The following is a 57,671-nucleotide window of genomic DNA, read 5'->3' on the forward strand; positions in this document are numbered from 1 at the left end:
AGAAGCGAGAAGCGAGAAGCGAGAAGCGAGAAGCGAGAAGCGAGAAGCGAGAAGCGAGAAGCGAGAAGCGAGAAAATTTGCAAGGTTGACGTTAAGGCGTCAACCTTTTTTCTGTATTTTAGACGTAAGTTCCCAACAAAAAGCTCTGGTTCAGATACCTACCCAGCAGCTATAACGCGCACCTCTCGAAGGACGAAGTCCGTTCTCGGAGCGCAGCGTTCTAAATTCTCGCAGGGCGACGCCCACTCTAAACCCCTACACCCGATTCAACACCGCTCTCAATTTTAGAGGCTTGACTGGCTTAGGAATAAAACTAAAGCCGTTCGATTTAATGCCATACAACATATCTTCGGTACGATCGGCGCTGATGATGACCCCAACAAAACTATCACCTAAACGTAAACGACACTGCTGTAGAACCTCTAGACCCGTGCGCCCATTATCAAGACGGTAATCTGACAATATCACGTCTGGTACCCAGTGCTCGTCTATCGACTGCAAGCAGCCCACCAAATCGATAGCCGTGCGAACATCACAGCCCCAACGTCCGAGCAAGTTATCCATTCCAACCAAGATATCTTGTTCATTATCGACACAAAGAACTTTCAAATGACTAAGGTCGGAGACTGTGGTTGCAACACTCTCTTTAACCGGAGGCTGGACTTTTTCACTGCGTGCAAGCGTAATAGAGAAAACACTTCCCTTGCCCGGCCATGAGCGCATGGTGATTTGATGACCCAGCACATGAGCGATGCCTTTTGATATGGCTAAACCAAGACCAAGCCCTTGATCTGAACGGACCTGACTACCACGGTTGAACTCCTCGAAGATCTCTTGTTGTTTGTCTTCGTCGATCCCCATGCCGTTGTCCCAAACATCGATTCTCGCTTGCCCCCCAACACGCTTGACGCCAAGCACAACCTTTCCTTTAGGGCTGTAGCGAAATGCGTTGGTCAAAAAGTTTTGCACCACTCGGCGCAGTAGCTTAGGGTCTGACTGAACCAGCATCCGGCTTGGTATCATTGAAAACTCAATGCCCTGTTGCTTGGCTAAGGCACTAAATTCGGCATTGAGATTGGACAATACGTCATTGATGGCAAAACCATGAACGTGAGTATCAAGTTTGCCCGACTCAAGACGAGAAATATCCAGCAGGTCACCAATCAGATCTTCGGCCGCCCCCAATGCGCTCTCTATATGACCAGACAACTGCTTGGTTTCTGGCTCGCTCGCGACCTCTGATAACGAGGACGCAAACAGACGAGCTGCATTGAGCGGCTGCATCAAATCATGACTTACTGCTGCCAAGAAGCGAGATTTAGATTGAGATTCATGTTCCGATCGCTGAGTTGCCACAACCAGCTTTTTGTTCAATTGTTCTAGCTCTTGAGTTCGCTCTCTCACTCGCACTTCTAAGCGTTCATTGGCGTCTTTTAGTGCCTGTTCTGCGTCTCGGAACACCGTAATATCAGTAAAACTCATAACAAAGCCGCCACCCGGCATTGGATTGCCCTGAACTTCAATAACTCGACCATCAGGGCGAACCCGCGACGAGGTATGCCGCGTACCTTGCTCTAAATGGAACACACGCCGACGAACATGTTCTTCAGGGTCACCTGGGCCACATAGACCTTGTTGAGCGTTGTGGCGAATCACATCGGCGATCGGTCGACCAACCTGAATCAGTCCGGCTGGAAAAGTAAATAATTCAAGATAACGCTGATTCCACGCCACCAGCCGCAACTGCTTATCGACCACCGCAATTCCCTGACCTATGTGTTCAATCGCACCTTGCAATAGACCTCGGCTGAAGTCATACAACTCAGACGCTTCATCGACGATGGTAGCCACTTCTTCTAACTGCATGTTGCGTCCTTGCAGAGCTGAAGTGAGTACTAACTTTGCTGAAGAAGCGCCAAACACACCAGCGAGAACACGCTCAGTATGGCGGATTAAGGTGGATGGAGCCTGCTGATTTGGCAGCATGGTTTCTCGTTGCTGATGCCAATATTGTCGGAAGGCGTTACGCACTCTCTGGCGACCCACAAAGCGAGAAGCAAGCATTTCTAACTCGCCGACGGTCACTCGACTTTGATAAAGGCTCATGTTCTCGCTTTCTGGTAATGGAGTACCAACGAAAGAAGCGGATTGTAGTCGTTCACTCAAACTCGCGCGGGTAAACAGCGAAACGACAACGTAGCAAAGAGCATTAAGAGAGATACTCAGCAATATGCCCCAATCAGAGTTAGTCACATCCCAATGCTGCAGCAAATCAGGTGGTGTAATCAGCCATAACAACAGATTACTCTCCGCGCTGCCCGCCAACATATCAGTCTGACTCATCAAAGTGATCAACCAGAGGGTAAAGCCAACCGCTAAGCCAACATAAACCCCCTTTCGATTGCCCTGTCGCCAGTACATCCCACCTAGCAGGGCTGGGGCGAATTGAGTGATCGCCGCAAAAGAAAGAAAACCGATCGCTGACAAGGAGTGGATACTGCCCAACGCCTGATAAAAAGCCCATGCACCAAGCAGCAGCAACAGGATTAGCCCACGACGAATAACCAACAGTAAACCGGAGAAATGCCTGTGATTACGCTGAGACAAGCGCATTCTGCGCAGCAACAGCGGCATGACTAAATCATTCGAGACCATGATTGCCAGTGCGATTGTCGAGACAATCACCATACCACTCGCCGCGGATGTTCCCCCCAAGAATGCCAGCAAGGCGACATCTTGCGCCCCAACAGCCATCGGTAGACTGATGACATAGGTATCAGGACTCGCATCAGTCAACAGTGATTGCCCGACCCAAGCGATTGGTAGTACAAAGATGCCCATCAAAATCAGGTAGATCGGAAATAACCAGCGCGCTGTGTGCAAGTCTTGCGCTCGTTCATTTTCTACGACCATGGTATGGAACTGACGCGGCAGACAGACAATTGCCAACATGGTGAGCAGAGTATGGATCAGTAAAGTTGGAACATTGGGCGACTGATAAGTTTGTCGAGCGATGTCGACTAATTCCACATCGCTTCGGTTTAGTGCCAGAAATAGGATAAACAGACCAACCGCAAGGAAGGCCACCAGCTTGATAATCGATTCGAACGCAATCGCCATCATCATGCCACGGTGGTGCTCGGTATTATCGATATGTCGTGTACCAAACAGCATGGTAAAGATAGCCAATGCAACGACAACAAACCAAGACACATCGAACCCTGACCCTTCGAATTGTGCTGGCAAATCTGGGGCGATGATCTCCAATCCCATGGTAATACCACGCAACTGGAGCGCTATGTAAGGTAGGATGCCTGCTACCGCGATTAAAGTAACCACCACAGCCAAACCTTGGGATTTGCCGTAGCGTGCCGCAATAAAGTCAGCTATCGACGTAATATGTTCCCGTTTAGCCGTAATGATAAGGCGAGCAAGAATACGCCAGCCTAGAGTAAACACCAGTATTGGAGCTAGATAAATGGGAAGAAATGACCATGGGTTGCTACTGGCCTGCCCAACGGTGCCATAAAAGGTCCAAGAGGTACAGTACACGGCAATGGATAAGCTGTAGACCCAAGGTCGCCACTTCGCTAACCAAGAGTGTTGTTTATCACCGTACCAGGCAATGAGAAACAGCAAACCGAGATACAACAGTGATACGGTGATCACGAGCCAACCTTGCATCAGATATCCTTATCTTATTCATCCATGGTAATTGTTCTGGTCAGAAACAAAAAAACCTCTTCATATTGAAGAGGTTTCATTAAACTCATTAAAGCACACGAACTCAATCAAATAGGCTTAATTCTGTGCTTTGGGCTCCGCTTTCATTATCTGATCGGCACTGTGTCCTTGCGGCTCAACCTTAATAAATAGCGCCACCACTCCCATCACGGCCATTGCCCAGAAAATATTCGCACCCCAGTGTTCATATCCCCAGCCACTTAGGGTCGTCATTAGTGCGATAAAAGCACCGAGCGGAATCGCATTATATAAGGCTTGCAGTGCCACCATTTTGCGCTGCTCTGAATGCTGAATATATTGAATGGCAGCAATATGTGCCATCGCGAAAGTCACGCCGTGTAATAGCTGGATTGCAACTAACGCTAACAATGCCGTCGTCGACGCGGTTAGCCCCCAACGAACGATTACCCCTAGTGCTGCTACGACAAATAAAGCGCGCAAACTCCAGCCAGAGAACAGACGTTTACTTAGAGCAAATACTGCCACCTCAGCCGCCACCCCTAAGCTCCACAAGTAACCGATTATGTCTTCTGAGTAACCCGCACCTTTCCAGTAAATTGAACTAAAACTGTAATACGCCGCATGACTTCCCTGAATCATTGCCACCAGTAGTAAAAATTTAATCACAGGCAGTTCACGCAGCAACTCTGTCAGTTTAGGACGTTCAGCGTCATCTTCTGAGGTCGTCACGGGCATTGGATTAATGCTACGCGCCGAAAAGATTAGCGCGACGATGACACCTGACAACGCGGTATAGATAATCATATCTGAACCGTACTGAGCAACAAGATAGCCAACCACAGTTGACCCCGCGATAAAGGCAAGGGAACCCCATAGACGGGTACGTCCGTAGTCGAGCATCTTAAGCCGTGCATAGTAGTTTGCCATGGCATCAGAAAGTGGAACAATAGGGCCACAACAAAGGTTGAATAGTACCGTGACCAACGCCATCAACCAGAAGCTTCCCCCTGTGAAGAAATGAAATGCGACAAAAATAATCGAGGCCACCGTCAACCAGCGGAGTGCCGGAATTAAATGTTCGACTTTATGAATTCGAGGCGTCAGTACCATGTTAGCGACGCAACGAGTCGCAAAACCAATGCCGACAAGTAGACCAATGTCAGTTGCGGATACCCCCTGCTCTTCAAACCATAATGCCCAAAACGGCAGATAGACGCCGTAGGCAAAAAAGAAGCCAACAAAATACTGGGAGATCCAGCCATAAGGAGAAGGGGTTAACATCAAAACCTCGAAATACATCAAATAAGGGGCAAGGTATTATCGTTTGCTCAAGGCGGAATAAAAAGGGAAGAATTATCACAACTTAGTTTCCCTATTGTCACAATAAGAAAGTGTTCATGCCACGGGTTCGACCAAAGTCGTCTAGCACAATTGTCAAAATCCTGCACACTAAACGGATGTAGAGATCGCATGAGTCAGTCGCTATGCCAGATAAGTTCAATATGCAATCCCCACCCTTTGACCGTTTAGACCCTGAGCAGCAAAAAAAACTGCGTAGCTCACTCGATGTAGCTTACTTTCGCGCCAAAGAGACATTACTCCAGCCTGGTGTCGCCAGTCAGCATTTACATATACTCATCAAGGGCGCCGTTGAGGAACGTTCAGAAGACGACAAAGAGATCTTTGCCCACTACGCCAATGATGACTTGTTTGATGTTCGCGCGCTGTTCGAAGAGACCGTCAAGCACAGATATGTAGCACTCGAAGACACACTTTCTTATCTGCTCCCAAAAACGGTTTTTCTAGAACTTTACAACGCCAATGGTCAATTTGCCGCTTACTTCGATAACAACCTAGCTCGTAGACAAGAGTTGATTGAAGCCGCCCAACAGCAGCAAAATCTCGCTGAATTTATTCTGACCAAAGTGGATAGTGATATTTATCATCCACCGATGCTACTGTCACCAGAGCAACCACTCAATGAAGTGACACTCACTTTAAAACAAAACGGGATTGATTCTGCACTCGTCAGACTCAATGACGATGACGAACGCGTAGTGAATGACCCACATTCTCTGCCTTATGGCATCATCACTCGAACCAACATGCTTCACGCAGTCATGCTTGATGGTCATCCACTCGACACCCCAGTTGGTCAAATTGCAACTTTTCCGGTCATTCATGTCGAGAATGGGGATTTTCTGTTTAACGCCATGATTAAAATGACGCGCAATCGAATGAAGCGCGTCATGGTCTCCGATGGTAAAGAAGCGGTTGGCATGCTCGACATGACACAGATTTTGAGTGCTTTCTCCACTCACTCTCATGTACTGACCTTAAGTATTGCTCGCAGCTCAAGCATTGAAGAACTCGCTCTGGCTTCTAATCGTCAGCGTCACCTAGTAGAAAGTCTGCTTAATAACGGTATTCGCACCCGCTTTATCATGGAGTTGATCTCTGCGGTTAATGAACAAATCATCGAAAAAGCTTTTGAACTGATTGTTCCTCCCGCCCTTCACGACCAGTGTTGTCTGGTTGTTTTAGGCTCAGAAGGGCGAGGAGAACAAATCCTCAAAACAGACCAAGATAACGCCTTAATTATTAAAGACGATGTGCACTGGCATCAGTGTGAAGCCGTCATGGAACAGCTAACACACACATTGCAGCAATTGGGTTACCCTCTCTGCCCAGGAAAAGTGATGGTCAACAATCCAAAATGGGTTAAAACACAAACCGCATGGAAGAACACCATAGGCGTGTGGTCAAAACCCAACTCCGCAGAGCAAGTCATGGATCTTGCCATCTTCACCGACGCTCACGCGGTTGCAGGCAACAAATCGTTGCTAGAACCCGTCATGGCACATTTGAAGAAAATCATGTTCAATAACATGTTGGCGTTGCAAGACTTCTCTCGTCCCGCTCTACAGTTTTCTCTTCCGTTAACTCTGTTTGGCAACGTAAAGAAAGACAAACAAGGGGTGGATGTCAAAAGTGGCGGTATCTTCCCAATAGTGCATGGTATTCGCACCTTGTCACTGGAGTACGGTATTGAAGAGAAAAACACCTTTGAGCGCATCGAAGCCCTACGCAAAAAGCGGATTCTAGAACCTGACACCGCTGACAACCTTAGCGAAGCTCTCAAGCTACTGTTTAAACTGCGCTTGAATCAGCAATTAAGTAATCAACATAACCACAACCGTATCGATCTCAGTCAGATAGACCGAACCGAGCGTGACTTGCTGCGACATAGCTTACATGTAGTGAAAAAGTTTAAGCAGTTCTTAGGCTATCATTATCAAATCAGGGATTAAGGCTTTGCGATGAACTGGATAGTCCGCCGTTACTGGTATTACAAGCTTAAAGGCTCGCCATATCAGCCTCTATTTGCCTCTGTTAAAAAAGGCGAATATGTTTCGCTCGATTGTGAAACAACCAGTTTGGATCCTAATCGTGCAGAACTAGTAACGATTGCCGCGACCAAAATCATCGATAACCGTATTATAACCAGTAAGCCATTTGAGGTTCGTTTACGCGCACCTCAATCACTAGATTCTGGCTCAGTAAAAATCCACAAGATACGCCACCAAGACCTTGTCGATGGCATTGATGAAAAGCAAGCCTTGATTCAGCTATTGGAATTCATCGGTAATCGACCTCTGGTCGGCTACCACATTCGTTATGATAAAAAAATTCTCGATTTAGCCTGCTTGAAACAACTCGGATTCCCACTGCCAAATCCGTTGATTGAAGTGAGCCAAATCTATCACGATAAGTTAGAAAAACACTTACCTAACGCCTACTTTGATCTCAGTCTTGATGCTATATGCCGTCATTTGGATTTACCAATGCAAGATAAGCATGATGCTCTTCAAGACGCGATTTCTGCCGCACTGGTCTTCGTTCGCCTGACAAAAGGTGATCTACCTAGTCTTAACCTGCCCTATAGAAGCTAATAAAAAGGTCTGTGTAAGTCGCATTTTCAAACATAGAACGCTAATTTTTAAGCAGATTTCTTCCTATCATCCTAAAGTCTAATTGTCGAATCTACTCCTGTGATTGAAAGTTATAGGCATAAGGATTTTACAACGAAGAGGTCAGGTGACCTTTTCGTTTTAAACGGACACTTGCTCAATTCACACCGAATTAAGCAACAAGGAGACAAGCAATGAGTGAAGCCCATATTTATCCGGTAAAAGAGAACATCAAGAAAAACACACACGCGGATAACGATACTTACCAAGCCATGTACCAGCAATCTGTCACAGACCCTGTTGGCTTCTGGAGTGAGCACGGCAAAATTGTCGACTGGATCAAGCCATTCACTCAGGTTAAAAATACCTCTTTCGACACAGGCCACGTAGACATTCGTTGGTTCGAAGATGGCACGCTTAACGTATCCGCTAACTGTATTGACCGTCACCTAGCTGAGCGTGGCGATGATATTGCCATCATCTGGGAAGGCGACGATCCAAACGATGACAAAACACTCACGTTCAAAGAACTACACAAAGAAGTCTGTGAGTTCGCAAATGCACTTAAAGAACAGGGCGTACGCAAAGGTGATGTTGTCTGTCTTTACATGCCAATGGTCACTGAAGCGGCCGTTGCCATGCTTGCTTGTACTCGCATCGGTGCCGTACACACTGTGGTATTTGGTGGTTTCTCTCCTGAAGCACTTTCAGGCCGTATTATCGACTCTGATGCTAAAGTCGTCATCACCGCTGACGAAGGCGTACGTGGTGGTCGCGCAGTACCACTGAAGAAAAATGTCGATGAAGCACTCACCAACCCAGAGGTGAAAACCATCGAAAAAGTCATCGTTATGAAGCGTACGGGCGGTGACATTGACTGGCACGAGCATCGCGATGTTTGGTGGCATGAAGCAACAGCAAGCGTCTCGTCTGACTGCCCACCTGAAGAGATGAAAGCAGAAGATCCACTCTTTATTCTCTACACGTCCGGCTCAACAGGTAAGCCAAAAGGTGTCCTACACACAACGGGTGGTTACCTAGTGTATGCCGCAATGACGTTCAAATACGTCTTTGATTACCAACCAGGCGAAACTTTCTGGTGTACAGCGGATGTGGGCTGGATCACTGGTCATACTTACCTCATCTACGGCCCGCTAGCAAACGGGGCAAAAACCATTCTGTTCGAAGGTGTACCAAACTATCCTAACACCAACCGAATGAGCCAAGTAGTTGATAAACATCAAGTCAACATTCTGTACACTGCACCAACAGCCATTCGTGCATTAATGGCGAAAGGCAACGAAGCGGTAGAAGGTACGTCTCGTAGCAGCCTTCGTATCATGGGCTCTGTGGGAGAACCTATTAACCCTGAAGCGTGGGAGTGGTACTACAAAACCATCGGTAATGAGAACTCACCAATCGTTGATACTTGGTGGCAAACAGAAACTGGCGGTATCTTGATCGCTCCACTACCAGGGGCAACAGACCTAAAACCTGGCTCAGCGACCCGTCCGTTCTTTGGTGTGCAGCCTGCCCTAGTCGATAACATGGGTAACATCATCGAAGGCGCGACTGACGGTAACCTAGTCATTCTTGATTCATGGCCAGGTCAAATGCGTACCGTTTACGGCGACCACGAACGCTTTGAACAAACTTACTTCTCTACCTTTAAAGGTATGTACTTCACTAGTGACGGTGCTCGTCGTGATGAAGACGGTTACTACTGGATCACAGGTCGTGTTGATGACGTACTAAACGTGTCAGGTCACCGTATGGGTACTGCTGAGATTGAATCAGCGCTTGTTGCTCACCACAAGATTGCGGAAGCCGCAATTGTTGGTATCCCACACGATATCAAAGGTCAGGCAATTTACGCTTACATCACCCTAAATGACGGTGAATTCCCAAGTGCAGAACTGCATGCTGAAGTGAAAAACTGGGTACGTAAAGAGATTGGCCCAATCGCAACTCCAGATGTACTGCACTGGACAGACTCTCTGCCGAAGACTCGTTCAGGTAAGATCATGCGCCGAATTCTGCGTAAGATTGCAACCGGTGATACCAGCAACCTAGGTGATACATCAACATTGGCCGATCCTAGTGTGGTTGAGAAGCTCATTGCAGAAAAAGCAGAACTCGCGTAATTCCCCCTCCCCCTATACAACAAAACCGTCACATCGTGGCGGTTTTGTTGTTTCTAAGCCTGTCAAAACGAGCGTTTCACTGACTCAACCGAATTAAAAATGTTACCTCGGTTACAAAAAACGACGTCCAAGGTGGGAGATTAGACCAGTAAATTGCTGCGATTTGCGCTGAATTGGCTATAATCTGGGTCTATTTCAAAGATCCAGTGTTGTTTTTAACAAAATAAGCATGCTGAATCAGCGATAATATGGGAATATTCCAGTTCATATCATGAAGTAGGAAGATGGCAGCATAATGACAGCAAAATCACGCATTCTTGTCTTAAATGGTCCAAATCTAAACCTGTTAGGTCTACGCGAGCCCGCTCATTACGGCTCTCAAAGCCTACCACAGATTGTCGATACGTTAACCAAACAAGCTCACGAAGCCGGCGTTGAACTTCAACACCTCCAGTCAAACCGTGAATATGAGCTAATTGAAGCCATTCATGCTGCATACAATAACGTCGACTTTATTATCATCAACCCAGCCGCCTTCACTCACACTAGTGTGGCGCTGCGTGATGCACTGCTCGGCGTGGCTATCCCATTTATCGAAGTGCATTTATCAAATGTACATGCACGTGAGCCATTCCGTCACCACTCTTATCTTTCTGATAAGGCAGAAGGTGTCATTTGCGGCTTAGGCGCACAAGGTTACGAATTCGCTCTGTCTGCTGCTATTAATAAATTGCAGGCAAAGTAACTCAGTTACTATCAAAGTAAATAAACACTCTGCAGCTCAATATGAGCTGTCTTATTCACAAGATAAAAGAGAAAGAAAAGATGGATATCCGTAAAATCAAGAAGCTTATCGAGTTAGTAGAAGAGTCTGGCATTGCTGAGCTAGAAATCTCTGAAGGTGAAGAGTCGGTACGCATCAGCCGTAACGGCACTGCAATGCCTGCGCCGATTCACTATGCAGCAGCGCCAGCTCCTGTAGCGGCAGCCGCACCTGCAGCGGCGGCTCCTGCGCCAGCAGCAACTGAAGCCGCAGCACCTGCGGTACCAGCGGGTCACCAAGTTCTTTCTCCAATGGTAGGTACGTTCTACCGTTCTCCAAGTCCAGATGCGAAGTCATTTGTAGAAGTTGGTCAAACTGTAAAAGCTGGCGACACTCTTTGTATCGTTGAAGCGATGAAGATGATGAACCAAATCGAAGCTGACAAGTCTGGTGTTGTTACCGCTATCCTAGTTGAAGACGGCCAACCAGTTGAATTCGACCAACCACTTGTTGTTATCGAATAATAGAGGCTCTCTCTTATGCTAGATAAATTAGTCATCGCGAACCGAGGAGAAATTGCTCTTCGAATCCTTCGTGCATGTAAAGAACTAGGTATTAAAACGGTTGCTGTACACTCAACAGCCGACCGTGACCTAAAGCACGTACTGCTTGCTGATGAATCGATTTGTATCGGTCCTGCTCGCGGTATCGACAGCTACCTAAACATCCCTCGCATCATCTCTGCGGCTGAAGTCACTGGCGCGGTGGCTATCCACCCAGGTTACGGCTTCTTGTCAGAAAATGCGGATTTTGCTGAACAAGTTGAGCGTAGCGGCTTTATCTTCGTTGGCCCTAAGGCTGATACCATTCGTATCATGGGTGATAAAGTTTCTGCAATCACTGCAATGAAGAAAGCTGGTGTACCTTGTGTACCAGGTTCTGACGGCCCACTAGACGACGATCAAGCCAAAAACAAAGCGCACGCTAAGCGAATTGGTTACCCAGTGATCATCAAAGCTTCTGGTGGCGGCGGTGGTCGTGGTATGCGTGTTGTACGCTCAGAAGGTGAGTTGGTTGAAGCTATCGCTATGACTCGCGCAGAAGCAAAAGCAGCCTTTAACAATGACATGGTTTACATGGAGAAATTCCTAGAGAACCCTCGTCACGTTGAAGTTCAGGTTATTGCTGATGGTCAAGGCGGTGCGATCCACCTAGGTGAACGTGACTGTTCGATGCAGCGTCGTCACCAGAAGGTTGTGGAAGAAGCTCCAGCACCAGGTATCACTGAAGAGATGCGTAAATACATCGGTGAACGTTGTACACGTGCATGTCTAGAAATCGGTTACCGCGGCGCGGGTACGTTTGAGTTCCTGTACGAAAACGGCGAATTCTACTTCATCGAAATGAACACTCGTATTCAGGTAGAGCACCCAGTAACTGAAATGGTCACTGGCGTTGACCTAATCAAAGAGCAGCTTCGTGTTGCTGCGGGCCAACCTCTGTCGTTCACTCAGGATGATATCAAGATCCGTGGCCACGCCATTGAGTGTCGTATCAACGCAGAAGACCCAGTGCGCTTCCTACCTTCACCAGGTAAGATCGAACGCTTCCATGCTCCTGGCGGTATGGGTGTTCGTTGGGAATCACACATCTACACTGGCTACACGGTACCACCTCATTACGATTCAATGATCGGTAAACTGATCACATTCGGTGAGAACCGCGACGTAGCCATCGCTCGCATGAAGAACGCGTTAGGCGAGATGATCGTTGAAGGCATCAAAACTAACATCACGCTTCAAGAAAGCATTATGAATGATGAAAACTTCCAACATGGTGGTGCCAACATTCATTACCTAGAGAAGAAGCTGGGGCTACAGTAAGCTACGAGCTACGAGCTACGAGCTACGAGAATACATTGTCTCTCGCAACTAGCAACTAGCAACTAGCAACTAGCAACTAGCAACTATTTTAAAAATGCTCACTTCGGTGAGCATTTTTTGTTTACGTCTATAATCTCAGCAGATATCTGCTAAACTCTGCGCAAATTTTACTTTTAAGAGCACATACCCATGCCTTGGATTCAAATTAAACTCAACGCGACCAATGAAAACGCCGAACAAATCGGTGACATGCTAATGGAAGAGACTGGAGCCCTGTCTGTCACGTTTTTAGACGCTCACGATACGCCTGTATTTGAGCCTCTTCCGGGTGAAACGCGCCTTTGGGGTGATACTGATATCCTCGCACTGTATGACGCAGAAGCAGACAGCAACTTTATTATTGAACAAATAAAGCTAAGCAATTTACTTGCTGAAGGCTTTGCCTACAAAGTAGAACAGCTCGAAGATAAAGACTGGGAACGCGAATGGATGGATAACTTCCACCCGATGAAGTTTGGCGAGCGCTTATGGATCTGTCCAAGCTGGCGTGATATTCCAGAGCCAGACGCAGTCAATGTACTGCTCGATCCTGGCCTAGCATTTGGTACGGGGACTCACCCAACGACGGCTCTTTGTCTCGAGTGGCTTGAAGGGCTAGATTTAAGCGGTAAAACAGTCATCGATTTTGGTTGTGGCTCTGGCATTCTTGCGATCGCTGCGATCAAGCTTGGTGCAGAAAAAGTTATCGGGATCGACATTGATCCTCAAGCTCTACAAGCATCAAAAGATAACGCGGAGCGAAATGGTGTTGCTGAACAACTTGAAGTCTTCCTGCCTCAAGATCAGCCTGACGGTATGATCGCGGATGTCGTTGTTGCGAACATTTTGGCCGCTCCTCTACGTGAACTGTCACCAATTATTAAGTCATTAGTGAAACCAAATGGTCATCTTGCGATGTCTGGTGTGCTGGATACGCAAGCTGAAGATGTTGCGAATTATTACCGTGATGAGCTTCACATTGATCCTATCAAAGAGCAAAGTGAATGGTGTCGCATCTCTGGTCGAAAGCAAGGCTAGACAAGACTTTGCAAGCTAATTGACTGATTTTTGGGCATTTTACTAAAACAAATTGTAAATGCTCAAATATTAGTCTTTTCACAGCGCAAAAAAATGCGTAAAATGCGCGCCCTTGCTATGGGTCTGTTGACCATTAAACTGTGAAGACGTTTTGAAAATCGGAAACTACCAACTTAAGAACAATCTCATCGTTGCCCCAATGGCTGGCGTGACAGATAGACCATTCCGTGAGTTGTGTCTCCGCTATGGTGCGGGAATGGCCGTCAGTGAAATGATGTCGTCAAATCCTAAACTTTGGAAAACGTCTAAGTCCAAGCAACGCATGGTACACGAAGGCGAATCGGGCATTCGCTCTGTACAAATTGCCGGAGCCGACCCACAGCTTATGGCCGACGCTGCTCAGTTTAGTGTTGAGAACGGTGCACAGATCATCGATATCAACATGGGCTGCCCAGCAAAAAAAGTGAATAAAAAGCTCGCTGGCTCTGCATTACTCCAGTACCCAGATATCATCGAAGATATTCTGAAAGCTGTTGTTAATTCAGTCGATGTCCCTGTGACATTGAAAACCCGCACGGGCTGGGATACAGACAACAAAAACTGTGTCCAAATCGCTAAATTAGCCGAAGACTGCGGCATACAAGCTTTAGCCCTTCACGGGCGCACCAAAGCATGCATGTACAAAGGTGAGGCCGAATATGACAGCATTAAAGCGGTAAAACAGGCGATCTCTATTCCGGTTATTGCTAACGGTGATATCGATAGCCCAGAGAAAGCTAAGTATGTACTGGAGTACACCGGTGCAGACGCTTTAATGATTGGACGCCCAGCCCAAGGTCGTCCGTGGATTTTTCAGGAAATCCAACACTTTTTGGAAAACGGCACCACGATGCCTGATCTCCCGATTTCGGAAGTGAAAGACATCCTGCTTGGTCATGTCAATGCTCTACATAGTTTCTATGGTGAGTATTTAGGTCCACGTATCGCGCGTAAGCACGTTGGCTGGTATCTAAAAGAGCATGAACAGGCAAGTGAGTTTCGCCGTACCTTCAATGCTATCGATGTAGCAGAGCTACAGCTTGAAGCATTAGAAGAGTATTTTGATAAAGCCTAAATAATTGAAGCTAAGGCTTCAGTTATAACGGGTTAACGTTGCATCATAATTAAGAGAAGAGCTAGACCGAATATGTTCGAACAAAATCTGACTTCAGAAGCATTAACAGTAACTACAGTAACGTCACAAGACCAGATCACTCAGAAGCCTTTACGTGACTCTGTTAAAGCGTCTCTTAAAAACTACTTGGCTCAATTAAACGGTCAAGAAGTCACAGAACTATACGAATTAGTTCTAGCTGAAGTTGAACAGCCACTACTAGATACCATCATGCAGTACACTCGCGGCAACCAAACTCGCGCAGCAACTATGATGGGTATCAACCGCGGTACTCTTCGCAAGAAACTGAAGAAATACGGCATGAACTAATCGTTCATTACCTTTCTTGATTTAAAAGCCGGGCTCACATTGTGAGCCCGGCTTTTTCATTGGTCGTAACAATATGAACTGATTAAACATTCGTCATTCTGTGATCTAATACGATTGCTTAGTGCAACACTCCAGATATAATGCAAAATTACGTTTTTTGTTCGGACTAAGCTACATGGCTGATATGCAAAGGGAAGAATGGCTAAGCCTGATGCTACGAGAGCTGCCAGATCGACTGCTGATCCTTGATGAGTGTGGTCGTATCTTGGAGAGTTTTGGTGGTGCGGTTCAAACTCCCCCTTACAGCACGGATAATCTAGACCTAACATTCAGCGAGATGGTACCTCCACACATTGCTGAAAACGTGAAACAGAGCTTAACGCAAACGTTTAAATCCAACCAAACAACTCACCTTCGCTACTCGGTTACTCCATGTCAGTTGCTTATGTCTTCTATTGAAGAATTGGATGCATGGCGTGGTGTCGAAGAACGATGGTTCGAAGCCACGCTCAAGCCCATCACTCTGACAAACGGCTCCAAATACATTATGTGGCAGGAGCGAGAAACCACTCTCGCTCGTCAACAAGAACTGGAGTTAAAGAAGCTCGCTGAAACCGATGAACTCACAGGAATCTTAAATCGCCGTGCTTTTATGCTGCATTTAGAGCGAGAGTTTCATTCCCCTTCAGAGCAAGGGCTCTCTTGTTTAATGATTGATATTGACCACTTCAAAGAAATCAATGATCAAGTTGGTCACCTTTCTGGCGATGAAGTCATTACTCAAGTAGCACACATATGCCGTGAGATGATTCGCGGTAGCGATTATATTGGTCGTTTAGGTGGAGAAGAGTTTGGGGTGCTTTTAGGCCACACGAATGCGATTCAAGCTTATGACATCGCAGAGCGAATTCGCGAATCCATAGAATCCACACCTTGCCATGTTGATGGTCATATTATCTTGCCTACTGTAAGTATTGGGATTGCGGAACTCAACGCTCAAGTCTCATCCGTTCGCGAGTTGATGGTTCAGGCAGACAAGGCGATGTATTACTCAAAGCAGACTGGTCGCAACCAGGTTACTCTCTACTACGACAACCTGCCTCAAATTAAAAGCACAACCGAGCTTAAAGCGAATATCCGTCGCGCGTCTTAACGCCACCTTGTATCGCCGAGTGGGATCACTTTTCTTCACTGGCTAACGCACCGAGAATCGAACAATGACTCGCATCATCATCAACATGCCCACAGCAGGCATCATTGATTTTTTTCAACGCACTGCGTATCCGTTGTAACTCACCAATTTTCTCATCAATCAAATTCAGCTTTGCACTCGTAATCGCTTTCACTTCGGCACAACTATGTTCTGTTGCTTCTAGCTTTATCTCTAACAATTCACGAATCTCATCAAGACTCAAACCCAGATCTTTCGCCTTTAGAATAAAGCTGACCTGATTCTGGTTTTGTTGGTTATATAAGCGGTAGCCAGACTCACTTCGCCCAGCTGGCTTAATCAGTTGGTTTTTCTCATAAAATCGCAGAGTATCTGCGGTGACATTACACCGTTTTGCCAGTTCACCGATCTGAAACATAACTTTTCCTATTAACTGTTTCATTACTTTTTAAGTCAAAAGACGAGCTTTTTGCAATTAATTTTGCGATGCCAAACGATTGCGCGAGCTTTTTTGTAATAAATTAGTTAGAATGTGCGCCATCAAACTCAGAGACTAGTCTATCACCAGCCAATGCTGGAAAGGTCTTTACCAAAACTGGCCAATATTTTACTGCTATTTACCTAGTAAAGCGTAAGAACAAGTTCATTTTTGGCAAATATCTTTATTTATATATTAACTCTGTGACTTTGAGGAAATGGAAGCATGACTAACGCTCGTCCTATTCGCCGCGCTCTAATCAGCGTATCAGACAAAACTGGTATTGTTGAGTTTGCCCAAGCTCTTGCTAACCGTGGCGTTGATATTCTATCCACTGGTGGTACAGCTCGCCTACTAGCAGAGAAAGGGATCTCTGTTACAGAAGTATCAGACTACACTGGTTTCCCAGAAATGATGGACGGTCGTGTTAAGACTCTACACCCTAAAGTTCACGGTGGTGTGCTTGGCCGTCGAGGTCAAGATGATGATGTGATGGAAAAACACGGCATCAACCCTATCGACATCGTAGTCGTTAACCTCTACCCGTTCGCAGAAACCGTTGCTAAAGAAGGTTGTACCTTAGCTGACGCGGTTGAAAACATCGACATCGGTGGCCCAACAATGGTTCGTTCTGCTGCTAAAAACCACAAAGACGTAACGATCGTGGTTAATGCTCACGATTACGAGCGTGTTATCGCAGAAATGGATGCTAACGATAACTCTCTAACCTTAGAAACTCGCTTCGATCTAGCGATTGCCGCATTCGAGCACACGGCAGCTTACGACGGCATGATCGCTAACTACTTCGGCACTATGGTTCCTTCATACGGAGAGAACAAGGAAGGTGATGAAGAGAGCAAATTCCCTCGCACTTTCAACCAGCAGTTAATTAAGAAGCAAGATATGCGCTACGGTGAAAACAGCCACCAGGATGCCGCTTTCTATGTAGAAGCGAACCCAGAAGAAGCATCCGTTTCGACTGCACGCCAAATCCAAGGCAAGGCGCTTTCTTACAACAACATTGCCGATACTGATGCGGCACTAGAGTGTGTTAAAGAGTTCGACGAGCCAGCTTGTGTCATCGTTAAGCACGCTAACCCATGTGGTGTAGCACTCGGTCGCAACATCCTAGAGGCATACGAGCGTGCATATAAAACGGACCCAACGTCTGCATTCGGCGGCATTATCGCCTTCAACAAAGAGCTCGATGCTGAAACAGCAACGGCTATCGTTGAGCGTCAGTTCGTTGAAGTGATTATCGCACCGTCTGTATCCGCTGAAGCGATTGAAGTGGTTGCAGCGAAGAAAAACGTTCGTCTACTTGAGTGTGGTGAATGGTCAACCAAGACGACCGGTTTTGATGTTAAACGTGTTAACGGTGGCCTTCTGGTTCAAGACCGCGATCAAGGCATGGTAAGCCTAGATGACCTTAAAGTCGTGTCTAAACGCCAACCGACAGATGAAGAACTAAAAGACGCGCTATTCTGCTGGAAAGTTGCGAAGTACGTTAAATCAAACGCGATTGTTTATTCAAAAGGCGACATGACTATCGGTGTTGGCGCAGGTCAAATGAGCCGAGTTTACTCAGCAAAAATCGCTGGTATTAAAGCAGCTGACGAAGGTCTGCAAGTCGAAGGCTGTGTTATGGCTTCTGATGCATTCTTCCCATTCCGTGATGGTATCGATGCAGCAGCAGAAGCGGGCATTAAATGCGTAATTCAACCAGGCGGCTCTATGCGTGATGACGAAGTTATCGCAGCCGCAGACGAGCACGGTATGGCGATGATCTTTACGGGTATGCGTCACTTCCGCCACTAAAAAGAAGCTAGAGCGCTTCGCGCAGAGTCGCGAGCAGCGAGTACGGTTAACAACAATCACTCGAAGCTCGCTACTCGATATTCGAAGCTAAGCAATTTGATTGAAGGATTTAAAATGAACGTATTGATTATTGGTTCTGGTGGTCGTGAACATGCTCTTGGCTGGAAAGCGGCACAAAACCCAAATGTAGAAACTGTTTTTATTGCACCAGGTAACGCAGGTACAGCACTTGAACCTAAGCTTGAGAACGTCAACATCGGCGTTGAGAGTATTTCTGAGCTGGTCGCTTTTGCGAAAGAAAAACAGATTGAGCTGACCATTGTCGGCCCTGAAGCTCCATTAGTAATCGGTGTGGTTGACGCTTTCCGTGAAGCGGGTCTGCCTATCTTTGGTCCTACGCAAGCCGCTGCTCAGCTGGAAGGTTCTAAAGCTTTCACCAAAGACTTCTTAGCACGCCACAATATTCCAACGGCTGCTTACGCAAACTTCACTGAAATTGAACCAGCACTTGCTTATGTTCGTGAGCAAGGCGCACCTATCGTCGTAAAAGCTGACGGCCTAGCCGCTGGTAAAGGCGTTATTGTTGCAATGACGCTAGAAGAAGCGGAAGAAGCGATTAAAGACATGTTGGCGGGTAACGCGTTTGGTGAAGCAGGTAGCCGTGTTGTCATTGAAGAGTTTCTCGACGGTGAAGAAGCTAGCTTTATTGTTATGGTCGATGGCAAAAGCGTACTGCCAATGGCCACCAGCCAAGACCATAAGCGTGTCGGTGACAAAGACACAGGCCCGAATACCGGTGGTATGGGGGCTTACTCTCCTGCGCCAGTGGTTACTCCTGAAATTCATGAGCGAATCTTGGAAGAGGTTATCTACCCAACCGTTCGTGGGATGGATGCTGAAGGTGCACCGTACACAGGTTTCCTTTACGCCGGTCTAATGATCGACAAAGAAGGCACGCCAAAAGTGATCGAATACAACTGTCGATTCGGTGATCCAGAAACGCAACCAATCATGATGCGTATGGAATCCGATCTTGTTGAGCTTTGCTTGATGGCAATCGACGAAAAGCTAGATGAAGCCGAGTCTAAGTGGGATCCTCGCGCGTCTATCGGTGTAGTACTAGCAGCAGGTGGCTACCCAGGTGATTATGCGAAAGGTGATGTCATTTCTCTCCCAGCGAATGAGCAGGAAGGAGAGAAAATCTTCCACGCTGGCACAACCAACAATGCTGATGGCGATGTGGTCACTAACGGTGGCCGTGTTCTATGCGCGACGGCGCTTGGAAACAGCGTCTCAGAGGCTCAGGAACGCGCTTACGCACTTGCTAAACAAGTTAGTTGGAACGGAATGTTCCATCGTAATGACATCGGCTACAGAGCGATTGAACGCGAACAAGGGAAATAGCTTCTAGCTTCTAGCTTCTAGCTTCTAGCTTCTAGCTTCTAAAACGTAAAAGGCTTGGTCATCAATACCAAGCCTTTTGTTTATTCTGGTCATCACCGGCGACTAGTGTCGCTGACTAACAGTTACTCTTCAATCAGACTCGGCCGTTCGATACAGTCATGACTATCATCTGCAAGCATCAGCAATTCACTAGCAACGATTCGATTGCCACGAGTAGTGCCAAGGAATGCCGCGTAGCTGTCAATCGTGGATAGGCGGTTGACGACAAAACTCGGCAAAGTTTCGTTAAACTCAACTTCTGAGTAACTCTTTCCTGAGCAAGTATCAAACGTCGAACCATCCCAATAGCCTTGAATAAGAGCTAAACCGTCTCGACTCTGCTCTTTAGTGACATTGGAAATGTTCAGCGCTTCTTGTTTCAACCAAGCTAATTTCTCAGATTTGAGCGGCAGTACACGTCCATCAAGCCGATATTGTTGATAAATCGCCTCACCATCTTTATTGAAACGTACATGGATACGATATGGCACTAGCGCTTTATTGTCTTTTAATTGCTCTCCCTCACGAATCAATTCTCGAAGTTGGCCTTCATCCCAGCGATAGTCTGTCTGATACCAACCGTAGTCGCCCGCACTGACATAATCAGCCGCAGTAAATGGGAAACTCAACTTTTCGGTATACCAATATAAGCTAGTCGCATCACCAATAGTCTGGCCACCAGTATAATCAGAATATTGGTCAAGGTTTGGTGTCGGTACGCTCGAAGAGCAACCGATAAGTAAAGAAGCGATTAGTGAAGGGGCTAGTAATTTTTTCATCTTCATAAAACAAATATACGCCAAGATAGGGACTACCTTGACGCATTATATACAATCTAGAGCGATTGACTCTGAAATCGGTACTTAATTATTTCACTGAATCTTTCAGTGCTTTACCTGCTACGAATGCTGGTACATTTGCCGCTGCGATTTGGATCTCAGCACCTGTTTTAGGGTTACGGCCAGTACGTGCAGCACGGTGGTTAACTTTAAATGTACCAAAACCAATTAGTTGAACTTGGTCACCCTCTTTCAGTGCACCAGTCACACCTTCAAGAGTTGCTTCAAGAGCAGCTTTAGCTTGTGCTTTAGATAGATCTGCTTTCTCTGCGATAAAGTCGATTAATTGGGTCTTGTTCATTAGGTTTCCCTTCTCATAGGTTATCGAATTCCACTCACTCTAAATCATAAATGCCCTATCTGGCAAAGGTTTGTAAGCGATCTTTAGCTCTCATGACGTACTTTTAACCATAATCTGAGCATTAACTCACAATTTGTTACTGTGACAGAGAAACTTAATACTTGTTTTTAACCATCTTTAGCCTTATTTATAAGCATGCAATAGCCCGTAAAGCCTGATATTTCGGGACTTAAAGCGAATAGAAAGTGCTCACATCGATAATGCGCAGGCATGAAAATTTACCCTTTTCATGCAAAATTTGATGAGTGTATAAAACCACATAGGACATTTATGTTTCTGCTAACAATATACGTCTCTGTTGCGATTGGCGTATCGTTTATCTGCTCCGTTTTAGAAGCGGTTCTTCTGAGTATCTCACCAAGTTATATCGCCCAATTGCGTCAGCAAGGCCACCCTGCTGCCACCTCATTGGCTAAGTTAAAAACAGATATCGACCGACCACTAGCGTCGATCCTGACACTCAATACGATTGCCCACACCATCGGCGCAGCAACCGCAGGTGCTCAAGCAGCCGTCGTCTTTGGGAGTCAATGGCTAGGCGTTTTCTCTGGTGTTCTTACGCTCGGCATACTTGTTTTTTCTGAGATCGTCCCGAAAACCATTGGTGCGACGTACTGGCGTCAATTAGCACCAGCTGCCGCGACGACACTGCGCTGGATGGTATGGTCGCTAACACCGTTTGTGTGGTTCTCAGAGCAGATAACCAAACGCCTATCTCGAGGGCATCAAGCACCAAAAATGCGTGACGAGTTGTCAGCGATGGCGATTCTTGCGCGCGAGAGCGGAGAGTTTGCCGAAGGTGAGTCAAAGATGCTCAACAACCTTCTGGGTATTCAAGATGTACTTGTCACACAGGTCATGACCCCTCGCCCAGTGGTTTTTCGCGTTGATGCAGAAATGACAATCAATGAGTTTCTTGACCGTCATAAAGATTCGCCGTTTTCGCGTCCTCTGGTCTACAGCCAGTCTACGGACAACATTATTGGTTTTGTGCACCGCCTCGAACTGTTCAAACTGCAACACGCTGGTAGTGGAGAAAAACAACTCGGTGCGGTAATGCGCCCAGTACACGTTCTGCTCAACACCATTAAGCTACCAAAAGCCTTTGAACAAATGATGGCAAAGCGCCTGCAACTGGCCATGGTGGTCGATGAATACGGTACGATTCAAGGGATCTTAACCCTTGAAGACGTTTTCGAGCACTTAGTTGGTGAAGAGATTGTTGACGAAGCTGACCGTGCAACGGATATGCAGGAGCTGGCCTTTGAACGCTGGGAGAAGTGGAAGAAAACCCACGGCGTTATCGAAAGTCGCGATGATGACGAAAACGCGAGTAGCGAGTAGCGAGTAGCGAGTAGCGAGTAGCGAGTAGCGAGTAGCGAGTAGCGAGTAGCGATAAATAAAAAGGGTTGACGTTTTATGTCAACCCTTCTCTTTTTCCTGTTTACTCATAGCTAGAAGCTAGATAGTCGCAGCTTTCTAGATCTCTATACCGATATTACTGACACCTTCATCACGCAGTTCAAAGCGTAAGTCTTTAATCAACTCAATATCACGCTCTTCTGCTTCACGAAGTGGACGGAAGATTGCCCATTGCACATCCCATTCACCGCAAACCGCTTCATTCTCTTTCTGGTTTTCGTTCGTAATCTCTTCACCCGTTTGCGCTTCTTCTAGTTGAGCAACCGTCATTACAGATTGTTGGCTAACCTTATGCATGTTTTCATACAGGTAGTCTCTATCTAGCAAGCCGTGAAGAAGATCGGACAGAGCCACACATGCGTCAATGGCTGGATAAACACCATAGAAGTCAAAATCCTCTGAGCTAGGAATAATTTCTTCTAACTTTTCTAGCTGGCGCTCAAAGTTCACTTTGGCGGTTTTAACGGTTAACTGTTCCCAAATACTATCCAAAATATCACGATAAATTCGCGCTTCGGCAAACTTGGTGCTTTCACAAAACATTGCGAAGTTTGGATACATACGTTCACACAAGCTCACCATAAAGGTAATCTGTTTCCATGGTTCTAACTTCTCAAGGCGAAGCTGAAGAGGATTCTGTAGCATAGAGACTCTTTGGGTCTGTTGACCTAGTTGCTGAATTAGACAGCGGAAAGTGTACTTGATAACCAACAGGGAAAAAAGCAAGGCGATGAACAATTTCACTCATAAAGTTTACCTTCTCACTGAAGATGACACTTATTATCTCAAGCTGCTTGAATCCGCGCAGCTAGATGACTTAGAAGTTACTCAAAAACGCCACGAGGCAACGATCCTACTCGCCTCTCCACCAATGGCAGCAAAATGCCTTGATCAGTTCCCAAAACTGGAGTGGATCCAATCCATCTATGCTGGTGTTGATGCGTTGCTTCCACATTTGAGCGGTTTTACAGGCCCATTGACCAATGTAAAAGGAATATTTGGTCAGCAGATCTCTGAGTATGTACTTGGTTATAGCATTGCTTATCAGCGCCATTTTTATCACTATCATACCGAGCAACAGGGCTCTAACTGGCAACCAATGCCATACCAATCTCTAAGTGGCAAAAAAATGGTTGTTCTCGGCACAGGTTCCATCGGTTCTCATCTTGCAGAGGTTGCCAAAAGCTTTGCGATTATCCCTATTGGGGTGAATCGCAGTGGTATCCCAACTAAACAATCTCCTTTCTCTGCAACTTACCATATACAAGAACTGGCAACTGCCCTGCAAGAAGCCGACATTGTCGTCAATACCTTGCCAAACACACCGGAGACTAAGCACATTCTAAATCAAGAGAGTCTCGCTTACTGTCAAGACGCTCTGCTGTTTAATGTCGGCCGAGGTTCCGCTATAGAAAAAGATGGACTGATAAAAGCATTAGACTCTGGGTACATTAGCCACGCATTTTTAGATGTCTTTGAGCAGGAGCCGCTACCTAAAGAGCATACCTTCTGGCAACACAGCAAAATTACCATTACGCCACATATCGCAGCCCTTAGCTTTCCTGAACAGGTTGTAGACATCTTCGCTGAGAACTATAAAAACTGGCGCGATGGATTCAGGCTAGTTAACCTTGTCGATATCGAGAAAGGCTATTAATAACCGAGCAAAGATTGATGCTGGAAAATCTATTAAAGCAAGTCAGAGCCTGCCGACTGTGTGAACCTGACTTACCACTCGGGGCGAATCCGATTGTTCAGGCATCAAGTTCGGCGAAATTATTGATCATTGGTCAAGCACCTGGAACACGCGTACACCAAACCTCTATTCCATGGAATGACCCAAGTGGAAACAGGCTCAGAGAATGGTTGGAACTGGATAACGAGACATTCTACGATGCAAATAAAATAGCGATTATGCCTATGGGGTTATGCTATCCGGGAAAAGGTAACAGTGGTGACCTGCCACCAAGAAAGGAGTGCGCTCAACAATGGCACCATCGCATCTTGGAACAATTGCCCAATGTTGGTATGACGCTACTGATTGGCCAGTATGCTCAGAACTACTATCTGCGTGACAAGCCAAAAACACTAACAGAGACCGTGCAGCAATGGCATCGCTGGGCGCCTAAGTATCTGCCTTTACCCCATCCATCGCCACGTAATGCGTTGTGGTTAAAGAAAAACCCATGGTTTGAGGCTGAAGTAGTGCCGTATGTTCGTGACTACGTACACAGCCACCTAAAGTAATATGGCAGGCAATAAAAAAGCTCCTAACGGAGCTTTTTTATAAGTTAATCGGAACCAAACAGATCTCGGGTATAAACCTTGTCAGCAACATCTTCTAGCTCTTCTGCCATACGATTAGACACGATAACATCAGATTTAGCTTTGAACACCTCTAGATCACGTATCACTTGTGAGTGGAAGAATTCATCTTCTTCAAGCACAGGCTCGTATACTACAACCGTAATCCCCTTCGCCTTAAGTCGCTTCATGATGCCTTGAATGGAAGATGCTCGGAAGTTATCTGAGCCAGATTTCATGATAAGACGGTATATACCAACGACCTGAGGCTCACGTTTTAAGATCGAGTCAGCAATAAAATCTTTTCGGGTACGGTTCGCATCGACAATTGCACCAACAATATTGTTAGGGACATCCTGGTAGTTAGCTAATAACTGTTTTGTGTCTTTAGGTAAGCAGTAGCCACCATAGCCAAATGATGGGTTATTGTAATGGCTACCAATACGTGGATCTAAGCCAACACCCTGAATGATTTGTCGAGTATCCAAACCGTGTGCTTCGGCATAAGAGTCAAGCTCATTGAAATAAGCAACCCGCATCGCTAGATAGGTATTCGAGAACAACTTAACGGCTTCAGCTTCAGTTGAATTAGTCAAAAGCACATCGATATTCTCTTTTACAGCACCTTCAACTAAAAGGTTGGCAAACTCCTGGGCTCGCTCACTCTGTTCACCCACGATAATACGTGATGGGTGCAGGTTATCATATAGAGCCTTGCCTTCTCGAAGGAACTCTGGAGAGAATATGATATTCTCGCAACCCAACTCCTGCTTAATACGTTCTGTATAGCCGACAGGGACTGTAGACTTAATCACCATGACCGCTTCAGGGTTGATTGCCATAACATCTTTAATAACTGACTCAACAGAAGAAGTATTAAAGTAGTTTGTCACAGGGTCATAATCTGTTGGGGTCGCAATCACGATAAAGCGCGCGCCTTGATAAGCGAGATACTTATTAGTCGTTGCAATAAAATCAAGCGATTTATTTGCTAAAAAATCTTCAATTTCAACGTCAGCTATAGGTGAGATTTTTTGGTTTAGGAGTTCAACCTTTTTTGCAACAACATCTAGCGCAACCACTTGATGGTTTTGCGCAAGTAACATTGCATTGGAGAGGCCTACATACCCTGTACCAGCTACGGCAATCTTCACAACTTACTCCATTTAAGTCCCATCTCGGAGAATATGGGGGGCAGCATATTGAGCTGTTATTGTTCCGAAAGAATGAGATTAGTTCTAATAACTAATAGGCACAGCGTACACCGGCATGCTGGACCAAAACGCATAAAGTACCACACAACTTAACTCAAATAAAAACGGAGACCATAGTCTCCGTTTTTAGATGCTAAGTAGCTAAGACGATTACATCATACCGCCCATGCCACCCATACCACCCATGCCGCCCATATCAGGCATAGCAGCTGAATCTTTTTGTGGAAGGTCAGTCACCATAGCTTCAGTTGTGATCATTAGACCAGCAACTGATGCTGCGAACTGTAGTGCGCTACGAGTCACTTTAGTTGGATCTAGGATACCCATCTCAATCATATCACCGTATTCGCCAGTTGCAGCGTTGTAACCGTAGTTACCTTCACCTGCACGAACGTTGTTCGCAACAACAGACTCTTCATCACCAGCGTTCTTAGTGATTTGACGAATTGGCGCTTCCATTGCACGTAGAGCTACGCGGATACCAACATTTTGTTCTTCGTTGTCACCTTCTAGGTTAGCAACTTTAGATGCAGCGCGAATAAGAGCCACACCACCACCAGCAACAACACCTTCTTCAACCGCTGCGCGAGTTGCATGAAGTGCGTCTTCAACGCGGTCTTTCTTCTCTTTCATTTCAACTTCAGTCGCTGCACCAACTTTGATTACTGCAACACCGCCAGCTAGCTTAGCTACGCGCTCTTGTAGTTTCTCTTTGTCGTAATCTGAAGTTGCTTCTTCAATCTGTTGACGAATTTGAGCAACACGACCTTGGATCATGGCTTCTTCACCCGCACCATCGATGATCGTTGAGTTTTCTTTAGTGATGCTTACACGCTTAGCTTGACCTAGGTCTTCAAGCGTTACTTTCTCAAGCTCCAGACCGATCTCTTCAGAGATCACTGTACCGCCTGTTAGGATAGCGATATCTTGTAGCATCGCTTTACGACGGTCACCGAAACCAGGTGCTTTAACAGCCGCTACTTTTACGATGCCGCGCATGTTGTTCACTACTAGCGTCGCTAGAGCTTCACCTTCAACATCTTCCGCAATAATAAGTAGTGGACGAGATGCTTTCGCTACAGCTTCTAGAGTTGGAAGAAGTTCGCGAATGTTCGATACTTTCTTATCGACTAGTAGGATAAATGGGCTTTCTAGATCTACGCTGCCCGCTTCTTGGTTGTTGATGAAGTAAGGAGACAGGTAACCGCGGTCAAACTGCATACCTTCAACAACATCTAGCTCATCTTGTAGAGCCTGACCTTCTTCAACAGTAATTACACCGTCGCGGCCAACTTTTTCCATCGCTTCAGCAATGATGTTACCTACTGTTGCATCAGAGTTTGCCGAGATAGTACCAACCTGAGCGATCGCTTTTGTGTCTTTACACTCAACAGACAGTGCTTTTAGCTCTTCAACCGCTGCAACGACTGCTTTGTCGATACCGCGCTTAAGATCCATTGGGTTCATACCCGCTGCAACTGCTTTTAGGCCTTCGTTTACGATTGCTTGCGCAAGAACAGTTGCTGTCGTTGTACCGTCACCCGCAGCGTCGTTTGCTTGAGACGCTACTTCTTTAACCATCTGTGCGCCCATGTTTTGGAACTTGTCTTCAAGTTCGATTTCACGCGCTACAGATACACCATCTTTAGTGATAGTTGGTGCACCGAAAGATTTGTCTAGAACTACGTTACGGCCTTTAGGGCCTAGTGTTACTTTTACTGCGTCAGCTAGAACGTTTACACCTTCTAGCATCTTAATACGTGCGTCATTACCAAATTTAACGTCTTTAGCAGCCATCTTTAGTTTCCTTGTCTAAATTCTGTTTAATGATTTCAAATTGAACCTGAGCAAAAAATTACTCAATGATTGCTATTACTCAACGATTGCCATGATGTCGTTTTCTGACATCACTAGCACTTCTTTACCGTCGATCTTTTCAGTTTTAGTGCCGTAACCTTCAGCGAAGATAACTGTATCGCCAACTTTAACGTCCAACGGTAGTACTGTACCGTTTTCTAGGATGCGGCCTTTACCCACAGCTAGTACAACGCCGCGAGTAGATTTCTCTGCAGCAGAACCAGTCAGAACGATGCCACCAGCTGACTTAGATTCAACTTCTTGGCGTTCTACAATAACTCGGTCGTGTAATGGACGAATGTTCATCGGTCGTCTCTCCTGAATTTACATGTTTGATTTGATAAGTGGCTTTCACAGCCTAGTGATATCTATATGAGGGGAAGATAAAGGAAATCCAAGAGGACATGGAAAATTTTTTGTGATCAACTTCAGAGATATCAAGTCGATGGCTATTCACAATTTTAGTTGACCACAACACATACAAAAAACTCCACAAACCATAATGTAAGTGGAGTATTATAGATTTAAACAGACGAACTTCTTTTAATCTGCTTCACGGCGAAAAATGAAGCGAACTAGAACTATAGCTACACCCAACATAACACCTAGTAATGCTCCTAATGCTACTATTAATGTACGCTTAGGTTTTATATATGATGTTGGTTTGACTGCTTCCCTTGTTTGAATAACTAACTTAGAACTTGGACTTTCTAACAAACCTTTTTTGAAAAGCTGCTGCGCTAATAGTTCATCCAAATACTCTTTAGTTTTTAAAGAATATACATTTTCTTGAGACTTAAGGGAGTCAATAGAAGCTTGCACCTTTTCTAGCTCTATCGACTTTAAAACACTATTCAAAGTAATAGAGTAAGTTGAGACACCATCAAATGCAGCCTGTGGTTCTGTAGATGTTTTGGATATTGAAATATTCATATCCCTTTTATCATATGAAACGATGATACCATTAAGTAAGGTTATATCTACCTTAGCCTCAGAGGACATTTTTTTCCTTAACTCACGACTACTCAAAAACTGAGTGACGATTTTAGGCTCAGATATATTCATTGAGCCATAAAAGTCTTTTTCAAGCACAAAAGATGCGTGGGATTTGTAAACATTTGGTTGCTTAACTACGAAAAAAACTGCGCCAGCCACGATAATAATAACTGTCGTAATTATAATGAACTTCCCCTCCCACAACGCTCTAATAAACTCTCTGAGATCAATATCATTGCTTTGATAAGACGCGGGAATCTGAGATGAATACTGCTGATTAGCGACTGGGGATTGATTTTTATCGCTCACTGGTAATCCTTTATTAAGTAGTGCACCTGTTTCGGTGTTATTTTAGTACTAGTTAAATCCTACCATAGAGTTCAAGTCGAGCACAGACTATACAACAGTTCCTACCTTAGGTTGTCACCGCCAATCCTCCAAAGGAATTACCTGCGCTGTAGGTTGATTATCTAGGTCTGTCACATCGCCATCAAGCACATCTTGAAACTTCACCATTTGTGAGACGAGTTCGCGCATTAATACTACATTGGCATGATTAGGGTTTTTACAGCTACCGACAACACGGTCGATATGGCTTTGCTGGGCCCACAAACGATCCTGCATCTCTTTCGAGGCAGACAAAATCATTTCCTCACACATGTCGTGCTTGAACTGGGTAAATGCTTCAGGATTATTTTGTGCGAGTGCCATCAATTCATCAAAAGAGGGCAAGGTTTGATTGATTAGTGATGAACTCATAATAGCTCCCTTACACGCAAAGCCTGTGGTTAAAGACCTATCGTAAGGATAGGTCAATGCAGGGGGAATCGCGTACTACTAAAACTATCAATCTCAAAATCAAGACAGCTCAATATGCATCTAAACACAACATTTCTGAAGAAAAGAGACTCGCTACACAATGGAATATACGCAGCGACGTTGACCTTGAATAATATGTTCGGAGCGTTCAATAGAGACATCTTTACCTAGCAAACTCTGAAAAACATTCAGTTCTGACTGGCATAAACTTGGGCAACGTGTCGCCGCTTTACAGATAGGACAATGATTTTCTATTAGCACATAACCTTGTGGAGTTTGCTCAAGCTCAGCCATGTAGCCTTCTTGCTTTCTCAGCTCCACCAACTTAGTCAGTTTAGAGAGCACGTCAGGGCAATGGCTTAATTCAGCTTGATAATTGGCTAATGTCTTTGCTTCCCTTTCATTGGCGACTTTCTGTACCCCTTCGGCACCAAACAGTGTTTCTACCGCTTCTATGACTTGAATAGTCAGCTCGCTGTGGCGGTCAGCAAATTGAGCATGCCCTTTTTGCGTTAGAGACCAGTGTCGGGTTGGACGCCCGACTTTTACTTTCAGATCCTCAAAAGACAAAAAACCCTCTTTTTGCAGGCTTTGCAGGTGTTGACGAGCTCCCATGGTGGTCATGTTAAGTTGCTCAGCAAGCTGCTTAGCCGTGACTGCTCCATCTTTTTTAATTGTCTGTAGAATTAAATCAACACTTTTCATGCTTGCTCCCTCAACCACAAAAATATTATGGAGCAACCAATTAATAAAGCAAATGCTTTACAGGACTAACTCGGAGGTTACGGCACATACTGCATTGGGATAAGTTTTTTGCTTCGGCTGTATCGTTCGAATAAGTTTCTCAGCGTGTTTGGCAGTGCTGATAAATCCACCGCCTTAAAGCCATGCTGGCGATAAAACGATTCAAGATGTTGATAAGCGAAGCAATAATCCTGATTGGCCAACACCTGCTGCTCACAATAGTTCATTAAGTGATGCCCTAACCCCTTTGCTCTCAAATCTGGAATCACTAACATACCTGTCAACAATCGACACTCTTCTATCTGACGAAAGCGAACCACCGCGACAATTTGCTGATCGATATACCCCGCGAGTATCAATTCATCTTTTTTGGCTTTCCCTGATGGGTAATAAGATTTATATAAGCGAGCTACGAGCGGCAGTTTAATCGGATCTAATACTTCTATATGCAGAGGGCTCATTATCACCAAGCTTCAATTTGAGGTAGAATGCTGGCAGTTTAGATTACTCAACGAAACCAATGCAAATTACAGCTAACGCCGACCTCCACCCCTACCATACTTTCTCTATCTCACAGCAGTGTGACTTCCTTGTTGAGGTGAACTCTACTGAAGAGATAAAGCAGGTTTATCAAAACCCGCAATGGAAACAGCTACCCAAGTTAATGCTAGGTAAAGGCAGCAATATGCTTTTTACCGAGCCTTATCATGGTGTAGTGGTACTCAATAGAATTGTCGGCAAACAAGTAACTGAGTCTGCAACGCATTGGCATCTGCATATTGCTGGTGGAGAAGATTGGCCATCACTTGTTGAATGGTCCGTCAATCATGGCTATGCAGGATTGGAGAATCTTGCTCTTATTCCTGGTTGTGCTGGCAGTGCTCCAATCCAAAATATCGGAGCCTATGGTGTTGAACTGAAAGATGTGTGTGAATATGTCGATATCCTTTGCCTCGATAGCTTTAGTATTCAGCGTCTCACTAATGAAGAGTGCAATTTTGGTTATCGAGATTCAATATTCAAGCATCAGTTGCATGGTAAAGCAGTCATTGTTGCGCTAGGGCTGAAGTTAGCCAAACAATGGCAACCTCAAATTGAGTATGGCCCGCTAAAATCCCTCGAAGCAAATACTCCAACTGCTCAAGATATCTTTGAGCGTGTGTGCCAGATTCGTATGGAGAAACTTCCAGACCCAAATGTGACAGGTAACGCGGGGAGCTTTTTCAAGAACCCGGTAATCCCTCAATCACATTTTGAACTCCTCAAACAGCAGTTCCCAGACATCGTTGCCTACCCTGCTGACGGCGGGATGAAAATCGCAGCCGGATGGTTGATTGATCAATGTAAGCTTAAAGGCATCAGGATAGGCGGAGCACAAGTACACCCTATGCAGGCTCTAGTGTTAGTCAATAAAGACAACGCAACAGCCACTGATGTTATTCAGTTGGCAGCTAAAGTTCGCTCTGAAGTGCTTAATCGCTATCAAATTGAGCTTGAACACGAAGTAAGATTTATGGGCTCACAACAAGAAACCAATCTGCAAGAGATTTTGGAGAAAGCACAATGAAAGAGCATTCGGTCAAGTTATCGATTCTAAAAACACTCTCTCAAGGTGGCTTTCACTCCGGCGAAGAGCTAGGTGAACAACTTGGCGTTTCTCGCGCTGCGATTAGCAAGCACATTAAAGGTATTCAAGATTGGGGGGTTGATATTTTTCGGGTGCAAGGCAAAGGTTATCAGCTTGCTAAGCCAATGCAGTTACTCGATCAGGAGACTCTTAATCAGGCTATTTCTACCCCTGTAGAACTGATTCCAATCATTGATTCGACCAACCAATATCTTCTCGACCGCACTGACAACCTTGAATCAGGATCTGTGTGTTTAGCGGAATATCAGGCCAAAGGTCGCGGTCGCCGTGGGCGTGAATGGATTTCTCCATTTGGTTCTAACCTCTATTTGTCAATGTACTGGCGCCTAGATGCTGGCATGGCTGCGGCGATGGGACTAAGCCTAGTGGTTGGTGTAGCTATCGTTGAAGCCCTCGAAGAAATGGGGCTTAATGGCGTTAAACTAAAATGGCCAAACGACCTGTACTATCAAGATCGTAAGCTCGCTGGCATTCTGGTAGAGATGTCAGGCCAAGCAGGCGCTGCTGCAAACTTAGTTATTGGTATGGGAATGAACCTAATGATGTCTGACAAGACCGAGGGTATTACTCAACCATGGGCTAGCTTGCAAGAGGTTGGTGAAAACAAAAATATCGACCGAAATGAGTTAGCAATTACTATGATCAATACGCTGCACAATGCCCTTAATGATTATGAGCTAAAAGGCATGGCAGGTTTTGTAGAACGATGGAATCGCCTCGATAACTTCATCGACCGACCAATTAAGTTGATCATGGGCCCGAGAGAGATTACTGGTATTGCTCGCGGCATCAATGAACAAGGCGCCGTTTTGCTAGAAACTGAACAAGGCATCGAAAGCTATATAGGTGGGGAGATTAGTCTTCGTCCCAATAAATAATTGTCAAAACGAGCACAAATACCATCTTTTACAATTAAGAATCTCGAACTAGGATCTGTCGGCTAGGAACTCTTTCGACATTTTGCTAATATCCCTGTCCACTTTTAGTAAAGGCAATACATCCAACATGATGACTAATAGGAATTTATTCGAACAACTTCCTACTTTGGCGCAAGATCCTGAACGGTTTGAAACCTTGTATTCTGCCAAAGATTTTCGAACTCGCTTGATTGAAGCGATTCGTCAGGCAAGTAAACGAATCTGCCTTGTTGCTCTTTACTTAGAGGATGATGAAGCGGGAAGAGAAATATTATCAGAGCTTTATCAAGCTAAGCAGCGCAACCCTGGGTTAGATATTAGTGTCTGTGTTGACTGGCACCGAGCGCAACGTGGTCTAATCGGTGCAGAACCTGGTGAAACCAATGCAGCGATGTATAAAAGCTTTGCTGAAAAACACCAACACAAAATTCCCGTTTATGGCATTCCAGTTAGAGGCCGTGAAGTCTTTGGCGTCCTGCATCTAAAAGGCTTTATCATCGATGATACGGTTATCTACAGCGGTGCAAGCTTAAACAATATTTACCTAAACTATAAAGATCGCTATCGTTTTGATCGTTACCATGTTCTAGAGAATAAAGCTCTGGCAGATAGTATGGTGAACTTTGTCCAACATGAAATCGTGGCACACCCTGCTGTTAACGATCTTGCTTGCTCAAGCAAACCTGAAACCAAAGAGATTAAGGCTCAGATTCGTCAGCTACGTGCGTCATTGGCAAAATCTTCATATCAATTTGAATCTCAAACGGCTTCTCAAGAACAAGTTGCGGTGACACCCATTGTCGGTGTAGGCAAAAAACGTAATAAACTCAATCAGGGTATTAACCAGCTGCTTGCTCAAGCAAAAGATGAGATCTTTATCTGTACGCCTTATTTCAACTTCCCTCGTAGTGTTGCGAAAGAAGTAAGAAAGGCACTGAGACGCGGTGTGAAGGTGACGATTGTTGTCGGTGATAAGACGGCTAACGACTTTTACATCTCACCAGAAGAAGAATTTAAAACCATTGGTGGTTTACCTTACCTCTATGAGCGCAATCTACGCCAGTTTGCCAAAACGAATGAAGCAAATATTGCTAGCCGTAAGCTATCTATCCACCTATGGAAGCACGATGAGAACAGCTTCCACCTCAAAGGCATTTGGGTAGATAAGCGCTACATGCTGATCACGGGCAACAACCTAAATCCAAGAGCTTGGAAACTGGATCTAGAGAACGCTATCTTTATTCAGGACAACTACCACCACCTAACATCTCAGTTTGAGAAAGAGGTGGAAAATATTCTTCAGCATACTCAGTTGATCTGTACTTACAGACAGCTGGAGAAGTTTGAAGACTATCCAGACGCAGTGCAGAAGCTAATGCGCAAGATTACACGTGTAAAAGCAGATCGGGTGTTGAAGCAGATACTCTAGATAAAATAAAAGCTCCTTTAGGAGCTTTTATTTTATCTAATGAACGGTTTCTGAATAGCTGTCATCCTCTTGAAGCTTTTGCCAAACTAAATCACCAATACCATCTGTAGGATTAAAATCTGTAGGGGCCTCAAGCAACAGTTGGCGAATCTTATCATGCTCAAAATTATGGCATGCTTTGTCTAATGCTTCTATGAGCTCAATATACTGTTCTAAAGGGAGAAAACGTTCATTGGCGGTCATAATTCTAGGGTGGGCTGTCTCACCAACATTATCGCCAATCAAAAGTTCTTCAAATAATTTTTCACCCGGTCGGAGACCAGAAAACTCAATTTCTATATCTCCATAAGGGTTACTCTCATCTTTAACTTCTAGACCTGATAGTTGAACAAGATTTACCGCTAGGTCAGTTATTTTTACTGGCTCCCCCATATCAAGAACAAACACGTCCCCACCTTTGCCCATTGCACCGGCTTGGATCACCAACTGCGCCGCTTCTGGGATTGTCATAAAGTAACGGATAATCTCTGGGTGAGTAACAGTGATAGGGCCACCATTAGCAATTTGCTTTTTAAATAAAGGGATAACCGAACCAGAAGAGCCTAGAACATTACCAAATCGAACCATGCAAAAACGAGTTCCATGCTCTTTTGCGCTTTCTTGCTCAGCTAGTGCCTGAAGACCTAGTTCTGCCATACGTTTCGTGGTACCCATAACATTGGTAGGGCGCACCGCTTTATCGGTAGATATAAGCACGAAAGACTCAACTTGAGCTTCAATGGCTGCTTTCGCTGTGTAGTAGGTACCGAAGACGTTGTTCCTCACCCCTTCGACTACATTGTATTCCACCAATGGAACATGCTTGTATGCAGCCGCATGATACACAGTTTGCACACCAAAGCTCTTCATTGCAGTAGCAAGACGATTAATCCTTTGCACAGAGCCCAATAATGGAATGATTTCAACGCTCAGACCTTCACTCGAAACTAAGTTAGAGAGTTCTCGATCAACTTGATATAAGCCAAACTCGGATAGCTCGAATAAAATAAGAGATTGAGGCTTCTGACGTATAATTTGACGACAAAGCTCGGAACCAATAGAACCACCAGCTCCGGTAACCATAACAACTTTGCCTTTGATATTGGCCTCCATCAAAGCTTGCTGCGGAGCAACCGAATCTCGACCAAGTAGATCTTCTATCTCAACATCCTTTAACTCGTCGATCTTGGCTTTACCTTCAACGATATCTTTCATGTCAGGAACGGTTAAAACTTCTGCAGAGAGATGCACTAGAGAATCCAAAATCTCTTTTCGGCGAGCCCTTGAAGCGCTTGGTACAGCTAGTAATATTTGACGGACAGAGTGCTTCTCAATTAGCTTTTCAGCTCGGCTAATTCCTTTTACTTTTAGTCCCATGATAATTGTGTTGTAAAGGGTTTTATCTTCATCAATAAAACCAACCACCTTATGAGTTTCAGAAGAACGCAAGGCCAAAGCCAATTGCCGGCCAGCTGAACCTGCTCCATAGATAAGCACACTTTTCTTACCTTTGCCATTACTCTGAGAAACCAGCACTCTGACAACTAAGCGAGAACCACCACATAAGAGACAGAGAAAAGCTCCATAGATAATTGGAACCGATCTAGGAACTGGGGCATCAAAATAGAAGGCAAGTACTGAGATGGAAGCTGCGGAAATTATGGTACCAAGACTTACTACAGCTAACGCATGGAACGTAAGATAGCGCAAAATAGCTCTATATAAGCCCAAACGTGTGAACGCTAAAATTGTGGCAACCCACGTCCCAAGTAATACATATTGAATTAGAACATCATCAAGAGGCTTTATATGGCCAATCCGTGTCCAATAAGCAGCATAAAATGATATAACGATAAACAAAGTATCAACACAAACGCTCACAATACGTTTATTAAAGCGTGAGAGATTCCAGATAAAATTCAACCTAACCATGATAGTTCTTAAAGTTGCGTCCGAATATGAAATGAAATAACGCGAAGGGCTTTTACCTCCTCTTTACCAACTATTTAACAGCGTCACCTGCTCCACTACCAGTAGCAGTCATCATTATGTACTTAAAGTAAAGTTTCAATGTTAACGTATCGATCATCTCTCTATCGGTTTTAGCCAACAGAGCTGGGGTAGACATATCAATATTTTGAATTTGAGCCAACCCTGTGATTCCCGGTAATACATCATAAACTCCAAGTGCATCGCGCTCAACAATCAGCTCTCTCTGGTTGAACAAGTTTGGACGTGGTCCAACAAGACTCATTTCGCCTTTAAGCACATTTAGCAACTGAGGCAGCTCATCAACCTTTGTTTTGCGCAAAAAAACACCATACTTGGTAATAGAAGTACTGCTCGCTAAATGGCTAGCCACTGATTGAGTATCTATCGTCATTGTACGAAACTTAATCAGCTTGAATGGTCTTTTATTCCGCCCCACACGTTCTTGAACAAAAATTGGGTAACCAGTATCAAACCATCCGATGATGGTCACTACGATTAACATTGGCCATAAAAAAAGCAAACCGAAAAAAGCTATAAGAAAATCGATAGTTCGTATCATTCTTTATTCTCTTTATTCTCTTTATTCTCTTTATTTAAAGAGAATGCTTCAGCAGTCTCTTTAAAACCTTCTTCTAATGTTTGTGGTGGTTTCCAGCCAAGTACTTCTTTTGTAGCTGTAATATCAACGTGTAATGAACCCAGCAGCCGATCTACTACATCCTGTTTCCCCAAAATACTACCCGTTATTTTAAAGCACCATTTAGGTACAGGGAGTTGCCAATCACACTTACCGAGTGATGTAGCAATTAGGCGGACCATTTGAGATGTTGAAACATCATGATCATCGGATACAAGAAACACTTGATTTGCAGCCTTAGGATGCTCGATACAAGTAACTATTAAATCCACCAAATTAGTAACCGATACTAAGCTCCGTTTATTATCAACAATCCTACCAAACGGCAACGGCAATCCTTTAGAAGCTAGTTCAATCAAAGATGCAAAATTTGCTTTAACTCCTGGACCATACACTAATGTTGGCCGAATAATCACAACCTCTAAACCTGTTTCTTCTGCTAATTGAAATAGCTTCTCTTCAGCCTCAGATTTAGAGAGAGCATAACAATCTTCTGGATGACGCTCATCGTTAGGTTTATATGGTATACTTGGCTCAGTACCTTCACCATTCACTTTAATTGTACTCAAAAAAATGAACCGTTTAACCCCTCTTAAATGAGCCTGCCTAGCCAAATTTAATGTCCCTGCTGTATTCATTTGATGATAAGCTGAAGCTACATCAAGATTTGAAGGTTCATTAATCATATGAACTCTTCCCGCCAGATGAATAACTGTATCAACATCAAACAAAGCTTCAGAATAATCAGTTAAGCAATCGATATTTAGTTTATAGAAATGAGCCTCTGGAAAGTTATCAGGTAAACTCCGCCCTAAGGCTTTAACGCAAGATAAGTCTAACCGTTTGAGCAACCAACTACCGATAAAACCAGAAGCTCCGGTGACCAATATATTCATTTTAATAACTCTCGAACAACACTATGACCGAAAAATTTTTCGCATTGATACGGCTTAAACTCTGCTTTTTCTGCAAGGCTTATACAGCCTCTAATATCGTTCAAATCAAAGCAAGAAACTGCGAAATGATTATGCTCAACATATCTAGCTAACTCAAGCTGATGATCATCAGCACGCGTCAAATTTGGAACAACGACTAGTTTCTTGCCACTCTCAAGCATAGAATACACTGAGCCAGCTCCTGCATGAGTCACAACAATATCTGCCACATCCACATACGATTGAAACTCATCACTAAATGCGAATGACTGAAAGTTTTTCGGTGTATAGCTAGAATGAGATGATACTTGAGCAATAATACTAACTGTATTATCACAATCAAATGACCTATCAATAGCTTCAATAAGCTTATCAAATGCTGTTGTACCCACAGTGATCAATATCTTCATTCTAAAATCTACCTACAAACTTCCCATAGGGGATAGTCTTTTTTAACTCAATATTTTGAATAAAAATATTCTTAGTTAGATACCTCATCGCCCTTGTTGTCATTGTTGGGGAGTAAAACTTAGACCACGTTTCAAAATGTATAATAGAACAACCAGCTAATTTCGCTGCAATGCCAACAAAAATAGCAACACCGGGTCCAAAAGAAACCAAAGTTGTAATACGATTTTCGCGCAAAAATCTATAAGACGTAATTATATTAGAAACGATTCTAGTCGGCGAAACAATTTTTCCGGAATACTTATCTCGAAATGGTTCCAACACCAAAAATCCCTCACTCCAATATGGAGAATCACCTTCATCCGTGATTCCATAAAAGTTCGAGTGTTTTTCCTCCGAGAACGTGTGATAAAACCTGTTTGCTTGAGCTCTGTGCCCACCACATCCGAAAACAATTGCTATATTTTTCACGGCTACTACCAATAAACAAACCAAAATTTAGTTAACAAAACTCAGCACTTTTTAAAATTAACAGTATGATATAATATGTCAACAAACAGTGTTGATAACACCAAATTAGAGTATTTTTTACACTTAATATCGACTAAACTCTTTTCAATAGACAACCCTATAAAATTAGTCAATATCCATTCGACTATGTCATCTGGATTAGAAGAAATGAAGGCTTGATGTTCTGGTATGCCAGCCAAAATATCCACCACATCTCCAACGTCAGTGCTAATAACGGGAAGCCCGGTAAGGACAGCTTCCTTAACAACTTGGGGGGAACCTTCTCTTAACGAAGAAAGGAACAGGATGTTTGCATCAGATAATGCATTGAAAATTTGGATACGACTAAGATTTTCGAAACAAATTTCTTCTACGTCAACTCTTTTTAGCATTAGCCTTTCGACTACATCTCGAAATAGGTGATAATTTTTCTCAGGCCGAGAAGGGGATGATGGAAATATTACTGTTAGCTTGTGACACCTATCCCACTTAGGTCTATCAACATATTTGAAAATTGCATCGACTCCACATGAAACAACTCTTACATCATTTCTCTGAAAAGTCCATATATAATCAATCATGCACTTAGACACTATTATGGACTGATTCGAGAAAAAAATTGCTAAATTTGAAATGATGTTAACAAGTTTAATCCCCATTAAATCTGACCCGTGAAAAGTAGATACAACTTTTATTCTGTTAAACCATATATATGGTAGCAAAAAAAACAAAGGTACAAAACTGAGACCATAATGCACGTTTATTACATCTACTTTCTGTCTTTTCAAAGCATAGAATAGACTAAAAACTGACAAGATGTACTTTAGAAAAGAACTCCGAACTTCATCTATATTAAAGACCGAAACTTGGTCAATTCTTTGATCCAAGATAACACATTCTACAAGTTCTTTGACAAAAACTCCTTTCTGATGACTCCCTGATGGATACATATTTGTTAGCACTAGTAATTTAATTTTACTTTTCATCCACCACCTCCATAGACAATATAAAACTAAGGAAACAAATACGCACTGTCATACAATACTACCTGAGATTATAAGAAATTAGAAATGAAAAACAGAGAATGACATAAAGCCAAAACCATAATCTTGAAAAAACAGGATTATCTAAAAATCGATAACTCAAGATTATATAAAATAGTGGCATCAAAGGATAAATGAATCGGAAATCAAATGTTGCTGCAGATACAATCAACATAATCATGTTTAAGAAGTAAATAACCAGGATAGGATAAAGAATTAGACATCTATTTTTTAAGGCTTCATAAGTTGAATAGAGAAAAAAACCTGACATTACTAACTTCACGTAATTCTGTACCGTTAATAAAGGCGTTTCAATATTCCAGCTTTCGTAGTTAAACGTCGGGACAGGACCAATAAAACCCGCGACGGTAAGCGCTATGTATTCAATGATTCCTACTGTGTCTCTTCCTAGCCTTTCTTTTTGCATCAGAGTAATATCAAACCCAAGCAACCTCTGAATAGCGCCTTGGAATGAAAGCCAAAATATACAAGCCAAAAGAGGAATGAGTAATATTGATGTGAGCCTAACTATAGATTTTAATTTACCTTCTGCAGCCATATATACATACAACATAAAACCCAACAAAAAGAATATAGTGTAAGGCGTCCTAAACAATCCAATAGCCATTGAAAGCAAGAATGAAAATGCGATGAATATGACACTTCTACTAATAATTGCGCGGTAACAGCAGTAAGTTGTAATAATAACTAAAAGTTGGAATATGGGCTCTTTAAGACCTGATGCGTTAAAATATACTGAAGCAGGATTCATACAAAACAGAATGAATGCCAGCTTTGCCATATTTTCGTTTAAATCCAATAACCTAACCAATTTATATACAAATATGCCAGAAAGAATATGAGAGATAACATTTGCTAGCTTCATATTGGCGATCGAATCACCAGGAAGGATATAGATAAATCGTAAGTATAGTGTAAAACCCAACTCACCAGAATCATGAGTGCTTAGCACATAAGCCACTGATTCTGATAAACTTAGTTCAGCTGTCTTGTTTGCTACAAAATCATAAAACTTAGCATCGACTGGATTAATCCCTAAAGGGTTACCGACTTCCGTTAAATAAAAGCTAAATAAAAAGAGCACACAACACAGTTGATATAATGTAATCAAAATAATCGAGGCACCAAAGCGAAGCCTCAATGAAATACTACAAAAGACAAAATAAGTAAATAGCCAAAAAAAATGAACTAATCCATAGAAAGACAAAAAACTAAGTCTGTCGTCGAATGATAGCGAAAACTGAAAAAATAAAAATGAACATAAGAAAAAAAGAGAAATTTTTTCGTAGTCATAATCTCTGCTAAAAATCATATTGTTCATTACAAAAATAACACCAATATAAAGATAGTTAAATAAAACTTACTCACTAAACATATCGTCTAGTTTTAAGATTATTTTTTCGATTTGGGCATTCCATGAAAGTTGCTTTCTTGCAAACTCTTGGATATCTCGACCACTATAATCTAAGCCCTTGTACCAATCTAAAATCTCATTCAAATCAATATCAGTTTCATCATGTGTGACTTTGTATGCAAAGTCTATATTTGTGAATACTTCATCAATTTCAGAGTAGATAAATGGAATTCCATAAGCACAATATTCTCTTACCTTGAGTGAAGATGCTGACAATAAACCTTTTCTAAATATGCCTAAACACCCTACGCCTATATCACTCTTTTTGTATATAGATGATAAGTTATCTCCTTCGAGAAACCCATGAAATGTAACCACCGAGTTCAAGTTCAAATCGTTAACCAACCTCTTAAGGTTTTCGAGTTCATTCCCTTCGCCGACAATATTAAAATGTATAGCTGCACAATGTTCTTTATTAAAAGTTGAGATTGCACGAATAAAACGGTCGTAACCATGCCAATTGGCTAATTGGGCTACTGCAATAAAGTTGACACTTTCTCGACATCCATTTTTATGACACAGTTCAAAATCTCCAGTAACTATGCCATTGTTTAGCTTCAATGCAGGCAAACTCCAAATTGATTCACCACCGTCGCCGTAATATGTAATTAAATCAACTTTTCCTTTCAATCTAGTTCTACAGTAAACTTCAACTTTAAAAAGCATTTCTTTGAAAAAACCCTTGATTTCGGCATCATAAGGGTAGGTAGGAATTTCAAGAACGACCTTGCTTCCCGACAGTTTCAATTTTTTAACAAATTCAAGAAAACCGAAACTAATAATTGGTTTTCGAATATAAACCAGATCCCAACCATCTTTAAGAATGATGTCATCGATCCTTCTAGGCCAAAAGAATCTAGATTTCAATCTATACCATCGGTTTCTCTTGATTATACAAACCGGTTGCCTATTAATGCAAAAATAGTCACCATCGAAGTAAGTCGTTGACACTTCAAAGCCGAACTTTTCAAATGCAGCATGCTGATGTTCTATCTTTTTCAAGACGCCAGGTTTAGTTATATCTGCATCAGTAATGTAAAGTAACTTTTTCATTAGCTTATGCCTTTAATATATTTGTATATCCGCATATAGGTAAACTAAGCACCTGACCTGATAGCATTTCGGCCACAGGAAAATCACCTATTTGATATCCAAGATGAGAAAAGGCACTTTGTTGATGCATACAAGTTCGGTAATAAACCATTGTTGGTATACCGCTACTATTGAATTCATCCATGGATTCACTTCGATTTTCGCAACGAACTGTATATTGCGCCCAAGAGCTACTGAAACCTAGCGGTACTTTAGGCGTAACAAATTTATTTGGTAATGTATTTTGGTATATTTCTGCAACTTTATTTCTATTACTTAACTCTTCAGGAAACTCTAATAACTTCTCAATTAAAACTGCCGCTTGAATAGTGTCTAAGCGGCTATTAACTCCAATACGCACATTATCGTATTTATCTGTTCCTTTCCCATGAATTCTGTATGAGCGTAGTAACTCTGCATACACATCGTCGTCGGTAAAAATCGCTCCGCCGTCCCCATAACAACCCAGAGGTTTTGCTGGAAAAAAGCTAGTCGTTGCAATGTCACCAAAGCTTCCTGCCATTCTTCCATTGATAGAGCCACCAAAACCCTGAGCCGCATCTTCTATCAGCTTCAACTTATACTTTTTAGCTATCTTCTCAATTAAGTAATAATTGGCAGGCAATCCAAATAAATCAACAGCTACAATAGCTTTAGGAGTTAGCCTGCCCTCGGCTATCACTTTCTGAATTTGTTTCTCTAGATCAACTGGACAAATATTAAATGTCGCTTCATCAGAGTCTACAAAGACAGGGGTGGCGTTTGCAAATGCTACTGTTTCAGCTGTAGCAAAAAAAGTAAACGTAGGACAAAATACGGCATCACCTTCATTAATATCTAACACCATCATAGCTAGTGTTAATGCATCAGTACCATTCGCACACGTAATACAATGTTTTACTCCAACATATTCAGCTAATTTTGACTCTAACTCGAACACCTCCGGTCCCATAATATATTTACCGTGGTCTAAAACTTTATGGATACGTGCATCAATTTTATCTTTCAAATGTTTGTACTGAGCTTCTAGATCTATGAATTGCATCTTAGTTATCTTCTAAATATAATCTGTCATTTTCTAAGCGATATTTTTGGTTTGTATGAGGACAAATTACTTCTTCAAAACCAGTTAAAGGTAAAGCTAATTGTTCTCCATGAACACTCATCCAGCCGATCTGCTTTGCAGGAACACCAACCATCAATGCAAATGGTTTTACATCTTTGTTTACCACTGTGCCTGCGCCTATAAAAGCGTACTCACCTATAGTTATTCCACATACTATTGTACAGTTAGCTCCTAGTGTAGCTCCCTTTTTAACTATAGTGTCTCTATACTGGTCTTTACGTTCGATCAATGAACGTGGGTTATAAACGTTCGTAAACACCATGCTTGGCCCACAAAAAACGCCCTCACCTAATTGAACATTATCATAAACAGACACGTTATTTTGAACTTTACACTTATTACCAATTAAAGCTCTATTTCCAACAAAAACATTTTGTCCTATAGAAACTTCATCGCCAATTATTGCCCCAGAGCAAACATGTGCCCAGTGCCATACTCGGCAATCCTTACCAATTTGTGCACCATCGTCAATGATAGCTGTTTCATGCTTATAAAAACTCATGATTGACCCTTTTATTTACGAACCCGTAATTTTCATAACCGCAAGTCCGATTCTCCGATAGCTAAAACATGTTTCACGTCATAAAGAATATGTTCCGGCTTACCTAAAGATCTTAACTTAGAAACTCCCATAGTCTTAGTTTCAGTATGATCAACAGCTAAAACAATAGCATCGTATTCATTCTCTTTAAGCTCAGTAACTAACTCAATTCCGTACTCGTAATAAACCTCTTCAGAAGATGCCCACGAATCATAGACATCAACAGTCATATTGAAGTCTTTTAACTCTTTTACAATGTCGATGATTTTGGTATTACGAACATCAGGACAATCGCCTTTAAACGTAAAGCCCATTATTAATACCTTCGCTTCATCAACGTGAATTTTTTTACTAGCAAGCTTTTTAACTAATTGAGTAGCTACATATTCACCCATACCATCATTAATCCGACGACCGGCTAAAATAACTTCTGGACGATAACCTACCTCTTGAGCTTTATGTGTTAAATAATACGGATCAACACTAATACAATGACCACCAACTAAACCAGGTTTAAATGGTAAGAAGTTCCACTTGGTGCCTGCAGCTTTTAGAACTTCTTCTGTATCGATATCTAATTTGTTAAAGATTTTTGCAAACTCATTAATAATAGCAATATTTAAATCTCTCTGCGTATTTTCGATAACTTTGGCTGCCTCAGCTACTTTAATCGAAGATGCTTTATGAGTTCCGGCATCAATTATAGACGAGTAAACAGAGTCCACAAAGTCAGCAATTTCAGGAGTTGATCCTGACGTAATCTTCATGATAGTGGTTAAACGATTAACTTTATCACCTGGATTTATACGCTCAGGGCTATAACCCGCATAAAAGTCTTTGTTGAATACCAAACCTGATAGCTTCTCAATTAGAGGAATACAGATATCTTCAGTAGCCCCTGGATACACCGTAGATTCAAAGACTACAACATCTCCAGAAGAAATGACCTTAGCAAGTGCTTCAGAAGCTTTTTTTAATGGTGTTAGATCTGGAGTGTTATCGTCTGTAATTGGTGTAGGTACCGTAACAACATAAAAATTGCACTTTTGTATGGCGCTTAACTCTGAAGTATAGCTTAATAGTGGCGCACTTTTTAATTCTTTAGGTGTGCATTCCAATGTTGAGTCATTACCTGATTTTAACTCATTGACGCGATGCTGGTTAATATCAAAGCCAATCGTCGAATACTGTTTACCAAACTCTACAGCAAGCGGTAGACCAACATAGCCTAAGCCTACGATACCAATTTTTAAATTATCTAGTTTCATTCTCTTTAACTCAATACATTATAAGTTTAAAGGCAGGCCGATTTCTTTTTTGTCACGAGCAGAACGGTAGATGCCAATAAGCAACTCAAGAGACTTCAGACCTTCACGTCCATCCGTTTCTGCTTTTGCCTTACCACGTAATACATCGGCTACGTTTTGGAAGTAAGGAGGATGACCAAAACCATATACTGAAGTTGTTTGATAGTTGGCATTTTGAATCTCATTATCATAATCACATGAATCTTCAAACGTCCACTCTTGGATATCATTGACAGCGACACCACCGATACGCACTGTACCCTTTTCACCTAAAATTGTTATCGAACCTTCAAGGTTTTTTGGATACGTACACATAGTCACAGCCATTGAGCCCAAAGCCCCATTTCTCCATTTAATATTTACAACCCCAGTATCTTCTACTTCGATATCACGATGTGTCGATGTGATTGCATGAATTTTTTCTATAGGCCCAACAAGCCAGTGCATTAAATCTACGTAATGAGTAGCTTGATTCATAAAAGCACCACCATCCATATCCCAGGTTCCGGACCATTCAGCACGATCATAATATTCCTGAGGACGAGTCCAAAACACATTGAAGTGTACCATATGAATCTTACCAAAACGTTTTTCAGACACCGCACGCTTAAGCAATTGCAGTGTTGAATTCTTACGGTTCTGCTTCACAACAAAAAGGTTAACTCCAGCTTCATCACAAGCTTTAACCATAGCCAAGCCATCTTCCCACTTGGTTGCCATTGGCTTTTCCGTAATAACGTGTACTTTAGCTTCTGCCGCTTTGATTGTTTGAGATGCGTGGATACCACTAGGGGTACAAAGAGTTACTAAGTCTAACTCTTCCTTTGCTAGCAACTCATCAATAGAAGTATAAGCTGCTACTCCATATTTCTTCTTATGTTCTTCTAAGACATCTCTATTATTATCACAGATAGCAACCAGTTCATATTCAGAATTTAGTTGCTCGATAGAACCAAAGTGATTTTTTGAAATCCGACCGCAACCAACAATTGCTATTTTAATTTTTTTCATAAGAATTCCATTAGTTATATTAATTTTGTATAGATGTCTTTATCAGCTTGATATCCGAAATGGGTATTATGCCAAAGCAATACATACTCGCCTTTATGTTTTTCTACTTTATCTTTAAATAACTCAAACCGACTAAGTGTTTTATCAGTGTAACCTAGACCTTCGTAACGAGGAGCAATGATAGTACATTCCATATTGATTAATGGGCGCTGAATAACATTCAGTGGTTTTCTATTAAGTAGGTCGTACATGGGGAAAGGGTGACTTGTTCCACAGCGAAATCCGGAGCTATCAGCAAAAGATAATGTTGAATCATAATCGAATCCGTGGTCTTCCCAAAGCTTAGGAGTGACCTTTGAATCCCATCTAAGGAAATGCATTCTGCCACCTAGGACCGATTGCTCGATTGCCTCTTCTTTTAATATTCTTTTCAGCGCGTTAGCAGAACGAGCAAAATTTTCTGAATTGTTAAAGCAATGATAGCCAGGGTGCAATCCGATTTCATGACCTCTAGAATGAATCTCACGGAACAAATTACGCATCTTGGGTGAATCAAAATCAAATTCTGAATCATATTTTTCATCAGTACATACAGTTATGAAATAAAATGCAACCTTATTCCCCACCTCTTCATTCTTTTCCATGATCCATGAAATTTCATTTCTTATCTTATCACCATACGAGAACCCAAATTTATCCATGGAAAATGTAACCCAACGATTAATAGCAGACGATAGATTTCTATGCTTAATTACATCACTAAGTGAACTTCGTATTGTTGATGTTATTGAAAGTGTACTTGGGTCAAATGGCCAATCAACATCACAAGTAATCAATTTACGGAACTGTAACTCTTTTTTCTGGAGTTCAGGCCAAAGTCGAGACATCAAAGAGCCTAGTAACTGAATATATTCATCGACTAATGGGCGTTCTAAGAAACCGAACTTATATGCAACCGAACTAGTGGAAGGAAAGCGTTGATGCTCGTCTAGTGCGACTCCTTTGACTCCTTCTTCATACCTCGAAAGTAAGAAAAAAATAGTACCAAATATATCTATCTGACAGTGAACACTCTTACTATTAAACTGAATACTTGGCTCACCATAAATAACAGGTAAAGTCTCAGATGTTTCTTGAACGAATTCATTATCTTCATATACTCTACAGGTTTTTGGCAAGGTTTCCTCACCAAGCCAATTATTATGTGCTAGTTCAAAGAAAGGGATTGATAAAGATAACCAATTACTGAAACCCGACGACATTATAATTTCGTCACTGGCTGCATCGCCAAATTTTATTTCACTATCAAACAACCGTTCTAATACATATTTAACCGTATACTTCATTTCGGTCGCACATATATTAGGTAATAAGCAAAGGATCATCAAATAATTTCCTTAAGCGCATTTCTGATTTTCAATATCTTAGAGGTTGTTTTTGATATCGAGAAATAAGGTGTTTGCTCTGCACCAAACGCCCTAAAAAAACGCTCTACTGACTCTAACATAGAACCTTCAAAATCAAAGCTCTTAGTCACTGTAGCTGAAAACTTAATTGCCTCCCACATACAGAGGCTTGTTGCCCCACTGTTTCTTAACTCAGGGTCTCCTCCTCCCATCAAATAATAAGCCGAATTTTCATCCCAGACGATCAATACACCGGCATGATTTCTTCCATCAGCATCCTTAGCTATAAGCCATTTAGCTTGATTTCTCAACTTAGCTTCACTGATGAGAGAAGATACAAACTGATCTGAGTATGGAACATCTATAGATTGTCTTAAATAAGTCTGGTGATTGAGTTTTAAAAATTCAGAAAATGGCAGCTCATCTGTAACAACCAAGGAATATTTATTTATAGCCTTCTTTATGTCTGTTTTTATATTAGCTAATGTTTCTCTATAAATTCCATCTAAATTAGACAAATCATTTAAACGATAAGTATATCTTGTGGACTGAACATAACCGAGCCAATAAATTGGCAGCCAATTATTAAACTTGTGATCCCAATTCTGTTGAAAATGATGAGTTTTGGGAAGCTGACTAAATAATTCAGTTAGTATTTTTTTTTCATGCCCTAACCTTTTACTGTATTTCGCGTCACTCTGTCGAATCCAAGGGCCCAAGTTTTGAGTTAGCTTAGGTTGGACTGAATAACTAAAACAATATCGGGTAGTAATGTAATAAGGCATAGAGGCAATAATCACGCCACCTTTTTCAACAAGACAAACATCCCAGTCATCTTTCCCGCATACGCAGTCTAACCACCAAGCTTGACTGAAAAGTGGAATTGACTTTTCTTTTTCACACAATATTCTATATTTTTCTTTCATAGTAAATTCTTGTCTTAGCATTAGAAAAAAAATTATCTAACTCGAAAGAGTTTATATTTGGAAAAAAATCATATATTAACTCGTCATAAACTGGATTAAAGTAAATAATATAAAAATCTCTTTTTCTCTCCTCAATAGAATTATGAATAACTTTCATAACCTCTTTAAAAACCAATTCAGGAAATGGGTTGTAAAAATAAAACAAATTAACATTTCTCAATATGTCCGGTGTTAAAGAAACTGCGTCAGAATGGATTAATTCCACTGTTTCATCATTAACCTCTGATGACAAAAAAATCTTTGATTGCTCATACAACTTCTTAGATATTTCAACTCCGTAAACCTTATCTATTTTATTATTATTATTAAGCGTTTTAACCGCAAGGCCTTTTCCAGAACCAAAATCAATAGCAACATATGATTTTTTTTCAGGTAAAAACTTCAGCCATTTATTTAGTTCAAGAGGCAAGGTTCCCTCATAATCCACCGATCTATTTTCATTCAAACCTAATGATTCAACACTTTCTTTTATATAAGGATTTATGGGACCTCTAATACAAGTCTTTAGAGCAAAAACATAAGCTTTTTTTAAAAAAAACTTTAATTTCTTTGAAAGAAACCTTAATACCTTGTTTCTATTTAAAGTCACGAATAACACCTATAAGTCAATTTTAGGATAAATATTTTTTGACATGTACTCATCCACATTATTAATGTAATCATTTAAAAACCAATAGTGTGACTTTTCACTTGATTCTAACTTTAAAAACGAATACATTTCATGAACAAAATCGCATGCTTTCGAAACAAATAAATACTTCTCATTAGAGAGGTTTAATTTCTTATTTATAATTTCAACTCTCAATGTAAAGAAGTCTGATATACATGGATCAACTATAATATTATAGCAACCAAGTGCCGATGCTTCATAAGCACATGTAGAGTTCACTGTTATATGATATCTACATTTAATTAGTCTTTCATAAATATTCTCGTCCCACATGACAAAAACGTTTAAAGGAAGAGTTAAATTATCAAAAAAGACACGCTCCCTCCCCCTTGGAAACAAATAACACTTGTAGCTCTTATTAGTTTCAAAAAACGGTAAAATCCTATTAATTAATTCTTCATCATAGATTGACGCCAAGCTCACACAAAATGAATGTTCACATCTCGCATCATCAATTATTTTACTCTGATAGTAGTCGACAAAAAAACTCCCAACTGGAATCTTATTAACAGAATTAAAAGATCTTGAAGTCGAGAGTAGATTGGAAAAATATTCACTGTAGACTAATATTTCATCAACAGATGACTGTGGATGTTTATAATCAATAAGAGGAAAGTATCCTTCATGAATTTCAGTAAATTGGCCATGCTGCACTTCTACAACATGGATATTTAGACACTTACATGCCTGAACAAGCCAAAACCGTTCATAAGCGCAATCAATAAAAACAACCTTTACCTTTAAAGATCTAAGAATAAACTTAACAATCAAATATTTTGAATAATGTGTTTTAGCTATTTTATCAATATTATTAAAACCTAGTTCCTTATGGAATTCCAAATCAACATTTCCAATTAATTTGGAATACTCCCCTTTCCTAGAATTAAGTAGGAAAAGTTTATAAAAATAAGCAAATATATCTATATACACTTCTGATAATAGTGATTTTGAATAGACATCCCTAGATTTCAAATCAAAATCAACTAATCTCTCAATTGTTAGAGCCTTCATATCTCTAGTTAAACAGTCAACTGTACCACTAATATACTTACCATCTATTAACCGCCTTGAATTACTCGCAGTGAATGCGATAGCGTCGTATTTTAAATTCAATCCTTTAAAGTAAAGTAAAGCTTTGATAAATCGGAACAACTTCACTCTTCGTGATATTTTTTCTTTTCGTAAACCACTCTTTTTTTTTTTCTTAAAAAAAGATGTTATGCATAACGTAGGGACGAAGTTAACAAACAAACTATCTTTCATTGAAAACCTACAACTTAATTACAGAATGCACTTCTGATATCGGATTAGGCAAGTAAACACTTCGACAAAAACCAAATTTTCTATCAATAATAGTAATTTTTGTATCGATTGATACTGGCGTCCTGCCGGTACTCATACGGGAAAAGTTTCTATTCTTGCTTTCACCAATATAATGGTACTTATCATCTGAGTCATATCCTCGAACAAACCCAGGTAAAGTTGCTAATACATCGAAGTTACTCCCTAAGAACGTTCCCTTGAAGGAATTCAAAACTTTTAAGCCAGACTCATCACATGTCACACTATGTGGCATCGTTAAGTTATTAATTACAGGTTTCATTTCACCATTGACTAGGTTAACTTCCATAATTCCACCATCGAAACTATTCCTTTTCCAGTTACCAGTTATAGAAAACATAGAAACATATGCATAATCTCCTACAATATCTAGATCATTGCAATGATGCTGAGCACTTTCATATGAATCAATCTTAGAGCTAAATTTATATTCAAAAACCTCATCACCGGCGTCATTTACACCAATAATTGAGTCTTTATAGCTCGACACTAAGACCCAAAGACCATTATATCTCCTAATTCCATGAGGCCTTAGGCCAGCTCTCAGTTCAATGACCTTCTCTTCTTTGAACTCTGAATTCAGAAAGACCAAGCCTTTTCCTTGGCATGAAAAAACATACCCGTTTCCATTTTTTATTAGACCGTGAGTATTCCCTTCGTAGATTTTTTTTATCTCTGGATAGCTTTCTGTCTCAGATACTAGATAGATACCACCACCAGAAAACGACTCTACAGAAGATGGCAGACCACTACTGATTAGAAACTGAAACTTACGTTCTTCAAGCTCAGACATCTCCATTCTTTCTTCTAATAGGCTAGCAACTACAGCATTATCCCCCCAAACATACCCATAGTGTTCTAGTTGTTTTTTAACTTCTCCAACCGAAGTTGTACATACCACTACTTTAAAGTTATCGGAATCGCCTTTTAGCGTTTCTGGTGGTTTGACCTCTATCCCATGAAAAAAGGTACCATGAAGATCAATATTGTTGTCGACAATAAACGCCGGTCTAAGGTTTAAATTCTTTTCTGCGACAGTACCACTGCCAAATAACACAATCTTTTTCATTTTTTCCTACTTTAAATCGTAACGCCTTTTCCAAAGATAATGTGGTGCTCTTTTGGAGTTTTTACCGGTGATATTACGTTATTAAGCATTTCCGGTAAATTAATGGTTGAATTCGATTCACTTTGACTTTCTGATATCAAGCCACTGACAGACTCTAAACGATGTTTTTTAAACCAGTCATAGCCGCTTTTTGTCACGCCCAGCCAATCAAAAAAAGGTTTAACATAGACTTTGCTCTGACCATAATGCCTACTCAAAGTTATGCCTTCTTCGCTAGTTAATCGACCGTGGCGAATTTCTCTTGCGATGTGATCATTCACCTTACGGTAACCTACCCGTTTCAGTTTCAGCAAATCATGCAGACGATAATACACCGAGCTTCCTGCCCGCTCATAGACATCAAATGTGGAAGTGTTAGCTTCTGGAATAAAACCAAATTCCGTCATCGCTTGGTTTTGTGCAATTGGATCCCAACGCATGTAGTTACTCAAATAAAGCCCTCTGACGCCTCGACGAGCAATAGAACTTACTTCTGGGTAGCGATAATAATTCAAATCGCGCTCATCAACCTGAGCTCCGTTACCAATTAGATGCCCAACTTCTACACCAAACAAATCGTGCTCTCGACGGTTCCAACGACTCATTTCTGCACTATCATGATGAGAGAACTTTCCTACTTGCTCGACGGCTTGGTTTTGTCCCCAGATAATGAGTGGAATTTTCCTTTCATAGGCGACATGCATAGGAAAAGCTGTATGTAACTGGAGGAAGGGCAGCATTATATGGTCAAGCTTACGAAGTGATGTGCGAACAAGATCTTTGTACACCCGTATATCTGGGTTGAACACGAATGAGTCGACATCAAAATGAGTAATCAAGTTGTGAAGGTTATGCCAACCTATGTCATTTTTGAAGTAATCATTTACACAAACCACTAAAGGAGACAATCCTGCACCCAGCGCTTTACTCAAGGTATAATAATCTTCAGCATCCCCAACAACAGGAACAATGCAGTCATAACGACGACGTTGCTTTTTAAATCTACCTAATATAAGGTTCAGTTCATTTGCTTTGTCATCCCAATTGATCTGATCTTTTTCTTTATGAGTCAAACACCCTGAGCATTCTCGTTCATTGATTGTGAGCCCAAATGGGTGATTAAGAGGGTAGTGACATTTAGAACAATTTGGCAGCATGTTTGTAGCTCTTAATCGAATATTCTTTATGTAAGACTTTGTTATCAATCAATACAGAAGCAAGACCTTTCTCGCTTGCTACTTTCACCGACTCTTGACCAATACCACCACTCACGATGAGTTTGCTATTTTCAATCGGTAGCGTTGACAATAATTCAAAATCAAATTGGTTATGTTCACCTTCATAGGTAACATCGAACAATATAATCTCATTCGCGTAGGATTGAATGAAAGAAAAATCAACATCATCAATGTTAACAAAGGTCGACTTTTCGGAACAGAAAACTTCCAAGTTCTCATTAAGTGCTCTTATTGGTAGCAAGCATTGAATCGCCTGATGACCAAAAAGGTTCTTAGCTTCATCCAATAACGCACGATCTTTAGCTAAGAATGCTGAAGAGAAAACTAACCTTTCAACAGGAATGTCATTCAATAAAGCTAAATGCTTAAGTGAACGAATTCCTCCACCAAAACTAATTGGCGTCATCGTCTTCAACCGGTGTAAAACTTGAATATCTGCTTCAAACTGAGCATACGTATCTTGGTCTCTGACAGGACGAATGATTGCGACTTCATCACATTGGTATTCCTCCAATGAATCCAACACACTTTGTAAATCACCAAGCGGACGCAAAGTACTCCAATGGTATGACTGCACACAACGCTGGGCATGCAATAATACGGTAGAACCAACTCGCATGTTCTCTCCCTATAGAATCATGTTGATTAAGTCTGTTCCCGAGATTTGACTTTTCTCCGGGTGAAACTGAATACCAATGATATTGTCTTTAACCAACAAACCACTGTATTGAGAAAATGCACTACTCACTGGAAGAGAAAAAGCGTCTTGACTTTTATTCATTACACCATATTCATGGTTGTAAAAAACACGGCCATTGAAAATGCGCTTTTGTGTAAGATGATGCCGACTACCAAATGACTGCCCTGCCATCTCTTGGCGACGGAACGAAAGTGGCTCCCATGCATTATGAGACACTTGCCCAATCAGACGTTCTACATGTCCATCAAGAAACCCTAAGCCTTCAACATGCCCATCTTCTTCTGAGTATTCCATCATTATCTGAAAACCTAAACAGATCCCCATCAATCGACAACCTTTATCAACATGAGCCTTGATCGCTTCATCAAAATTACCAGCCTTCATACGTTGCATATAAGAGCCCGCGGAGCCAACACCTGGCAATACTAACATTTCAGACTGTATATCATCAGGCTGAGTGACAATCCGCGTGGAAACGTTTGACGTCTCAATCCAGTTTTTAACTGAACGAATATTACCACTACCAATATCTAAGATATCAACCTTCATAATCGACTCCGACAGTAAACTTTCTGATTGGGCGTTGACCAGAGCGAATAACAAAAATAGAAGCGTTCACCCATTTATTGGCAATGTTCCAAAACTCATCAACCGTTATTCCAACATAGTCCGAATAGCTCTTAACAATACGATCAGAACATAGGCCATCGTACTTTTCGGCAATCTCAATACCTTGTTCACGTGTGAGTTTACCGGCTCGGATTTTTTCATTCACCGCATCCGTTGCCCTACCAAAACCAAACTTGTAGTACTTGAGCATCATGTTGATATTAGTAAATTCCTCATCAAGCATAGAAGCATTGGAAAGATCACCCGTTTCCATCTCTTCTCCTGGGCGTAAAGTAAGTCCCTGTAACGATGCATATATTGAGTTATCATCATTGCTCCAATCATCCCACGCAGGACCTAAATAGAAAATATTAATTTTCTTGCGCTCAAACTCAATTTCATCTGGGTATAAGTAATGCTCAGCATGATAAGGGGACTTAACAGCCTCTTTCAGCCAATCAGTTCCGCCAGCGGTGAGTGTATTTAGACGACGTAAGTTGTTGCCATCAAACTCATCAACCCCCTCTACTGCAGCATCACCGACTTGTAAGGCTGGGTTCTCCCCCCAAAAGATGGTATTAACACCTAACTCAATAGCCAAACGAGGAACAGTCGAAAACAGAGACATTTCCGTCGACTTACATACATTCCCAAATTGTTTAAATGACTCTAGAGCAAGCTGAGCGGCCGTTTGAGGAGCAGGGGTCGCGACTATCACATCAAATCCCATCTCAATCAGGTTGGTGAGATTCTTAGCGCCAATTTCAGACATCTGTTTAGGTGGGTAGGCACAGCAAACCAATAAAGGTCTCAACCCTAACCGGTCCCTAACCCAATGAGCCTGACGTGTGCTATCCTTACCTCCACTAACACCAACGATACAATCGTAAGCCCCTTTTTTTCTTTGCTTTTGGCGACTGTTTTGGATCTTGTCTTGTAGTAACTTAAGCTTCAGGCTCACGTTCTCGTGATGCTCTGAAGCTGAATAGCGGCAAGCAATACAGATCCCACCAGACAAAGACGCATTAGGTCGTAAGTCTGTCGTCAGGCATTTTTGACAATATTTCATTACTTTACAGTCTCAATCACATCAAAAGTAAGAGGTGTTCCTCGCATGACGCTCTGCTTAGCTTTTTTTCCTAAAATTGCTTCATAATGCTTAGGCGCAAGACCAAATCCAGGGCGAATGCTTCGCACATTTTCTGACGTAAAGATCTCACCTTCAGCTACATCTTTGACAACATAAAGAGAGCGGCGAAACTTTACATTACCTTTTTCTGCTTCTGTTCTTTCGTAATTTACATAACCCAAAGCCTGCCAAGCTGTTTTTGTATCTTGGCAAAGTGCTTTCAGCTCTGGCGGTTCAAGAGAAAAACTATCATCGGCACCGCCACCGTTACGATCCATAGTTACGTGCTTCTCTATTAAACAAGCACCAAGCGCCACTGATGTTACTGCCGTAGCATTATCAATAGTATGATCTGACAGCCCTGACAGTACATCGAAGCGCTCAGCGATATCTGTAATTGTTCTTAGATTATATTGTTCTGCAGGCGCTGGATAACCACTAACACAGTGAAGTACGACTAATTCCTGACAACCATTATCTCTTGCTGTTTTAATAGCTTCAGCAATTTCTTCTTCATTTGCCATGCCTGTTGAAATAATCATTGGCTTGCCAGTTTGAGCAACGCGTTTGATTAGAGGTAAGTCAATAACTTCAAATGAAGCGATCTTATATGCTGGTGCATCGAGTTCTTCTAATAGCTCAACAGCATTAAAGTCGAAAGGAGAACTGAAAATAGTAATACCTAGGTCTCGCGCTTTTTCGAATAGTGGCTCATGCCATTCCCAAGGCATATGCGCCCTTTTGTAAAGTTCATACAAAGTTTGACCATCCCATAAACCACCATGAATTTGAAACTCCTCAGAGTCACAATCCATTGTGATTGTCTCATGGGTATAAGTTTGTAATTTAATTGCATCCGCACCCGCTTTTTTCGCTTCTTCCATAATTTGGAAAGCACGGTTGATATCACCATTATGATTAGCGGAGAGTTCTGCAATAATATATGGTGTATAATCCGGCCCGATTTTGCGGCCGTCAATCGTAATGTATGGCTTCATTTTTGCCTCAATCAATTGGTTGTCGGATATAGCTTTCTTCATCAACTTGTTGATAACTAGCTTTTTTGAATAGTCGTTGAGATGCAACATTTGCTTCCAATACTGTTGCATGCAACGTGACATCAGGGTGAATCGCATCGATTGCATTTAGTGCTTGGAATGCAACTCCCTTCCCATAACTATTAGGATCGACAAATATAGAAACGAGGTAATGCCCTGATCTAATTCTATCTAGACGTACAGCGCCGACTTTACTTCGATCCACGCTATTGACAATCATGTAAAAATAATCAGACGTGGATTGCAGCTTTCTCGACATCCAAATCTGATGCTCACTCCATTTTGGTACATTAGTTGTAAGCGCATATTTTCTAGTATCTGGATGACTTTGCCATTCATATATCAGTGCTATATCGTCTTGAGATGCATATTGCAAAAACACCCCGTCACGCTTTTTGCTGGTTAATTGCTCTATTTCAAAGATGACTCGTCGAACTCCTCGTCCATCACAAAGAGCAAGATTAGCTTCTTTAAACTGAGACCACCCTTCGAGCACCCTCATAAAGGCGTCTAGCAACGTCGATGGGATATCCTTGATATCAACATGGACAGCCGCATCATGCTTAATAAGTTGCTCACAAATAAGTTGTTGGTTTTCAGCAAGAGGGACAATAATATTCGGCAAACCAAGGCAAGCCCTTTCCCAACTGGTGGTTCCTGGCGCTCCGATCGCAATATCATGCTCTAGCATTAAACTCGCCATATCAGAAACGAATTCTTGATGTTGAACATTGGGTTGCGATAAACACCACGCCCTAACCTGTTGAAAATGAGGAGCTCTAGAGGGCAACAAAACGGTAAAATCGGCATTGACTTGACAGCAAAGGTTCTTTAAAACTTTCAGTGTCGCGTTTGGAGCATCAA

General features: G+C 42.3%; 54 protein-coding genes (1 of these 54 running past the window's edge). 18 read left to right on the plus strand and 36 right to left on the minus strand.

All coding sequences use genetic code 11. The features are described from left to right. Positions 1-255 precede the first annotated feature (255 nt). Positions 256-3,684 carry a PAS domain-containing hybrid sensor histidine kinase/response regulator gene (locus ACQEXT_RS09745; RefSeq protein ID WP_426951822.1) on the minus strand — a complete coding sequence of 1,143 codons (3,429 nt, stop codon included), beginning with the start codon at positions 3,682-3,684 and terminating at the stop codon, positions 256-258. Between the two features lie 117 nt (positions 3,685-3,801). Continuing rightward, positions 3,802-4,986, minus strand: coding sequence for a 3-phenylpropionate MFS transporter (locus ACQEXT_RS09750; RefSeq protein WP_426951824.1), 1,185 nt, complete (start codon positions 4,984-4,986; stop codon positions 3,802-3,804). Positions 4,987-5,189: 203 nt separating this feature from the next. Between ACQEXT_RS09750 and ACQEXT_RS09755 the strand changes: the two genes are divergently transcribed. The 10 genes from ACQEXT_RS09755 to ACQEXT_RS09800 all read left to right on the plus strand — a co-directional run bounded on the left by ACQEXT_RS09755 (position 5,190) and on the right by ACQEXT_RS09800 (position 16,179). Next, a complete protein-coding gene (locus ACQEXT_RS09755; RefSeq protein ID WP_426951826.1) occupies positions 5,190-7,016 on the plus strand; it encodes a DUF294 nucleotidyltransferase-like domain-containing protein in 1,827 nt (608 codons plus the stop codon). A gap of 9 nt (positions 7,017-7,025) precedes the next feature. After that, the gene (locus ACQEXT_RS09760) at positions 7,026-7,658 is read left to right on the plus strand and encodes a 3'-5' exonuclease (RefSeq protein ID WP_426951828.1); all 633 of its coding nucleotides are present in this window, start codon (positions 7,026-7,028) and stop codon (positions 7,656-7,658) included. Positions 7,659-7,870: 212 nt separating this feature from the next. Next, positions 7,871-9,820, plus strand: coding sequence for an acetate--CoA ligase (acs, locus tag ACQEXT_RS09765; protein WP_331417605.1), 1,950 nt, complete (start codon positions 7,871-7,873; stop codon positions 9,818-9,820). Positions 9,821-10,115: 295 nt separating this feature from the next. Further along, positions 10,116-10,565: a type II 3-dehydroquinate dehydratase gene (gene aroQ / locus ACQEXT_RS09770; protein WP_269377069.1), complete on the plus strand. Its 450-nt coding sequence runs from the start codon at positions 10,116-10,118 to the stop codon at positions 10,563-10,565. 80 nt (positions 10,566-10,645) lie between these two features. Then, on the plus strand, positions 10,646-11,107 hold the full coding sequence (gene accB, locus ACQEXT_RS09775; protein WP_331417623.1) for an acetyl-CoA carboxylase biotin carboxyl carrier protein: 462 nt from the start codon (positions 10,646-10,648) through the stop codon (positions 11,105-11,107). 15 nt (positions 11,108-11,122) lie between these two features. After that, positions 11,123-12,466, plus strand: coding sequence for an acetyl-CoA carboxylase biotin carboxylase subunit (gene accC / locus ACQEXT_RS09780; RefSeq protein ID WP_331417604.1), 1,344 nt, complete (start codon positions 11,123-11,125; stop codon positions 12,464-12,466). A gap of 189 nt (positions 12,467-12,655) precedes the next feature. Beyond that, entirely contained in the window at positions 12,656-13,543 is an 888-nt protein-coding gene (gene prmA / locus ACQEXT_RS09785; protein ID WP_426951830.1) for a 50S ribosomal protein L11 methyltransferase, read from the plus strand. Between the two features lie 151 nt (positions 13,544-13,694). After that, complete coding sequence (gene dusB / locus ACQEXT_RS09790) at positions 13,695-14,657, plus strand: tRNA dihydrouridine synthase DusB (RefSeq protein WP_269377065.1); 963 nt, start codon at positions 13,695-13,697, stop codon at positions 14,655-14,657. Positions 14,658-14,729: 72 nt separating this feature from the next. Then, positions 14,730-15,026, plus strand: a complete 297-nt coding sequence (fis, locus tag ACQEXT_RS09795; protein WP_000462885.1) for a DNA-binding transcriptional regulator Fis — start codon at positions 14,730-14,732, stop codon at positions 15,024-15,026. A 175-nt stretch (positions 15,027-15,201) separates the two neighbouring features. Then, a complete protein-coding gene (locus tag ACQEXT_RS09800; protein WP_426951833.1) occupies positions 15,202-16,179 on the plus strand; it encodes a GGDEF domain-containing protein in 978 nt (325 codons plus the stop codon). Between the two features lie 25 nt (positions 16,180-16,204). Here ACQEXT_RS09800 and zntR read toward each other — a convergent pair whose 3' ends face one another. After that, positions 16,205-16,615, minus strand: coding sequence for a Zn(2+)-responsive transcriptional regulator (gene zntR / locus ACQEXT_RS09805; RefSeq protein ID WP_138972999.1), 411 nt, complete (start codon positions 16,613-16,615; stop codon positions 16,205-16,207). Between the two features lie 285 nt (positions 16,616-16,900). Here zntR and purH point away from each other — a divergent pair, with 285 nt between their 5' ends. Beyond that, positions 16,901-18,493: a bifunctional phosphoribosylaminoimidazolecarboxamide formyltransferase/IMP cyclohydrolase gene (gene purH / locus ACQEXT_RS09810; RefSeq protein ID WP_426951834.1), complete on the plus strand. Its 1,593-nt coding sequence runs from the start codon at positions 16,901-16,903 to the stop codon at positions 18,491-18,493. Positions 18,494-18,607: 114 nt separating this feature from the next. After that, positions 18,608-19,897, plus strand: a complete 1,290-nt coding sequence (purD, locus tag ACQEXT_RS09815) for a phosphoribosylamine--glycine ligase (protein ID WP_426951835.1) — start codon at positions 18,608-18,610, stop codon at positions 19,895-19,897. A 122-nt stretch (positions 19,898-20,019) separates the two neighbouring features. Here the strand turns inward: purD and ACQEXT_RS09820 are convergent, their stop codons facing one another. Next, positions 20,020-20,715: a DUF1481 domain-containing protein gene (locus ACQEXT_RS09820; protein ID WP_426951837.1), complete on the minus strand. Its 696-nt coding sequence runs from the start codon at positions 20,713-20,715 to the stop codon at positions 20,020-20,022. An 88-nt stretch (positions 20,716-20,803) separates the two neighbouring features. Beyond that, a complete protein-coding gene (hupA, locus tag ACQEXT_RS09825; protein WP_269377059.1) occupies positions 20,804-21,076 on the minus strand; it encodes a nucleoid-associated protein HU-alpha in 273 nt (90 codons plus the stop codon). Positions 21,077-21,406: 330 nt separating this feature from the next. On the opposite strand from hupA, the gene ACQEXT_RS09830 reads away from it, so the two are divergent. Beyond that, complete coding sequence (locus ACQEXT_RS09830) at positions 21,407-22,480, plus strand: CNNM domain-containing protein (protein ID WP_426951839.1); 1,074 nt, start codon at positions 21,407-21,409, stop codon at positions 22,478-22,480. 135 nt (positions 22,481-22,615) lie between these two features. Here the strand turns inward: ACQEXT_RS09830 and ACQEXT_RS09835 are convergent, their stop codons facing one another. Beyond that, positions 22,616-23,203 (minus strand): YjaG family protein, encoded by a 588-nt coding sequence (locus tag ACQEXT_RS09835; protein ID WP_138972995.1) that lies wholly within the window; start codon positions 23,201-23,203, stop codon positions 22,616-22,618. 85 nt (positions 23,204-23,288) lie between these two features. Between ACQEXT_RS09835 and ACQEXT_RS09840 the strand changes: the two genes are divergently transcribed. Both ACQEXT_RS09840 and ACQEXT_RS09845 read left to right on the plus strand, forming a co-directional pair. Next, complete coding sequence (locus tag ACQEXT_RS09840; RefSeq protein WP_426951840.1) at positions 23,289-24,215, plus strand: D-2-hydroxyacid dehydrogenase; 927 nt, start codon at positions 23,289-23,291, stop codon at positions 24,213-24,215. Between the two features lie 14 nt (positions 24,216-24,229). Next, positions 24,230-24,805, plus strand: coding sequence for a uracil-DNA glycosylase family protein (locus tag ACQEXT_RS09845; RefSeq protein ID WP_426951841.1), 576 nt, complete (start codon positions 24,230-24,232; stop codon positions 24,803-24,805). A gap of 44 nt (positions 24,806-24,849) precedes the next feature. Here the strand turns inward: ACQEXT_RS09845 and ACQEXT_RS09850 are convergent, their stop codons facing one another. The 7 genes from ACQEXT_RS09850 to ACQEXT_RS09880 all read right to left on the minus strand — a co-directional run bounded on the left by ACQEXT_RS09850 (position 24,850) and on the right by ACQEXT_RS09880 (position 30,953). Next, positions 24,850-26,016 (minus strand): nucleotide sugar dehydrogenase, encoded by a 1,167-nt coding sequence (locus tag ACQEXT_RS09850; RefSeq protein ID WP_426951842.1) that lies wholly within the window; start codon positions 26,014-26,016, stop codon positions 24,850-24,852. A gap of 210 nt (positions 26,017-26,226) precedes the next feature. Then, positions 26,227-27,873 (minus strand): chaperonin GroEL, encoded by a 1,647-nt coding sequence (gene groL, locus ACQEXT_RS09855; protein WP_426951844.1) that lies wholly within the window; start codon positions 27,871-27,873, stop codon positions 26,227-26,229. Positions 27,874-27,948: 75 nt separating this feature from the next. Further along, positions 27,949-28,239 (minus strand): co-chaperone GroES, encoded by a 291-nt coding sequence (locus ACQEXT_RS09860; protein ID WP_004410737.1) that lies wholly within the window; start codon positions 28,237-28,239, stop codon positions 27,949-27,951. Between the two features lie 237 nt (positions 28,240-28,476). After that, positions 28,477-29,238, minus strand: a complete 762-nt coding sequence (locus tag ACQEXT_RS09865; protein WP_426951845.1) for a GNVR domain-containing protein — start codon at positions 29,236-29,238, stop codon at positions 28,477-28,479. Between the two features lie 114 nt (positions 29,239-29,352). Beyond that, positions 29,353-29,688, minus strand: coding sequence for a DUF3135 domain-containing protein (locus ACQEXT_RS09870; RefSeq protein WP_426951846.1), 336 nt, complete (start codon positions 29,686-29,688; stop codon positions 29,353-29,355). Between the two features lie 153 nt (positions 29,689-29,841). Continuing rightward, the gene (locus ACQEXT_RS09875) at positions 29,842-30,453 is read right to left on the minus strand and encodes a helix-turn-helix transcriptional regulator (protein WP_426951847.1); all 612 of its coding nucleotides are present in this window, start codon (positions 30,451-30,453) and stop codon (positions 29,842-29,844) included. A 77-nt stretch (positions 30,454-30,530) separates the two neighbouring features. After that, positions 30,531-30,953 carry a GNAT family N-acetyltransferase gene (locus ACQEXT_RS09880; protein ID WP_426951849.1) on the minus strand — a complete coding sequence of 141 codons (423 nt, stop codon included), beginning with the start codon at positions 30,951-30,953 and terminating at the stop codon, positions 30,531-30,533. Positions 30,954-31,012: 59 nt separating this feature from the next. On the opposite strand from ACQEXT_RS09880, the gene murB reads away from it, so the two are divergent. The 3 genes from murB to pssA all read left to right on the plus strand — a co-directional run bounded on the left by murB (position 31,013) and on the right by pssA (position 34,486). Further along, complete coding sequence (gene murB / locus ACQEXT_RS09885) at positions 31,013-32,059, plus strand: UDP-N-acetylmuramate dehydrogenase (protein ID WP_426951851.1); 1,047 nt, start codon at positions 31,013-31,015, stop codon at positions 32,057-32,059. Then, complete coding sequence (gene birA, locus ACQEXT_RS09890) at positions 32,056-33,018, plus strand: bifunctional biotin--[acetyl-CoA-carboxylase] ligase/biotin operon repressor BirA (RefSeq protein WP_426951852.1); 963 nt, start codon at positions 32,056-32,058, stop codon at positions 33,016-33,018. The genes murB and birA overlap by 4 nt, the downstream gene beginning before the upstream one ends. A gap of 127 nt (positions 33,019-33,145) precedes the next feature. Beyond that, positions 33,146-34,486: a CDP-diacylglycerol--serine O-phosphatidyltransferase gene (gene pssA, locus ACQEXT_RS09895; RefSeq protein WP_426951853.1), complete on the plus strand. Its 1,341-nt coding sequence runs from the start codon at positions 33,146-33,148 to the stop codon at positions 34,484-34,486. 36 nt (positions 34,487-34,522) lie between these two features. Here pssA and ACQEXT_RS09900 read toward each other — a convergent pair whose 3' ends face one another. From ACQEXT_RS09900 to pseG, 23 genes are all read right to left on the minus strand, one after another. Next, positions 34,523-36,457: a polysaccharide biosynthesis protein gene (locus tag ACQEXT_RS09900; protein WP_426951854.1), complete on the minus strand. Its 1,935-nt coding sequence runs from the start codon at positions 36,455-36,457 to the stop codon at positions 34,523-34,525. Positions 36,458-36,527: 70 nt separating this feature from the next. Continuing rightward, positions 36,528-37,076, minus strand: coding sequence for a sugar transferase (locus ACQEXT_RS09905; protein ID WP_426951855.1), 549 nt, complete (start codon positions 37,074-37,076; stop codon positions 36,528-36,530). Further along, entirely contained in the window at positions 37,073-38,050 is a 978-nt protein-coding gene (locus ACQEXT_RS09910; protein WP_426951856.1) for a UDP-glucose 4-epimerase family protein, read from the minus strand. The genes ACQEXT_RS09905 and ACQEXT_RS09910 overlap by 4 nt, the downstream gene beginning before the upstream one ends. Continuing rightward, positions 38,047-38,499: a PssE/Cps14G family polysaccharide biosynthesis glycosyltransferase gene (gene pssE, locus ACQEXT_RS09915; RefSeq protein WP_426951857.1), complete on the minus strand. Its 453-nt coding sequence runs from the start codon at positions 38,497-38,499 to the stop codon at positions 38,047-38,049. The genes ACQEXT_RS09910 and pssE overlap by 4 nt, the downstream gene beginning before the upstream one ends. A gap of 1 nt (position 38,500) precedes the next feature. Then, positions 38,501-38,968, minus strand: coding sequence for a hypothetical protein (locus ACQEXT_RS09920; RefSeq protein ID WP_426951858.1), 468 nt, complete (start codon positions 38,966-38,968; stop codon positions 38,501-38,503). 41 nt (positions 38,969-39,009) lie between these two features. Next, the gene (locus tag ACQEXT_RS09925) at positions 39,010-39,993 is read right to left on the minus strand and encodes a glycosyltransferase (RefSeq protein WP_426951859.1); all 984 of its coding nucleotides are present in this window, start codon (positions 39,991-39,993) and stop codon (positions 39,010-39,012) included. Between the two features lie 58 nt (positions 39,994-40,051). After that, the gene (locus ACQEXT_RS09930) at positions 40,052-41,392 is read right to left on the minus strand and encodes a hypothetical protein (protein WP_426951860.1); all 1,341 of its coding nucleotides are present in this window, start codon (positions 41,390-41,392) and stop codon (positions 40,052-40,054) included. A 39-nt stretch (positions 41,393-41,431) separates the two neighbouring features. Then, positions 41,432-42,538 (minus strand): glycosyltransferase, encoded by a 1,107-nt coding sequence (locus tag ACQEXT_RS09935; RefSeq protein ID WP_426951861.1) that lies wholly within the window; start codon positions 42,536-42,538, stop codon positions 41,432-41,434. Positions 42,539-42,542: 4 nt separating this feature from the next. Beyond that, positions 42,543-43,622, minus strand: coding sequence for a DegT/DnrJ/EryC1/StrS family aminotransferase (locus ACQEXT_RS09940; RefSeq protein WP_426951862.1), 1,080 nt, complete (start codon positions 43,620-43,622; stop codon positions 42,543-42,545). Position 43,623: 1 nt separating this feature from the next. Next, positions 43,624-44,205, minus strand: a complete 582-nt coding sequence (locus ACQEXT_RS09945) for an acyltransferase (RefSeq protein WP_426951863.1) — start codon at positions 44,203-44,205, stop codon at positions 43,624-43,626. 32 nt (positions 44,206-44,237) lie between these two features. Beyond that, positions 44,238-45,512 carry a Vi polysaccharide biosynthesis UDP-N-acetylglucosamine C-6 dehydrogenase TviB gene (gene tviB / locus ACQEXT_RS09950; RefSeq protein WP_426951864.1) on the minus strand — a complete coding sequence of 425 codons (1,275 nt, stop codon included), beginning with the start codon at positions 45,510-45,512 and terminating at the stop codon, positions 44,238-44,240. 18 nt (positions 45,513-45,530) lie between these two features. After that, the gene (locus tag ACQEXT_RS09955) at positions 45,531-46,562 is read right to left on the minus strand and encodes a Gfo/Idh/MocA family protein (protein WP_426951865.1); all 1,032 of its coding nucleotides are present in this window, start codon (positions 46,560-46,562) and stop codon (positions 45,531-45,533) included. Between the two features lie 14 nt (positions 46,563-46,576). Then, complete coding sequence (locus ACQEXT_RS09960; protein WP_426951867.1) at positions 46,577-47,908, minus strand: polysaccharide deacetylase family protein; 1,332 nt, start codon at positions 47,906-47,908, stop codon at positions 46,577-46,579. A 38-nt stretch (positions 47,909-47,946) separates the two neighbouring features. Continuing rightward, positions 47,947-48,894: a GNAT family N-acetyltransferase gene (locus ACQEXT_RS09965; protein ID WP_426951868.1), complete on the minus strand. Its 948-nt coding sequence runs from the start codon at positions 48,892-48,894 to the stop codon at positions 47,947-47,949. Then, complete coding sequence (locus ACQEXT_RS09970) at positions 48,878-49,543, minus strand: hypothetical protein (RefSeq protein WP_426951869.1); 666 nt, start codon at positions 49,541-49,543, stop codon at positions 48,878-48,880. Before ACQEXT_RS09970 ends, ACQEXT_RS09965 begins: the two co-directional genes overlap by 17 nt. A gap of 9 nt (positions 49,544-49,552) precedes the next feature. Beyond that, positions 49,553-50,887 (minus strand): hypothetical protein, encoded by a 1,335-nt coding sequence (locus ACQEXT_RS09975; protein WP_426951870.1) that lies wholly within the window; start codon positions 50,885-50,887, stop codon positions 49,553-49,555. Positions 50,888-50,894: 7 nt separating this feature from the next. Next, a complete protein-coding gene (locus ACQEXT_RS09980) occupies positions 50,895-52,034 on the minus strand; it encodes a DUF4915 domain-containing protein (protein WP_426951872.1) in 1,140 nt (379 codons plus the stop codon). 11 nt (positions 52,035-52,045) lie between these two features. Next, positions 52,046-53,230, minus strand: coding sequence for an N-acetyl sugar amidotransferase (locus tag ACQEXT_RS09985; protein ID WP_426951874.1), 1,185 nt, complete (start codon positions 53,228-53,230; stop codon positions 52,046-52,048). Then, a complete protein-coding gene (locus ACQEXT_RS09990; protein WP_426951875.1) occupies positions 53,211-53,930 on the minus strand; it encodes a HisA/HisF-related TIM barrel protein in 720 nt (239 codons plus the stop codon). The genes ACQEXT_RS09985 and ACQEXT_RS09990 overlap by 20 nt, the downstream gene beginning before the upstream one ends. 9 nt (positions 53,931-53,939) lie before the next feature. Further along, positions 53,940-54,560: an imidazole glycerol phosphate synthase subunit HisH gene (gene hisH, locus ACQEXT_RS09995; RefSeq protein ID WP_426951876.1), complete on the minus strand. Its 621-nt coding sequence runs from the start codon at positions 54,558-54,560 to the stop codon at positions 53,940-53,942. Further along, a complete protein-coding gene (locus ACQEXT_RS10000) occupies positions 54,550-55,689 on the minus strand; it encodes an N-acetyl sugar amidotransferase (protein ID WP_426951878.1) in 1,140 nt (379 codons plus the stop codon). Before ACQEXT_RS10000 ends, hisH begins: the two co-directional genes overlap by 11 nt. Continuing rightward, complete coding sequence (gene pseI, locus ACQEXT_RS10005; protein WP_426951879.1) at positions 55,689-56,747, minus strand: pseudaminic acid synthase; 1,059 nt, start codon at positions 56,745-56,747, stop codon at positions 55,689-55,691. Before pseI ends, ACQEXT_RS10000 begins: the two co-directional genes overlap by 1 nt. A gap of 7 nt (positions 56,748-56,754) precedes the next feature. Then, a protein-coding gene (gene pseG / locus ACQEXT_RS10010; RefSeq protein ID WP_426951881.1) for a UDP-2,4-diacetamido-2,4,6-trideoxy-beta-L-altropyranose hydrolase crosses the window boundary here: on the minus strand, positions 56,755-57,671 show its 3' portion. Its footprint extends 586 nt past the window's final position; only the last 917 of its 1,503 coding nucleotides appear in the window; the start codon falls outside the window, past its right edge; its stop codon occupies positions 56,755-56,757.

The organism is Vibrio sp. TRT 29B02 (assembly GCF_050113655.1).
Taxonomy (GTDB): domain Bacteria; phylum Pseudomonadota; class Gammaproteobacteria; order Enterobacterales; family Vibrionaceae; genus Vibrio.

What these genes read in the sequence shown, in the direction of transcription:
- ACQEXT_RS09745 (WP_426951822.1), bottom strand. Translation starts at nt 3,684, where the DNA reads ATGCAAGGTTGGCTCGTGATCACCGTATCACTGTTGTATCTCGGTTTG.
- ACQEXT_RS09750 (WP_426951824.1), bottom strand. Translation starts at nt 4,986, where the DNA reads ATGTTAACCCCTTCTCCTTATGGCTGGATCTCCCAGTATTTTGTTGGC.
- ACQEXT_RS09755 (WP_426951826.1), top strand. Translation starts at nt 5,190, where the DNA reads ATGCCAGATAAGTTCAATATGCAATCCCCACCCTTTGACCGTTTAGAC.
- ACQEXT_RS09760 (WP_426951828.1), top strand. Translation starts at nt 7,026, where the DNA reads ATGAACTGGATAGTCCGCCGTTACTGGTATTACAAGCTTAAAGGCTCG.
- acs (WP_331417605.1), top strand. Translation starts at nt 7,871, where the DNA reads ATGAGTGAAGCCCATATTTATCCGGTAAAAGAGAACATCAAGAAAAAC.
- aroQ (WP_269377069.1), top strand. Translation starts at nt 10,116, where the DNA reads ATGACAGCAAAATCACGCATTCTTGTCTTAAATGGTCCAAATCTAAAC.
- accB (WP_331417623.1), top strand. Translation starts at nt 10,646, where the DNA reads ATGGATATCCGTAAAATCAAGAAGCTTATCGAGTTAGTAGAAGAGTCT.
- accC (WP_331417604.1), top strand. Translation starts at nt 11,123, where the DNA reads ATGCTAGATAAATTAGTCATCGCGAACCGAGGAGAAATTGCTCTTCGA.
- prmA (WP_426951830.1), top strand. Translation starts at nt 12,656, where the DNA reads ATGCCTTGGATTCAAATTAAACTCAACGCGACCAATGAAAACGCCGAA.
- fis (WP_000462885.1), top strand. Translation starts at nt 14,730, where the DNA reads ATGTTCGAACAAAATCTGACTTCAGAAGCATTAACAGTAACTACAGTA.
- ACQEXT_RS09800 (WP_426951833.1), top strand. Translation starts at nt 15,202, where the DNA reads ATGGCTGATATGCAAAGGGAAGAATGGCTAAGCCTGATGCTACGAGAG.
- zntR (WP_138972999.1), bottom strand. Translation starts at nt 16,615, where the DNA reads ATGTTTCAGATCGGTGAACTGGCAAAACGGTGTAATGTCACCGCAGAT.
- purH (WP_426951834.1), top strand. Translation starts at nt 16,901, where the DNA reads ATGACTAACGCTCGTCCTATTCGCCGCGCTCTAATCAGCGTATCAGAC.
- purD (WP_426951835.1), top strand. Translation starts at nt 18,608, where the DNA reads ATGAACGTATTGATTATTGGTTCTGGTGGTCGTGAACATGCTCTTGGC.
- ACQEXT_RS09820 (WP_426951837.1), bottom strand. Translation starts at nt 20,715, where the DNA reads ATGAAAAAATTACTAGCCCCTTCACTAATCGCTTCTTTACTTATCGGT.
- hupA (WP_269377059.1), bottom strand. Translation starts at nt 21,076, where the DNA reads ATGAACAAGACCCAATTAATCGACTTTATCGCAGAGAAAGCAGATCTA.
- ACQEXT_RS09830 (WP_426951839.1), top strand. Translation starts at nt 21,407, where the DNA reads ATGTTTCTGCTAACAATATACGTCTCTGTTGCGATTGGCGTATCGTTT.
- ACQEXT_RS09835 (WP_138972995.1), bottom strand. Translation starts at nt 23,203, where the DNA reads ATGCTACAGAATCCTCTTCAGCTTCGCCTTGAGAAGTTAGAACCATGG.
- ACQEXT_RS09840 (WP_426951840.1), top strand. Translation starts at nt 23,289, where the DNA reads ATGAACAATTTCACTCATAAAGTTTACCTTCTCACTGAAGATGACACT.
- groL (WP_426951844.1), bottom strand. Translation starts at nt 27,873, where the DNA reads ATGGCTGCTAAAGACGTTAAATTTGGTAATGACGCACGTATTAAGATG.
- ACQEXT_RS09860 (WP_004410737.1), bottom strand. Translation starts at nt 28,239, where the DNA reads ATGAACATTCGTCCATTACACGACCGAGTTATTGTAGAACGCCAAGAA.
- ACQEXT_RS09870 (WP_426951846.1), bottom strand. Translation starts at nt 29,688, where the DNA reads ATGAGTTCATCACTAATCAATCAAACCTTGCCCTCTTTTGATGAATTG.
- ACQEXT_RS09875 (WP_426951847.1), bottom strand. Translation starts at nt 30,453, where the DNA reads ATGAAAAGTGTTGATTTAATTCTACAGACAATTAAAAAAGATGGAGCA.
- ACQEXT_RS09880 (WP_426951849.1), bottom strand. Translation starts at nt 30,953, where the DNA reads ATGAGCCCTCTGCATATAGAAGTATTAGATCCGATTAAACTGCCGCTC.
- murB (WP_426951851.1), top strand. Translation starts at nt 31,013, where the DNA reads ATGCAAATTACAGCTAACGCCGACCTCCACCCCTACCATACTTTCTCT.
- birA (WP_426951852.1), top strand. Translation starts at nt 32,056, where the DNA reads ATGAAAGAGCATTCGGTCAAGTTATCGATTCTAAAAACACTCTCTCAA.
- pssA (WP_426951853.1), top strand. Translation starts at nt 33,146, where the DNA reads ATGATGACTAATAGGAATTTATTCGAACAACTTCCTACTTTGGCGCAA.
- ACQEXT_RS09900 (WP_426951854.1), bottom strand. Translation starts at nt 36,457, where the DNA reads ATGGTTAGGTTGAATTTTATCTGGAATCTCTCACGCTTTAATAAACGT.
- ACQEXT_RS09905 (WP_426951855.1), bottom strand. Translation starts at nt 37,076, where the DNA reads ATGATACGAACTATCGATTTTCTTATAGCTTTTTTCGGTTTGCTTTTT.
- ACQEXT_RS09910 (WP_426951856.1), bottom strand. Translation starts at nt 38,050, where the DNA reads ATGAATATATTGGTCACCGGAGCTTCTGGTTTTATCGGTAGTTGGTTG.
- pssE (WP_426951857.1), bottom strand. Translation starts at nt 38,499, where the DNA reads ATGAAGATATTGATCACTGTGGGTACAACAGCATTTGATAAGCTTATT.
- ACQEXT_RS09925 (WP_426951859.1), bottom strand. Translation starts at nt 39,993, where the DNA reads ATGAAAAGTAAAATTAAATTACTAGTGCTAACAAATATGTATCCATCA.
- ACQEXT_RS09930 (WP_426951860.1), bottom strand. Translation starts at nt 41,392, where the DNA reads ATGAACAATATGATTTTTAGCAGAGATTATGACTACGAAAAAATTTCT.
- ACQEXT_RS09935 (WP_426951861.1), bottom strand. Translation starts at nt 42,538, where the DNA reads ATGAAAAAGTTACTTTACATTACTGATGCAGATATAACTAAACCTGGC.
- ACQEXT_RS09940 (WP_426951862.1), bottom strand. Translation starts at nt 43,622, where the DNA reads ATGCAATTCATAGATCTAGAAGCTCAGTACAAACATTTGAAAGATAAA.
- ACQEXT_RS09945 (WP_426951863.1), bottom strand. Translation starts at nt 44,205, where the DNA reads ATGAGTTTTTATAAGCATGAAACAGCTATCATTGACGATGGTGCACAA.
- tviB (WP_426951864.1), bottom strand. Translation starts at nt 45,512, where the DNA reads ATGAAACTAGATAATTTAAAAATTGGTATCGTAGGCTTAGGCTATGTT.
- ACQEXT_RS09955 (WP_426951865.1), bottom strand. Translation starts at nt 46,562, where the DNA reads ATGAAAAAAATTAAAATAGCAATTGTTGGTTGCGGTCGGATTTCAAAA.
- ACQEXT_RS09960 (WP_426951867.1), bottom strand. Translation starts at nt 47,908, where the DNA reads ATGAAGTATACGGTTAAATATGTATTAGAACGGTTGTTTGATAGTGAA.
- ACQEXT_RS09965 (WP_426951868.1), bottom strand. Translation starts at nt 48,894, where the DNA reads ATGAAAGAAAAATATAGAATATTGTGTGAAAAAGAAAAGTCAATTCCA.
- ACQEXT_RS09975 (WP_426951870.1), bottom strand. Translation starts at nt 50,887, where the DNA reads ATGAAAGATAGTTTGTTTGTTAACTTCGTCCCTACGTTATGCATAACA.
- ACQEXT_RS09980 (WP_426951872.1), bottom strand. Translation starts at nt 52,034, where the DNA reads ATGAAAAAGATTGTGTTATTTGGCAGTGGTACTGTCGCAGAAAAGAAT.
- ACQEXT_RS09985 (WP_426951874.1), bottom strand. Translation starts at nt 53,230, where the DNA reads ATGCTGCCAAATTGTTCTAAATGTCACTACCCTCTTAATCACCCATTT.
- ACQEXT_RS09990 (WP_426951875.1), bottom strand. Translation starts at nt 53,930, where the DNA reads ATGCGAGTTGGTTCTACCGTATTATTGCATGCCCAGCGTTGTGTGCAG.
- hisH (WP_426951876.1), bottom strand. Translation starts at nt 54,560, where the DNA reads ATGAAGGTTGATATCTTAGATATTGGTAGTGGTAATATTCGTTCAGTT.
- ACQEXT_RS10000 (WP_426951878.1), bottom strand. Translation starts at nt 55,689, where the DNA reads ATGAAATATTGTCAAAAATGCCTGACGACAGACTTACGACCTAATGCG.
- pseI (WP_426951879.1), bottom strand. Translation starts at nt 56,747, where the DNA reads ATGAAGCCATACATTACGATTGACGGCCGCAAAATCGGGCCGGATTAT.